Consider the following 47754-nt stretch of genomic DNA (forward strand, 5'->3'; position numbering starts at 1 on the left):
GGCTTGTGTTCAGAGATCGGCCTATCGTCTCCGATATGCTCACATTCACATTCTGGTCGAAGCCGCGATTACCGTAGTTCGTAACATTTTCGCGCAGGCGGTCAAACACGACGATGGTGTCGTTCACGCTGTAGCCGATGACAGTCAGCACCGCGACTAGGAACATCGTGTTGACTTCGAGTCCCATCAGGTTGCCCAGAATGGCGAAAATGCCCACGACGATTACGAGGTCATGCACAAGCGCGACGAGCGCGGCTAATCCGTAGCGGAACGGTCGCGGAACGCTGCGGAATGCCCACCACAGGTAGATAAATATACCCACCGCCGCCGCGATTACCGCATACGCGCCGTTCAAAATCGTCTCACGCGCCACCACGGGCGACACAAGGTCGGACGACAGCACTTCGATGCCATCGGGCGACAGACTCGACTCAAGTGCGCTCAGTATGCCTTCCCGTTCGCTGGCGGAGAGTTGGCGTGTCCGCAGGAAGTAGGTATTGTCGCCGAAGCTCTGCACCGTCGAATCGACTTCGCCCAGGCTCGCCAGCTGCGATCTAAGCTCCTGCTGCGTCACTTCCTTGGAAAAGGCAAGCGTCATCGTGGAGCCGCCCCTGAAGTCGATACCTGCTCGCAAGCCCGGGTTGATTATGAGGAACACCACGCCCGGCAATATTACGATAAACGAAAACAGGAAAAACCAGTTTCTCTTGCCTACAAAGTCCAATTTGTCGCTCCTGACGGACAATTTTACCCGTTGAGTTCAATTATTCCAATGCGTCCGGCCTCTTGGACTCGGATGCGCCGCTACCGTATAAGCAAGCATTAGCCGCGCTGAACGGCTGCCGCTGCCGGCTGCTGCGGCAGTTCGGAGGCGCCGGTTGGTACGAATGCGCCCAGCAGCCGCGAGAGCCTGGTCGTCGCGATGACGCGCAGTATCGTCCTGCTCACGACGATTGCGGAGAACATACTGACCATCACGCCGATTGCCAGCGTCGCCGCGAAGCCCTGCACTATCGTCGTGCCGAGCTGGTTCGAGAAGTAGTACAGAATCGCGCAGGTTATCAGCGTGGACACATTGCTGTCGCGAATGGCGGGCCAAGCGCGGTTGAAGCCGATATTTATCGCGCTGATAAGCGTGCGCCCACTGCGCAACTCGTCCTTCATGCGCTCGAATATCAGCACATTCGCGTCCACCGCCATACCTACTGACAGAATCGTCGCAGCCACGCCCGACAGCGTGAGCGTAACGGGCATCAGCTTGAAGATTGCCAAGACGAGTGCAGCGTAAATGAGCAGGGCGACCGATGCCACGAGGCCCGGTACGCGGTAGTACAGCGTCATAAATAGGAAGACGAGCGCCAAACCGACCGCGCCGGCGACCACGCTCTTCGCAAGCGAGTCCGCACCCAAGATGGCGTCAACGCTGCGGCGCTGCAATAGGGTAATCGGGAATGGCAGACGACCGCCTTCGAGCAGCAGCGAAATGTCTTGCGCGCGTTCCAAGGTGAAACCACCTTCAATGATCGCCGTACCAGTGGTGATAGGCTGGCGCACGACCGGCGCAATCAGCTCTTCACCGTCTAGGAAGATAGCAATGGAATCGGTAGGGCTGCCCGCAATCTCGGTAGTCTTCTCACCGAACAAGCGCGTGCCAAGCGAGTCGAACTCCAAGTTGATGATGGGTTGGTCGCTCTGCGCATGCAGGCTGGCGTACGCCCTCGACAGGTTGTCTCCGCCAAGCCCGAAGTCTTCATCCACGCGGCCCGGCTGCTCTATGAATGTTACGGTCGCCGCATCGCCGACTTTGGCTTGCGCGGTGGCAAGGTCGTCCGGTTCGACGGGTTCCGGCGCCTCGTCGGGGTCTGCCGGCAGTTCCGGCGATGGCTGCGGGTACGGGAATACATACTGATTCGTGCCTTCCAGCTTGCTTATGCCCGGAGGCGCTACCACGTAGTCGAGAAACTCGTTGCCGGCGATGGTAAGGGTGAAGCTTGGCAGAAATCCCGCCTGCAACTGGCTCTGGTATGTGAATATGTTCGCTGTGGCAGCCGCAATCGAGAACTCTTGCAGTAGATTGGCGTGAACCTGATCGAACTTCGCCGCGCCCTCCTCCGTGAACTCCACGATGATGACAGGGATTTCCAAGTCCGCATTCTCTGTGCTTTCAGACGCCTCGCCGCTTTCAGTATCGCTTTCGGGCAGCAATTCTTCCGGGAGTTGCTGCGCGGATACACTGACCACATCTTCGTCGGTAATGATGCCCTCGGTGGCTAGATTGCGCGGCGGGCTGACTCTGCGATGCTTGAATTCAAGCTGAGCCGTCTCGCCGATAATGGCTTCCGCACGTTCGGGGTCGGCAACGCCCGGCAGCTGGATAAGCAGCCTATCTTCGCCGAGAATCTGAATGATAGGTTCGCCCAAGCCGGAGGAGTTTACACGCCGCTCGATGATGCGCTTCAGGCTTTCCATATCATCGGCGTTGGGCGGCTGCGGTTCGCCGCCATCTTCCGCGATAGGTTCGGCGCGATAGACCAGATGGCTGCCGCCCTGCAAGTCGAGCCCAAGGCTCAACCCGAGGAATGTATCGCCGCCTCGCTGAAAGCCGCCAAGATTGATCGTCTGGAAGCCGAGCAACAGCCCGGCGCCCACAACCAGCAGCAAAATCAAAATCAACGCTCTTGCGTTCCTACGCACCGTTACCTCCGCGCTCAAGGCTGGCACGCACCAGCTCAAGAGCCTGCTCTTTAGTACTCACTTCTCCGCTCGCCTGCGCCTCTCGCACACCTTCTAGCAAAACGCCGATTCTGCGTCCTGGTTCAAGCGCGAACTTGTCCATTATATCGTATCCGCTCACCAACTTAGGAAGTGTTTTCGCCGAATCTCGCAGCGTTATGCCGCCATCCGCGCTTCCCGCATTCAGAATGTAGCGGATTAGGCGGCAGTGCGCGTCCCAGTCGTCGCGCTCCATCATCGGACCACGCGCTGCCAGATGGTCGGCGGTGTTCAGGTACAGCGTGTCAAGCGCGACATCGCCGACATCGCGGTAGTACCTGTACAGCGCGCGCTTCGTGGGCAGTCCGCCGGGCGCCGCAAGCATTCGCGGACGCAGGTGGTGCTGCACCATGCCGGCGACATGCTCAACGCCGCGCTTCCCGAAGCGCAGCCGCGTGAGCATGCTGCGAACCATTTCCGCGCCTTCGCTGTGATGCCCCAAAAATCGAATGCGCCCGGAATCTTCGACAGTCCTCGTGGCGGGCTTAGCGACATCGTGCAATAGCGCGGTCAATTTCAGGAACGTCAGCCTGTCGAAGCCATCACTGACTTCGCAGGCGATGCGCTCACGCATGCCAGTGAAGCGCGGCACTTTGGAGAGCAGCGTTGATTCGTGGTCATTCTCGTCATCGAACATCGCGTCAACCCATCTCACGGTCTCGATCTGATGATTGAGCACATCCCAGTAGTGTTCCTTAGGCTGCGTTACGCCTCTCGAATCATCCAATTCCGGCAAGACTGCGCACAATAGACCTACTTCGTCAAGCAGCCGTACGCCATCGTATGCGCTGGGTGTGCCCAAGAGCCGCATTAGTTCGTCGCGAACACGTTCCTGCGCCACTTCGTTGATGCGATTCGCGCGCTCCTTGATAGCATGCGCTGTCTCGGATTCAAGGGCGAAGCCGAATTGCGCCGCCAGTCTTGCGCCGCGCAAGAGGCGAAGGCGGTCTTCGTCCAATGCCACCGCAGACACCATCCGTACTACGCCGTCTCGCAGGTCGCCTAGCCCGCCGCACGGGTCTATCAGGTAACCTTCCCAGTCGTCACAAACTGCTGCATTGATAGGCAGTCCCAGCGCGTTGATGGTAAAGTCTCGCCGTCGCAAGTCTTGTTCTATTCCCCTCTGATAGGTCGTGATATCCACGATGCCCGTAGCATCACCGCCGTTGGTCACCGCAACACGGGCAATCTGCCAATCGTCGTGCAAACGCACGCAGTTTCCACCAAGTGCGTTCGCAATCTCACTGCCTACCGCGTACGCATCGCCATTGACGGCAATGTCGATGTCATCCACGGCGCGCCCCATTAACGTATCGCGGATTACGCCGCCCACCAGATAGGCGTCAATGCTCACGCTTGCGCCGCGCCTGCCGGCGAAAAATGCCGCAAGACGCTGCACCATCGGCGGAAAGCGTATGGCGTGCGGCAAGGCAGTATAGCGGGAAATTGAGAGTGCTTCGTTCATTGATTTAGAATGCGCGGTGTCGCGCAGCCCGATGGCGAAGAATGTACAACTGCGTTCGTGGCAAAGGCACTCGACACCATTTGAGATTTTGCTATTTGATCTTTAATGTGGCGGGGGTGTTGCGCGAGTCTTGTTCGGGCAGCCACAGACCGCTTTCGCCGGCGTGCGAGGCTTGCGGCGCATCGTCGGCATCGGCGCTGTTCGTACCGTCTGTGTCGTCGTCCTGTGCGGCATCCGCATCATCCGGCTCCGGCGCGGCTTCGTCTTCTTCCACGACCTTGATGAGCTTTTCGTGCGCCTCCATGTGATCGGTGTACAGGATGCCATTCAGGTGATCGACTTCGTGCTCCATCGCCTGCGACAGCATATCTTCGGCGCGCAGTTTCACGGTCTTCGCACTGTGGTCGAGCGCGCGGAAGCGTATCGACACAGATCGCGTTACGAAGCCCTTATAGCCCGCAATGCTCAGGCAACCCTCTTCGACGCGGCGCTCGCCTTCGCGCAGTGTGATTTCTGGGTTGATGTAGATGCGCGCATCCTCTTCGTCCGGCAGCTGAATCACAACCACGCGCCATAGTTCGCCAACCTGATTCGCCGCGAGACCCACGCCCTTCGCATCGCGCATCGTGTCAACCATGTCGTACGCGAGACGCAATACACTATCGTTGATGGCGCGCACTCTCTTCGCCCTTTGTCGGAGCGTGGGATGCGGTATTTGCAGTATTTCGCGAATAGCCATCGTCTGCCTCGCAATGCGTACGCTGCATGTGTAGTCACAGGAATCGATTACTCTAGACCGGGTTGACGCAGAGCGGCGCATGCATTTATCAGTTCAACACCTGATTATAGACCCACTGGTAAGTTAGTGCAAAGAATTGCGTGCTGCTGGAAGTGTGTGGCGTTCGTCTTGAACACTTCCCGGCTTTCCCATTCTGATAGAGACACAAAGGGCGACTCTATGCTCTCATACAATAATCACTATTCTGGCTGTTGCACGATTATGCGCCTTTGACTAGAATTGGGGGAACACATTTTATAGCCGGAGGGAAAGCAGTATGCCGAAGTTCACCACCGACAAGTTGCGCAACATAGTTCTGCTGTCACACGGGGGCGCAGGGAAGACTATACTTGCAGAGGCTATGCTGCACACCGCGGGGCACACCACGCGGCTCGGCAGAGTGGAAGACGGCACGACAGTCTCTGACTTCGAGCCTGAGGAGATTCGCCGCCAGTCCAGCTCGCAGATGTCCGTTCTCGCCTGCCCGTGGCGCGACAGCAAGATTAATATCCTAGACACGCCGGGCTACGCGGACTTTCGTGGTGAAGTGATTTCTGCTTCCCGCGTAGCGGACGCCGCGATAATTGTCGTATCCGCAGCGGCTGGCGTGGAAGTTGGCACGAACCAGATGTGGAATCTCGCCACTGAGCGCAATATGCCGCGCATAATCTTCATCAGCAAGATGGATCGTGAGAACGCGGATTTCGATCGCATCATGGCGGACATCACCGACCGATTCGGCAGGGAATGCGTGCCGGTGCAGATTCCTATCGGTGCGGAAGCCGACTTTTCCGGCGTGGTCAACCTGCTAGATCCTGATGCAGATGCGCCGGGGGACGCCGCGGACGCCGTTGAAGAAGCGCGCGAACGCCTCATAGAAGCGGTCGCGGAAGCCGATGACGAACTCGCCGACAAGTACCTTGAAGGCGAGGAAATCACACAATCCGAGATGATTGCGGGACTGAAGCAAGGCATATTGGACGGGCTGATTATTCCGGTTCTGGTCGGCGCATCGACGACGCAGGTCGGCACGACTGAGCTGCTCGACGCCGTGGTGGATTTCCTGCCGTCGCCGGCAGATGTCAGCAATGTAACTGCGCAGACCACAGACGGCGCGGTGTCCATGGGCCCTGACAGCAACGGACCGCTCGCGGCGCTGGTGTTCAAGACATCGGCAGACCCGTTCGTAGGCAAGCTGTCATACTTCCGCGTGTACAGCGGCACATTCACAGGAGACAGCCAGCATTGGAATGCCAACACCGGACAGCAAGAGCGCGTAGGGCAGGTGTTCGAGGTGCGCGGCAAGGAGCAGACCGCCGCCCCTGAACTTGCATCCGGCGACATCGGGGCGACGCCAAAGCTCAACTCCGTGCTAACAGGGCATACTATCTGCCAGCGCGACAACCCATTCACACTGGAAGGCATGGAATTCCCAAGCTCGGTTTATCTGATGGCTGTTTTCCCCAAGTCACAGGCGGACGTGGACAAGATGACCAGTTCGCTGTCGCGCATCACGGAGGAAGACCCGAGCCTAACAGTAACGCGCGAGCCGGACACGCTGGAAGTGTTGCTTGGTGGTTTAGGCGACACACACGTTGACCTCGCGGTCGAGAAGATGAAGAACAAGTTCGGCGCGGAGATGATTTTGCAGGTGCCGAAGGTCGCGTATAAGGAGACCATCAGCGGCAGGACGCGAGTGGAATATCGCCACAAGAAGCAGTCCGGCGGGCACGGTCAGTTCGGTCATGTGTGGCTGGAGCTTGAGCCGCTGCCTCGTGGCGGAGGCTTCGAGTTTGCCGAGACCGTCGTCGGCGGTAATGTGCCGCGCGAGTATATCCCTTCTGTGGAGAAGGGCGTATCCAAGGCGATGACGGGCGGCGCAATTGCCGGCTACCCCATTGTGGACATTAAAGCGACGCTATTCGACGGCAGCTACCACACCGTTGACTCGTCCGGCATCTGCTTTGAAATTGCAGGCGGGCAGGCGCTGACGAAGGGCGTGCAATTGGCGTCGCCCACGCTGCTAGAGCCGATAATGCGCGTGCAGATAACCGTCCCCGACGATTACACGGGCGATATAATCGGCGACATGAATTCTAAGCGCGGCAGGATCCACGGCATGACGCCTATGGGCAACGGTACGACGATGATCGAAGGCGAGACCCCACAGGCGGAGATGCTGCGCTACGCTACCGAGCTGCGCTCCATGACGCAGGGACAAGGCGGCTTCATCATCGATTTCGACCACTACGAAGAAGTCCCAGCCCACCTAGTAGATCGTATAGTAGAGCAGCTGCGCGAACGCGAAGCCGCAAGGGCGTAGGCACAAGCATAACTGGAAACAACGCACATACAAAAACAGAGGCGCGTCCCACTATTGCAGGGCGCGCCTCTGTCTGTTCGTGGTCGCTTGTTCTGTCCTCTCCCCATTGCCCTCCATTGACAGAGCAAGGCTAGGAAAGGGGTGTCTTTCATCATCACTCCCCGTCTATAACTGCATGCCTGCTTCGCCACCAAATTCCAAGCAATGCAGATGCCGCTACAGCCGCGATAGCGAATAATAAAAGGCCGCCAATTCTCATCATCAAGGTCCCGCTAACCAGACTAATCTGCTCAATTGCGGATTCTCCATTTGGGAGAGCATCAGACGCCGGCTCATGAAGTGGCGCTACAGTAGGTGGCGGATCGACGATAATGAGCAGCGGCCTGGAGGGATCTGTTGGGTATAACCGCACTGCCTCCGGTATGTCTGTCCTGATGATTGGCTGATTTTGCAAAACAACCGGTATGGGCTGAACGGAATTTGATGCCAAGGTCGTTGTAGGAGGCAGTGAAGTGGCTGCGAGCGAAGAATTGGCGTGCGGCGGTGCGGTTGCCGGAGCAACCGAGGCCACCGTAATTTCTGGCATTCGAGTTGCGGTCGGAGCGGTGTCCGCCTGTGCGCCATCGCTTGTTGCCTGTGCCGTCGGCTGCGGGATGTGTGCACGCGTAAGATGAATGCCCGTCAGCGGCGGCGCTGGCGTAAAGGTCACACCAATAGAAATTGACGCGTTAAGCAGTAGAACCTCAGTGGCAGCCGGTATAGGTGTGGCTGTTGGCGTGACCGTCGGTGCGGATGTAGCCGTCGATGTGCGCGTTGCCTTAGCCCGAGTTACTGGCGCTAGAGTTGCAGTGCCAAACAATGCAGGCGTACTGCTCGGCGTGGCAGTTCTAGTTCGCGTGGGAGTCCTAGTCCAAGTCGCGGTCGGCGTCCGCGTTCGCGTGGGTGTCGCCGTGGGCGTTGCGGTCGCGGTCGCCCTAGGCGTCGCAGTAGGCGTGCTTGTGGGCAACGGAGTTGCGGTCGCGGTCGGTGTGTGTGTCGGTGTTGGCGTCGGGCTGCTGATGGTGAAATGGACAGTGTCGCTAGTCAAGGGCAAGTCTTCGCCTTCCGTTTCCACTATCAGAGTTGCGGAATAGTCGCCGTGCGCAGCTTGTTCGCTGTCCGGCGTCCACAGCACTTCGATTTGCACACTCCCACCGGCGCGCCGAGCTTTGTACACTGGCGGCACCGGCAATACGCTGTCGAATGTAACATCGCCGAGCACCGTGCCAGTGGCTCCGTCCATCCCTGAAACATCGAAGTCGCCTTCCAGCAGCGGCAGCTCGACTTCGAGTTTCTGCGGACCATCGACCAGAAGCGATACATTGCTTATTTCGGCGAGTTCCCGGCTCTCGAACATCAATCGAGCCGTGAAACGAGTCTGGCTCGCATCGTCGGAATTCACCTGCTCGGAGCGTATGCTGACATCCAACTCCGGCGCTAAAGTGTACGCCGTTCTATCGCCCATCAGCAGGTGAATCACCACCACCGCAATCGGAATCAATAGCCAGAATGGGCTTGACTTCGCAATTGTTGCCAACAGATAAATCTTTCACTTAGCACGAATAACATGCGGCGCATACTATCACTTGTTTGAGAGAAGGGATAGCCCTTGCTTCAAAGCGCACTGAATTCTCGTCCTTCGACAGGCCCTGGACAGACGGGTCTTGTTATTTCGACCATCCGAATGAAACGCTATCAATCCAATTATGGCAGTTGACATATATCAGATAGTCCTATACATTGCCCGCAATTATATAACTTTTATAATATGTTTTATTATCTAATGTGTGAGTGACTTGCCTAATGGCGTACTTCGTAACTTAGTAATCTTGCTTGGCGTGGCAATGCTTGCAGTGGTTTGGACGCAGATTGCTGTCGAAGCAATGCTTGGCGCTAGGCAAGCCTCTTCCACGCCTGCCATTAACTTGACCGTCACGCCCGGCGATAAACGGCTCGATGCCGAATGGACAGTCGTCGGAGTCGATAAAATCCAATATATGGCCATTCAGTGGCGTGTGAATTCGACTGACGATTGGCACCTCACAGACGATCCTCCTCGCGTGCAGGTGGACAATGATGCTAGGTCATTTACAATCAATCACACAATGGAAGAACGTCCGGATGATTGGTATGAAGTTGACTTAACCAATGGAGTAAATTACCAAGTTAGAGTCTGGATAAACCTAGGCACTACTGACCTATTAGTCTCGAATGTAGTCGTAGTAGCGCCGGGAGAACCGGAACCCACGCCAACACCGACCATTACGCCGACTCCCACAGTTACTCCCACTCCGACAAATACCCACACCCCCACGATTACTCCCACTCCCACTAGCACCCCAACGCCGACCATCACGCACACACCTACGCCCGCGCCATCTATAAACTTGGAGGTTACGCCCGGCGAAGGGCAGCTTGATGCCGAATGGACAATTGATAATGTCAATAGCTTTAAGTTTATGTCCATTCAGTGGCGTGAGAAATCTAACGCAGATTGGCACCTATTAGATGATCCCCCGCGTAAGCCGTTTGAAGACAAAAGTATCAGGTCATTCACCATCGACCACATTCTTGTGAAAGCTGAGGATGACTATGATAAGTTCGCCTTAACCAATGGCAAGGACTATCAAATCAGGGTTTGGATTGACCGGGGTGTCGAGGATTATGTAGTCTCGAATGTCTTCGTAGCCGCGCCATCAGCCCCGACACCTACGCCAACAGTGACGCCCACAGATACACCAACTCCGACGCCGACGGCCACACCTACCGATATGCCAACGCCAACGCACACTCCCACGCCTACGAATACGCCCACCGATACGCCGACGCCGACGCAGACTCCCACGATTACGCCAACTCCGACGCCAACAGCCACGCCGACTCACACGCCCACGCCTACCTTTACCGCCACGAACACTCCCACGCCGTCTATACACTTGGAGGTTATGCCCGGCGATGGACAGTTCGACGCCTCTTGGGAACTTAAGAATGTACAGAGTTTCACGGGCATGTCGGTCCAGTGGCGCGAGGAATCGGACGCGGATTGGGAGCGCTATGTCATCCCGCGCAATTCGTTCACCATGCCGCAAGAGCGCGATGTACGCAAATTCACGATTGACTATATCCCTGTGGAATATGAGCCTGGCAAATGGCGCTACCCGCGGCTGACCAACGGCACGGACTATCAGGTACGGGTATGGATCGAGAGCGGCGCGACCAACTATACGATATCTAATGTCGTCGTAATAGCGCCGGTAGCCCCGACACCTACGCCGACAGCCACGCCCACAGATACACCTACGCCAACAGCCACACCTACTATCACGCCAACACCCTCGATCACGCCAACGCCTACAGATACGCCAACTCCGACTCACACACCTACACCTACGGATACGCCAACGCCGACCCATACACCCACGCCTACCGATACGCCCACCATCACCCCTACGCCGACCTTCACGCACACGCCTACCTTTACCGCCACGAACACTCCCACGCCGTCTATACTCTTGGAGGTTATGCCCAGCGACAGGCAGCTCGTGGCGTCTTGGGAACTTAAGAATGCGCAGAATTTCACAGGCATGTCGATCCAGTGGCGCGAGGAATCGGACGCGGATTGGGAACGCTATGTCGCCCCGCGCAATTCGTTCACCATGCCGCAAGAGCGCGATGTACGCAAATTCACGATTGACTATGTGCCGGAGGAATATGAGCCTGAGCAATGGCGCAACGTACCACTGACCGACGGCACGGATTATCAGGTACGGGTATGGATCGAGAGTAGTGCGACCAACTATACGATATCCAATGTCGTCGTCGTCGCGCCGGGAGACCCGACACCTACGCCGACAGCCACACCAACCATCACCCCTACGCCAACCATCACGCCCACGCCTACGATCACACCCACACCTACGGATACGCCGACTCCAACGCGCACGCCCACACCTACATATACGCCGACTCCAACGCGTACTCCAACGCCTACCAATACGCCAATTCCGACGCCCACAAGCACCAATACGCCGGAGCCGATACGGCCTAAGCCGTCGCTGTCCAACACACCAGAGCCGAGCATAACGCCGATTGTCAGGCTTGTTGGAACGATTCCACCGGCCACCGGCGAGATTAGCTTTCATATAAGGGACGGCGCGCTTGGCACGATTCACTCATGCGTGGCAGTTTGGGATGGTGTCAGTGAGAATTATGATGGCAACGACGCTCAAGGGTTCAATATCAGAAGCGGCGAGCCTGAGCCGGATAGGTTCTCCACCAGTGAGGACTGCGCTTACACCGAGCACTCACGCCTGGCAGCGCAACCGCCACTGACCGCGTACGACGATGGCACGCCAACTTTGATCAATTATGACCTCACGGACTTCGCCTATACGCCGGAAGTATATCTAGCCGCCGATTTAGACACTGGCAGCCGACTAGAAGTCCTGTACTACTTCTACGTCGTAGATTCTTATGACGCGGACGACAAGCGAGCGAAAGTAGTCGGGGAATCGGATGCCGATGGCGAGTGGGTCGCGATTAGCGAGGTGGTGAGCGAAGCGGATTCGTCGCCGTCTGCGACCTCGAATCTGTTCTTGGGCAAAGTAAGTGTCAGCAGCGATTCACAGATGGCGGGCGCAGGCGATGGCGTCGTTTATGCGAAGAGCGGCGACCATGTGAGCGTCTCGTATCTGGATGAAGACGGCAACGAGAAGGCGAAATCTGAGGACGCGCCAGAGCCTAGCCCGCCGCCACTCGTCGCGCCCACGCCGACGCTTGTGCCGGAGCGATACCCAACCCCTACGCCGAGGCCGACGGCGCCGGAGCGCAGTATCTCAATCAAGTTCGGCAATACACCGGGTAGGAGCGGCGACACAGCGATTATCTTCATCCGCGACAACTATCTCGGCACCACGATTCCCTGCAATATCGAATGGAGGAACATCGAGAGCGCAGTACCGGCGAATACGGTCTGGAATGTCGTCACCGGCGCGCCACGGAGCAAGTCGTTTGCAGGCTCGGATTGCGACTACGATGGCACTACACCGATAGCCAAATATCCGTACACGCGGGCGTTTGTCGATGGCGAGGGATACTGGGTCAGCCATGAGGAAGAAAATGGGCGTATTTCGATACTTAACGATGTTGACGCGGCCAGTACCATCCGCATAGAGTTTCACTACGAAGTCGTGGATGATTTCGACTCAGAGGCACAACTCGCCAGGATTTTCAGCACTTCTGATAGAGTCGGCGAGTGGGTCGCGCTTCGCGAGGTCGTAAGCGAGTCGGACGCATCGCCCAGCTCATCGTCGTACCTTTATCGCGGCGAAGTCGCGATTAGCGACAACGAAGCGAGCCTTGCCGCCGGCGACGGGCAGGTGCGCGTGCGGCGGCGCAGCAGGCTCGGCGCGGAGTATTACGGCGACGATGGCGGACGACAGCCCAACAAGGTGTGGGTAGGGTTAGACTTGCCGACTCCCACGCCTACGCCGATACCAAGCCCTTCGCCAACGCCCACAGCGATTCCGGCAATACCCGTCTCCAACCCATGGCTCATAGTCGCGGCGGTCGTCGCTGGCGCGCTGGCGGTGCTGTTCGGTCGCAGGCGCGGCTTGCCGCCGGTGGATTAGGGCAGCTGCGGCATATCCGGTGACGGCGTGACCTCAAACGCGTTCAGCGCGCAGGCGAGCATACCGTAGTAGCCAATTGTGGCAGTCAGCTCAGTAACGCCCTGCTCGCCGAATTTCGCTTTTGCCGCCTCGAATGTGTCCGCGGAGACACGATGATCTCGCAGGATTTGCCTGCCATAACCCACGATGAGCGCCTCGTCATCGCTCAATTCGCTGAGATCGCCACCGTTGGCGATGACGTCGATTGTCGAAGTTGGCACGCCCGCCTGCTCTGCCAAACTCGCGTGCGCCGCCCATTCATAGGCACAGTCGAATTCGCGCGCCGCCGTGATGATGGCGAGCTCGCGCTGGCTCGGCGTCAGCGTGGACTCGAAGCGTATGTAAGCGCCAAGATGCGCCGCGCGCCCGGCAACCTCTGGACTATTCAGCAGCACCGAGAAGGGTCCGCTCACACGCCCGCGGCTGGTCGCTATCGAATCGAAAATGCCCTGGCTGCCCTCTTCCACCTGACTGCGTTCCGTAATCTGCGTGATTCGCGCCATTTTTCGTCTCCTGAATGTTCAAGTTTGTGCGGATGAATTGACGCAGGCAATTGTATCGCAGAATGGAGCGAATTGTTGAGATGTGTCGCTATTGACTGTGCTTTGCGCGGTGGCTCTTTTTCGAGGGACATCATCCGGCGACAACCGCATTAGGCAATTGCAGACCTCGATTGAGTTGACTGGGTTGTTGGGGGGGGCTATGATTGGGGTGTTGAGTTGCGAATTAATGAAAGATAGCTGCGAGGGAGAGTGCGCTATGCCCTTCAGAATTGGACCGGTCGAATTGATCCTTATTCTAGTGGTGTTGCTGCTTATCTTCGGCGTTGGTAAGTTGCCTCAGGTCGGACAGGCCGTTGGGAAAGCGGTACGGCAGTTCCGGGACAGCCAAGAGGCTTCGCTAGACTCCGAATCCGCTAATGATGACAAGGTGAAAGCAGGCAGCAAAGGGTCTAGCCTTTAATCAGTCTGGCGCCGGATGTGTTGCCGGACATGTGCATACAATTGCAGTGAAAGCCTGAGGCAAAAAGCCTCGGGCTTTTCGTTTGCCCAACATGCTAAGCGGCTTCGTTGGCGCGTTGTCGGCTTCGCTGCCTGGCTCCGATTTTGGCTAGCCAGATGCCTACTTCATACAACACGATTATGGGCAATGCGACTAGCGTCTGGTTGATGGGGTCAAAGGTAGGCGTAATGAGCGCGCCGAGTATGAACGCGACCACGATGGCGTAGCGGCGCTGCCTGCCAAGTTGCTCCGGTGATACGACGCCGATGCGCGACAAGAAGAACAGCACGATGGGCGTCTCGAAGACCACGCCCATCCAGAACAGCAGCGAGATCATCAGGCTCACATAGCTGCCGATGCGGATGTATGGCGTGGCTATGTCACTGCCGAAGCTCAGCAGGAAGTGTATCGCGGGCGGAAATAACACGCGGTAGCCGAATGCCGCGCCGAGTATGAACGCCAGCACGACGGCGGGCAGCAGTGCGTACAGGTAGCGCCGCTCCGACGGACTGAGGCCCGGCGCGACGAACATTACCATCTGGTACAGCACGAACGGCAGCGCGGTTAACAGCCCGACCAACAGCGACGCCTTCATCGCGGTGCTGATGAACTCGGTAAGGTCGGTGTAGATGGGCTTGCCGCTCGGGATGTTCGTGAAGCCCTGCGCTGGTTGCATAAGCAGCGTCAGCACCTGTTCATGAAAGATGAACGCGATGACGGTGGTGATGAGAATGGCAATCGCCGAGTACATCACACGGCGGCGAAGCTCAGTGATGTGGTCCTGAAACGGCACGCCTTTGTCGGAACTCATACGCTGTCCTCGCCGGAAGTTGTGCGTGTCTCTTCGCGCGGCGGTTGCTGCGGCTGCTGTTGTCTGACTGTATCTGCATTACTTCTGCGGAATGCCACGGGTCCATCCGCCTGACGGGCGTCCGGTTCGTCTTGGTCGAGCGGTGTATTCGACGGGTTATCGCCATCGTTAGGTTGCTGATCCCGGGGCGGCGCGGGTCGTTGTGACAGCGGCGCGCCGATGTTGCCGATGTCATCCATCTCTGCCTGCACGGTTGATCCCATGCGGCGCAGTTCCCCTGTCCACTTGCCGAGCGTTCTGGCGGCGTCAACCATGCGCTCCGGTCCAAGGAAGATGAAGGCGACCAGCAATATGACGATTATTTCGAATGTGCCCATTCCGAGGAAGCTCATACGCGCCGCGCTCCCTTCTTTGTCGCTGTCTGCGTAGCCCAGTAATCGCAGTCCGCACAGCCGGGATATATCTGCCAGCCAAGCCTGAATGTTGTGGGCACGCCTATGCGGTCGAGGAGCGTCAGCACATCGCACACCGGCAGCCCGATAACATTGGCATAGCAGCCATCAATGCGCTCGGCGGGCTTGAACGACGCATCCTGCGCGGCGTATGCGCCCGCCTTGTCGAACGGCTCGCCGCTTTCGACATAGCGGGCGATTTCGTTGTCCGAGTATTGCCGCATATAAACCTTGCTCGCCCTCGCGCTCGTGGAGCAGATGCCGGTCTCAGTGTCCAGAATTGCGATGCCGGTAACGACCTCATGCATGCGGCCTCGCAGCAGTAGCAGCATCTGCACTGCCTCGGTTGCGCTTGCGGGCTTGCCGAGAATCGCGTCGTCGATTGCCACGGATGTGTCCGCCCCGAGCACTATGTCATCTCTAGTCATTTTCGTGGCGAACTTTGCCTTTTGCAGCGCCAGCCGCTGCACATACAAGCGTGGCGATTCGCCCGCGCTCGGGTCGGGTTCGTCATCGCCGCTGCCCACAATCCGCAATGGCAGGTCGATAGCCTTGATGAGCTGCCGGCGGCGCGGCGAGCCGGACGCGAGTATCAGCCGTCGCCAGCCCGGTCGGTTGCTCCTGTAACGGTAGTGGTGTGGCATGGTAGTGCCTATTTTACACGAAAGTTATGGCGCGGTAATCCATTGCTGTTCGATTAGAGGCGAGCATGATTCAATCTGAGATAGATCGCCCCCATCCTAGCGTCACCCAGGAGGCAAGCAACTCACAAGGGCGTATCTTCCGGCTGACCATCAGCAGGCAATGTAACCGCCGGGACGAGGGTTGCGATGCATTCGGTGTGATAGGTTTGCGGGAACATGTCCACTGGTTCGACGGAAGAGACTGCGAATCCGCCCGCGACTAGGTAGGCGAGGTCGCGGGCTAGGCTGTCGGGGTCGCAGGACACATAGACAGTGCGCTTTGGCTTGCGGCGGATTAGCGCGTCCAAGGTTGCCGGGTGGCAGCCGACTCGCGGAGGGTCGATTATGACAGCATCCGGCGGGTCGTCTAGCGAGTCCAGATAGTCTTCCGTTCTGCTGCAAACGAACTCTAGGTTGGTGATGCCTTCGATGTTCACGGCTGCGTCGTTGACGGCTGCGGACGATTCTTCGATGGCAATTACGCGGCACGCAGAATCCGCGAGCAGCACCGCGAATGTGCCGACTCCTGCGTATGCGTCAACCAGCGTTTCGGTGCCATCAAGCCGAAGGCGTTCGCTAACTATGGTGGCGAGCCGTTCCGCCTGCGGTGTGTTGACCTGCGCGAACGATGGAGACGCGATGCGCAGGTGGCGATCGTGCATCTGTTCCCAATAGTGCGTCTGTCCGGTCGGCAGCGGAATATCCGGGTTGTGCATCGTCGGTTGTATCAGCCAATCCCCGGTGTTGACTCCGTATCGGACGGAAAGCTGCGTGGTCTCTGCGGCTTTGCCTTGCAGCGCGCGCAATGCTTCGTTAATCCACGGATGCATCAGCGCGCAGTCATCGACCTTGACGAAGCGGCGCGTCAGCCGATTGATGTAGCCGAGCATGCCAGACTCGCGAATAGTGAAGCGCGCATGATTGCGGTAGCCGAACATCTGCGGGCCGGGCAGCGTCTCGGAGACGATGATTCTCCGCAGCTCCGGGTATTCGCCGAGCGCATTCGCCACGCGCTGCCGCTTTAGTTCGAGTTGGTGGTCGTAGTCAATGTGCTGCCACTGGCAGCCGGTGCACGCGCCGAAGTATGCGCACGGCGGGTCGATCCTGTGCGGCGATGCGTCAATGACTTCGCCGACGATGGCGGATACATGCTGGCGGCGTCTGCGGCGATAGCGAATGATGCGCGCACGTACACGCTCGCCCGGTATGCCACCGAATACGTTGATGACGCCATCCTCAAAGTTCGCAAGCGTGTCTCCGAGATTACCCCATGCGTGCAGTTCGAGCGTGGCGATTTCAGGCGCCGCGTCCGTGTCCTTGCGCCGCCGCCGAATACCGGGATTTATCTGTGCCTGTTGGGCTTGTTGGTTTGACATGCAGCAATGGTAGCGTGAACAAGGCGCGAAAACAATTGGAGGTGTCTTTTCCGACGAGAACGAACCGGTACTTTGTGAAATGTGTATCAAAGTTTATGTGAAAAATAGCACTATGTTGACACGCATTGTGTCAAGTGTTACATTCGTATCGTACACTCTTGAAGGAGGTGGTTCTATGGCAGAAGCAGTGATTCTTGAGCGGCGAGAGCAAGTAGTCGTGAGCGAGAAGCTCAACTCTAGGGCTACACGGGAAATCGAGGAACTACTGGAGGAGTCTGAGCAGGCGCAGGTGAAGAGGAAGACCGACAACGGCGGATGGTACTTCCGGATGGTTTCGCCGGGCGTGCGATACTATTCCTTCTAGGCTGACAATATCCGCCGTTGATATTCGGTTCGTAGCCCCCACGGGTTAGAGCCCCAGAAGGTTAAAGCCCCCACGAGTTTATCTTTATTCGTGGGGGCTGTTGCTTTGCGCGGAATATGCGCGGGTGCAATTCATCACGCAGGTTCGGCAACGAACACGGGTATCGTGCGCTCTGTGGCTTTCTTGTAGTCCGCGTATGGCGGGAATGCGGCGACGCAAAGTTCCCATAAGCGGGCGCGCTCTTCTTCATCGTCAACTTCGCGCACTCGCATGTCGAACACGGCAGTCTCGTCGCGAATCTGCACATCGGCGTGTGCGCGCAGATTATACACCCATACGGGGTTAGTCGGCGCACCGCCGCGCGAGCCGACGAGAATGTAGTTGTCGCCGTCCTTCACGCGCATCAGCGGCGTCTTGCGGATGGCGCCCGTCTTGTTGCCTTGGTTCGTAACTACGATAACGGGCAGCCCGGTGTCTCGCAGCGTGGTGCCTTCAGTGCCGCCGCTGCTCTCGTACAGATCAACCTGCTCGCGCACCCAATCCGTCGGCGACGGTATGTATTCTGCCATAATTATCCTTGCCTCCTGTTTCGTATTCGTTCCTGTTCCATGATTGGCATGCTAATGATAGCGTGAACCGCTGCAATTGTATAACGCAAGAGCTACCTATTGTGATGTGGCATATGGAGTGACGTGTTTCGGTTCACGGCTGCCCCCCGTCCTATTCCCCCCATATTTCCCTATAAAGCAGGAAGGGAAGAACTGCGTCAAATTCTGGGCAATCTGGTATCATAGCGGTACACGCGAATCGGAGGGAATATGGCAAGGGCAAGAAGGCTACCGGACTGGCTGAAAGTTAAGGCGCCGGGAAGCGCAGGCTACATCGAACTAAGGCAGCTCGTAAAGTCTGAAGGGCTGAACACGGTCTGCGAAGAGGCGCACTGCCCGAACATCGGCGAGTGCTGGGACCGCGGCACGGCGACATTTATGGTGCTCGGCGACATCTGCACGCGTGCCTGCTCGTACTGCGCCGTTAACACCGGCATGCCGACCACACTCGACCTGCAAGAGCCGGTGCGACTCGCGGAGACGGTGGAACGGCTGGGATTACGCTACGCCGTCATCACATCGGTGGACAGGGACGATTTGCCGGACGGCGGCGCGTTCATATTCGCGCAGTGCATTCGGCAAATACGCAAGCGCCTGCCATCGTGCAAGGTCGAAGTGCTGATACCGGACTTTCAGGGCGATGTGGACGCGCTCGCCAAAGTGATGGACGCCAAGCCCGACACGCTGAATCACAACATCGAGACAGTGCGGCGCGTGTTCAGCCGAGTACGTCCAAAAGGCGACTACGATATGTCGCTCGAACTGCTCACGAACGCCAAGCGGCTGGACAGAAACGCCGTAACGAAGTCAGGAATGATGGTTGGGCTAGGCGAAAGCTGGGACGAGATTATCGATACGATGCGCGACCTACGATCGGTGGACTGCGACCTGCTGACAATTGGGCAGTACCTGCGGCCGTCAGACAAACATGCGCCATTGGCGCGGTGGTACACGCCCGGCGAGTTCGATGAGCTGCGACAGGAAGGCGAGGCGTTGGGATTTCGGCATGTGGCGTCCGGTCCGCTAGTGCGAAGCTCATACCACGCCGACGAGCAGCACGCGGCGGCAAGCGGCGTGGGCGCGGTCTGACGCCATACTTACATCGACGGCTGGGCTGGGTTGCGCAGCGTTTGAAGATTTTCTCGAATGGGAGTAAGATATCTGGATAGCCTAGTGCGTTAAAGTGCGGCAGGATCGAATTATTCCAATTGCAAGACGAGGTACAGAAGGAATGATTAAGGCGGGAACGAGATATATCACCCCATCGGGCGCGGAGCTTGTCGTTACGAAGGGTGGCGATGGCGTGCTGACGGACGGCGAGGTGCCGCTGCAAGAAAAGGATTCGAGCAACGGATTCGATGGCACGGCGACCAGCGCGGACGCCATGACTATCAACCTTGGCAGGCGCTATCAGTCCGACGAAGAGGGAGTTACGGTGTTGGTAACGAAGGCGGGACAGTGTGACCTGCGATACAACGGCGCGCCAATGGAAGTGCAGCAGCCGCGCAAGCTGCCATCCTCAGACTAGCAGACGCCGTCGGTAAGAAGGCTGGTCGAAAGCGAATATACTGGCAAGACGAAGCCGCCCAAGCATGGGCGGCTCTTCTTTTGCGCCTAGTGTCCCCTCTCCATTAAAGGGCAATGGCTAGGATTGGTGGCGATTTATATATGCCGAATCCAACTCTAGGCTCTGAAGCGTCTGATAACCTTAGCAGCCGAATCGTAATCGCGCTTGCCGCCGCCTAGTATTGGCGGCATCAGGTAGAAGGACGACATGCCTGCTGCCAAGAACGCGTCCACAGCGCGGCTGGCGATGTCCGCCGGCGAAACGCCCGCGTTTAGATCGTTGCTGACGGACTGCGGAATTTCGGTGAATGCTATGCTGCCCTGCGCCATAACTTGAATGCCGAAGAATATGGGTATTGGCAAGGCATCGCCGTAAGTCTGTGTGTATGCCTCACGGAAATGCAGAGGCGCGTTGGGCGAGAAGCCGGGCTGGGTGATGAAGAAATGTGCGCCAGCGTCAATCTTGCGTTTAGCGAGCGCGACTTCGCGTTCAACAGGACGGCTGGTGTCGATTGCCGCGCCGATGCAGAAGTTGGTTGGCGCGTCGAATTGCCTGCCCCTGAAATCGATGCCGCTGTTCAGTGCGGCGATGGATCGGATTAGCGCGGTCGGGGTGCGGTCGTGAACGGGCTCCGTCTGTCGCAATTCGCTTCCGGCGAAATCGTCGCCTCGCACGACGATGGTATTTTCCAGCCCTAACAGCGCAGCGCCGACAAGCAGGCTTTGCGCGGCGAGAATGTTCATGTCTCTGGTAGCGATGGTGAAAGCCACATCCATGCCTGTCGCTGACTTTATGGTATGCGCAGCGATCGCGGAATTGGCGTACACAGCCTTGCCAGGGTTGTACGGGATCGATATGCAGTCCATGCCGAGCGATCTAACGGCGTCTATGCCATCGTAGAATGCGCCCCTAGGTGGCGAGAAATCGCAGATGAACACAGGGGCGCCGCGCGTGTGCGTGTGCAGGTCTGCGATTTTGGTCATATCCGTGTCTCTACGGCTATTGTCTGCTAACCCTTGACTTGAGATTCATCAAAGCTTGTTGGCAAGGGCAAATGCTGGTCCGAGCAATAGACGTGAACTGCCGGCGGGACTGGAGGTATGTGCCATTGTGCCGCCGGCAATCCGTTGCAGTGTGAGTTGCGCGCTACTTCCAACCGAGTGAGCCGTTCCTTGAGGGCAGCAGAGAAATGCGGTGCCCGGACTCGCACTTGTAGCGCTCTTCGCGGACTTCTCGCCGTTTTCCGGACAACGACGACTGCGTCATCTCCTGGTGGCAGAAAGGGCAGCTGACGAGGTATATAGCGCGGTTGCGGAATCGCTGCAATTGCACGTGCGTCAACGTGTCAGACAACACATCAGACGAACCCGTATAGCGCAGCACATATTGCGTGCCCCTACTCATCAGACTTCGCTTTCGCTTGTGTGCGTTGGGCGGGACATAAGTGTAATCGACATACCCGCACTGAAGGCACTGAGGCTCGTCGTAGTTGATGCGAAGCGGCGTGTCGCAGCGCGGGCAGATCAGGTCGCCCTTGGGGGGAGCGACCTCGACGACTTGCGGCTTGCGCGCGACGTCCTGATACTCTTCTGGGCTATACGTATCGAATTCGTGAGCCTGAATAACCATCGCATCCTCTTCAATCCGCCTTACGGCATTCTCCGACATGTTGTGGGGGGCTTTCGCCTTAACCGCCCTCCTGAAAAATGGCGCAAAAGTCCCCCAGACAAGATGTCACTCGAAATTTCCGCTCGCCTTTCGGCAAGCATGAACCCATAGATTGCCGCCGAATGCCCGGCAGCTCGTGTGTCGAAAGTCCCTTAACTTCCTGTGGATACGGTCAATGAAGAGCGCCCCTTACCGGCTCCTCACTCCACATAGCAGCGCGAGATTTGCGCGTCCACATGACACCCGAAAAAATCTATTGGAAAAGTGTTAAACAAAGGCTAAAACTTACCTCAAATGACTGTCAAGGCGAAAATCCCTGATTTTCAGGCAATTTTAGGTGAGTCTCTACACGCCTGTAACACCGTGTTCAGCACGATTCACCAGTCAAACTAGGCAGGCAGAGAAGGGTATCCACAGCAAAACGACAGGGCACCTTGATTTGTTGCTTGCGGTGCGGAATTAGGCTTGCTCATGGCGTCTCTGAGTGCTCATAAATCTGCATCAACTCGCGAAATGTGCGGACATTTAATCTAATTGCCCGCATTCAAACACCCAACAGAGATTGTGAATTGCCTTAATGTTCAGATGCCCCAAAATATATACTGACATTCTTATAATTGCACTTTATACATAGCATATTGCCTAGTTAATACATATTTTATTCATCAGTCTATGAAACCTTCCGTTTCGCTCGCTGCATTTGATGCAAATTTATCTCCATTTTGCCCTTCCCTATAGGGGAATGGAGCTCTTCAGATAACCAAGCCGGCCGTTTTCATTTGACACTCAACCCACAGGCTAATAACATTCGGATAGGCGGATTGCACGATGGCGAGACGCCGCAGATAGACAATGTATTCACATCGGAAAGTCAACACAATTGGGACAAGCAGAGTAGAGAGAATCCATGGCGATCAACATAATTGTGTGCGTGAAGCAGGTGATGGATCCAGAGACGCCCGCTTCCGCCTTCAACATCGACCCGGATGCGAAGAAAGTCGTTCCTGCGCCGGGGATACCGCCGGTCGTCAACGGCTTTGACGAGAACGCTGTCGAGGCTGCGCTGCGGCTAAAGGACAACGGCGACGCGGCGAAGATTACAGTCATATCCATCGGCAACGGCTTCGTGATGGATGTGATGAAAAAGCCGCTTTCGATGGGAGCGGACGAACTCGTGCTCATCGACGACGAAGGGCTGGACGGCCTTGACGCCTTCGCCACTGCAACGGTGCTGACGGAAGCGATCAAAAAGGTCGGCGAGTACGACCTCGTGCTGTGCGGCAGGCAGGCATCCGACTGGGATCAGGCGCACGTGCCGCTGGGCATCGCGGAGATGCTTGAGTTGCCGTGCATCACGTTGGCGCAGAACATTGAAGTTGTGGACGACGGCCTCATCGTGCAGCGTGCGCTGACGGACGGATACGAAGTCGTCGAGGCGCCTATGCCCACGCTGGTCACGGTCACAAACGAACTGGGCGAGCCGCGCTACCCGACTCTGCGCGGCATTATGCAGGCGAGCCGCAAGCAGCCGACGAACTGGAGCACCGCCGATGTCGGTTTGGATGCGTCCGCGCTCGAACCAAAGCTGACGCTGACTGAACTGTACATCCCGGTCAGCGATAATCAAGTTGAAGTAATTGAAGGCGAGGACGACGCTGACGCTGGCAGGAAGCTTGCGCTGCGGCTGCGCGAAGAACGGCTCATTTAGCCCCTTCGCTTGACTGGCGAAGATGGTTAGGATGAGGCGTGTCTCGGCGCGAATGGAACTATGCCCACCACTATATGCAGGCATATGGGCATGAGACGAATTCACGAATGCAACTTATTCCTGTCATCTCGAGCGAAGCGAAAAATCTAGAGTCGGAAACAGGTATGCATGCGAAGATTTCAGATTCCTCACTGCGTTCGGGAAAGATCTGTGAAATCGTCTCATGAGCACTTAGAAATATAGACGGCGACCGAACGGGATGATATAATCTCGCGTTCTGTCTTGATATTCCTACCTTTTCTGTCTGCTCAACGCAGGGCAGGCGATAAGGAAACATAGACAAGTGGAGAATTGAGATATGGCAGGGGTTCTTGTTGTAGGCGAACTGAATGGCGATGCACTGCAGAGCATCACGGGCGAACTGCTTGCCGCCGGACGCGGCATCGGCGACGCGAGCGGCGAAGAAGTCGCCGTCGTGCTGCTGAATGGCAGCGAGGCGGCAGGACAGGCGGCGATTGCGCTTGGCGCGGACAAGGCATACTTGGCGCAGGACGATGTGCTCGCCGATTTGCAGTTGGACGCGCAGGTTGCCGCGCTTGCGATGGTGTGCAACGAAGCGCAGCCATCGGTCGTGCTGGTTGGGCGCACGCTCTCCGGCCGCGATGTCGGACCGCGACTCGCGTTTAGGCTTGGCGTTGGCTTGGCGCAGGACTGCCTAGAAGTCGAAGCAGACGGCGACAGCGGGAAGGTCGTTGCGGTGCGCCCGGTTTACGGCGGCAACGCTCTGGCGAAGGTAACATTCCCGGATGCCAGCCCGCAGATGGTCGTATTGCGTGCCAAGGCATACGAACCGCTGGACGCTGACGATTCGCGAACCGGCGAAATCGTCGTCGTCAACACCAATCTTGACCCGTCCGTCGTGAAGGCGCGGCTGGTGGAGACGGTGCGGCAGGAATCCGAAGGCGTGCGGCTCGAAGACGCGAACGTCGTCATTGGCGGCGGCAGAGGGCTTGGCGGTCCGGAGCCGTTCGACCAGCTCGAAGACTTGGCGGGACTGCTTGGCGGCGCGGTCGGCGCATCGCGCGCAGTGTGCGACGCAGGCTGGCTCGACCACAGCTACCAAGTAGGCTTGACCGGCAAGACCATCACGCCCGACCTGTACATCACGGTTGGCATATCCGGCGCGAGCCAGCATATGGCGGGTTGCTCGGCGTCCAAGAATATCGTCGCCATCAACCGAGACGAGGACGCCAACATTTTCAAGAGCGCCAGCTTCGGCGTCGTCGGCGACTGGAAGAACGTCCTGCCATCGTTCATCGAGACAGTGCGCGAGCTTGTGGATTCATAGTTAGTGACAATCTGAGCAAGGAGTCGTGATTTATGAACAGCGATTTCCTGTTCGACATAGACGGGATGCTGAATTCGATAGAAAGCGCGGATGTGATTTCCGTGTTCTTCCCATCCTTTCGCAAAGCGCTGGTTGTTGACCCGCGCAGCAACGACAGACACGCGCCGATGGTGCAGATTGCGCCGATGGCGGCGTCTCCGCGGGAGCGGCTGCGTCTCATCCGGCGCCAACGGCCCGGCTTACCGCGAGTGCGAAACCTCGCGGTGATTCCGTGGACGCGCTATGTGGACAGTTTGGTGCGACTGGGATTGTGGGACAGGCTGATAGAGCGGCTTGAGCGCGCCGATGCCAACGAGGCGATCGACGAATGCGAGCGAGCGCTCATCGAACTGCGCGAAATGGAACGCGACGAGCACGTGAACGCCATACTAGGCAAGAACTACCACACAATCTGGTCTGCGGACGGCAATCAGTCGTAATCGACCTCTCTGATGAGGTCTTGAAATCTGACTACCATTCGTCGGATTTCGCGTGGGTTGCCATCGACAAGTTTCTTCAGTTCGACTTCGCGCGCAGTCGCGAGAAGGCATCTGCGCAAACCAGACCAGCTTGGGGTTCTTCCCCGCAGTCGATTTGGTATTGCCGACCCGGTGCTCAGATATTCTCTCGCGTAAATCTTGCGTCTGCCCGACGTAGAAACGACCGCCGTCCATCTTCAAGATCTAGACGAAGAACTCGGTAGCCGTCGCGTCTCGCTTGTCCCGCCTGTGCCACGCTTAACTGCCGCACCTCGGATACTTGCCCGGAAAAGATTGCTTACTCCGGACACCGGTTGCAACTCTCTTCCAATCAGGCAGACGATTCTACTCCCCCTCTTTCATCTTTTGATCCTAGTGCAAAATGATGACAGTCGCATCAATTGCTTGTCAATTGGCTTTGAGTGGTAATATAAAGCGGTTCACTATTGCCTCTCATCAGCACAATTGAATCGCCAGCAATGTGTAGCAAGGTCCCAATATGAGCATGCAGATACGACCGCTTACTGAGGCGGACGCCGAAGCTTACAATGCACTGCGGCTTCGTGCGCTGAAGGAGCATCCGGCGGCGTTTGCGCAGCCTTACGAGTCGCAGGCGGCAACTCCGATGGCGGATGTGGCGCGTCGGCTGCGCGAGACGGCCGACGCACCGCACGATTTTGTTCTTGGCGTCTTCTTGGGCGATGCGCTTATTGGAATGGTGGGATTCCGGCGTGAGCGCGGCGAGCGCGTGCTGCACAAGGGCAGCATTTGGGGAATGTACATTGCCGCCGAAGCGCAGGGACAGGGTTTGGGACGCGCGCTGATGCTCGATGCAATCCGGCGTGCGAAAGAGATGCCCGGCTTACGGCAGATAGGGCTGGGCGTCATCAGCGGCAATGCCTACGCCCGCAGACTGTACACATCGCTCGGATTCCAATCTTGCGGGATAGAACGGCGTTCCATCTTGGTGAACGGCGAGTATCACGACGACGAGTATATGCAGCTATTCCTAGACGACTCTGAATAGGCATGGCGAGACTTGCGCTGCCCTAGTTCATACGCGTGCCGCCGTTTACGTTGAGCGACTGCCCGGTGATGTTCAGCGCATCGTCGGACGCGAAGAACGCCACCGCCTTGCCGATGTCCTCCGGCGTTTGCTCCCTTCCAAGCGGGCAGCGTTCCTTGATGGCGGCGTCGAAAATTTCGCGCGGCGTCAGGTCTTGCTGCTCTGGATTATTGCGCTTGGCGCGATCGGCAATGCGCTCCCACATCGGCGTCCAAATACTGCCTGGGCAAATCACATTCACATTGATGTTGCACGGCGCGAGTTCAAGCGCATACGATTGCGTGAGGTGAATCACGGCTGCCTTTGATGCGCCATACGCGCCGCCGCCGGCACCGTCTCGCCCGCCGTGAGACGCGATGTTCACAATCTTGCCCGAGCGCCGACTTTTCATATGCGGGCTGACAGCATCCGACACGAGCGCCGTGCCCTTCACATTGACATCGAATGTCAGATCCCAGTCTTCTTCACGAGACCAGGTCGTCTCTTCAAAGCCCGGCGCGCCAATTACACCCGCCGCGTTCACCAGAATGTCGATGCGCCCGAAGTCGGCTAAGGTTTGCGTCACCATCTCGACGAGTTGCGATTGGACCGTTACATTCGCTTGATATGCCTTCGCGACGCGTCCGAGATCTTCGATTTCCTCAGCAGTGTGCCGAGCGCCGGCAATGTCGATGTCACACAACGCCACATCTGCGCCGCGCTCAGCCAGCACTAACGCGATGCCCTTGCCCAGACCACGCGCGCCGCCTGTAACTAGTGCAACTTTGTCTTCTAGCTGCATATGACGCCTCCAATTCTGTTCAATGTCATTAAGCCCTTCCCCCTGGTGGCGAAGTAGAGGGTGGAGGTGAGGTAAGTCAGCATTAGTGGATTCGCAGAGAGCCGTAGCCTTATTCAAGATACTAAGACAGGGGCTATTTCAATCCAATCTCTGACATCGCTTGCGTATAGATTTCAACGGCGCCTTGCCTATCTCAATCTCACTAATCGCCTGTGCCGAATGTGCGTGGTGGTGTACCGGGGAACAGCGAGAAATGCGTGTGCACGGCCAGCCAAACCCTATCGCGCCGTTCGAGTGCGACGGTGGCGCGTCCGGGTCGGTAGAATGGCTTGTGATTGCCGTCGAAGCCGACGGAAGTCCAGGTAACCATGCCCCACGCCATATCGCCCCTGCCCATCGCATGGACATTTTCCAGATCCATCTTGAAATTGCTTATGTTGCCCCAGATGCTCTCCCACTGTCCCTCGCGCAGCGGCTTGCGTCCGCGCACGATGTCCATTGCCGTGCCGAACGACGCCACATCGTCGGCGACTATGAGCTCGGCTGTGTCGTAATCGGCCGCCGCGCAGTATCGCTCCAGCAACGCGAACCATTGGCGCACGGCTTCGGCGTGGTCATCTGTGGTGATGGGCGGATCTGCGGAGTTTGTCATCGGGTTGTCCTCATCTATTGGCGGCGATTTGCCGCGTTGAAACTCTGGCATGCATGCATGAAGGGACACTTGGCTAGCCTAGGCGTTACGCATCCAGTCGGCGATGCGCTCGGCGATCATTATTGTCGTAACATTCGTGTTGGCGCGAATCACGTCAGGCATAATGGACGCATCGACGACGCGCAACCCTTCTATGCCGTGCACACTGCCATATTGGTCCACGACCGCCATGTTGTCGCTTGTGGGACCCATTTTGCAGGTGCCGGATGAGTGATGCTGCGTCAGAACATTGTCCAGCAGCCATTTGTCGAGCGCGTCGTCGGTGGCTAGATCGTCGTCGTTCGGCGAGATTCGCGTCAAGCCGACATCGGCGAATGCGTCGGATTGCGTCAGTTCGGCGCACAGCCGCAATGCGCCACGCAGCCGTTCCCTGTCGAACGGGTCGGTCAGATAGCGGTAGTTGACATGCGGTTGCTGATGCGGGTCGGGGGAATCGAGCCGCAGTTCACCGCTTGACAGCGCCTTTTGCAGAGCGATGCTGAAGCCCGTAGGCGTGATGTCGCTAGTGACATCGAAGTTGATCGGCATATGCTCAGTGCGTACATGCAGCGGGCGCATCTGCATATCGTTGCGGTACGGCGAGCCGGGCGTAGTGTAGCGCATGCCGATTTGAAGCGCCGGCGCGTCCGGTTGGATCGGATTGTCGCTCCGGTACAGCATGAACACCGCCGGATGATCCCGGAGGTTCTGTCCTACGCCGGGCAGGTCCTGAACTAGCGGCACGCCAATTTCGGCGAGATGCTCGCGCGGTCCGACGCCGGACAGCATCAGCAATTGCGGAGAGTTTATCGCGCCGCCGCTCAGCACGACTTCGCCCGCGTCTATGCGAAATACTTCGCCGCCGCTCTCCGCTTCCACTCCAACCGCTCTGCCGCCATCGAACAGCACGCGCCGCACCATGACATCCGCCCTTATGGTTAGGTTGAGGCGATGGCGCGCCATACGAAGGTATGTGATCGCCGTGCTCATCCGTATGCCGTCCACACGGTTGAGCGGATAGTAGCCAACGCCGGTCGAATCGGGGTGATTCATATCGTGCGTGAAGGGGAATCCTGCCGCCTGCGTCGCCTCCAAGAAGGCGCTCGGCACGCGCATCAGCTCGTCTTGGTTGTACCGCCGCACAGGAATCGGGCCGTCCGAGCCGTGAAAGTCATCGCCGTGAAAGTCTAGATCGTCTTCCATCTTGCGGAAGTATGGCAGCAGTTTGACGAACGCCCACTCGTCGTTGCCTTCGGCCGCCCAGCCGTCATAATCTTCCGGAATGCCGCGGAAATATACTTGCCCGTTGATCGCGCTCGACCCGCCGGTTACCTTGCCGCGTGGCAGTCTGAACGACGGTCGTTCCGGCGTCGCCTGCGCTTCGTAGCCCCATGTATGCTCATCGACATCGGCTTGATGATACCAAGGCAGCACACCATACTTGATATGCTCCGGCAGCCGCTCGAAATCCGGGTAGTCCGGCCCAGCCTCAAGCAGCAATACGGAGCGCCCGGAGTCTTCCGATAGCCTGCTCGCGAGCGTGCTGCCCGCCGAGCCGGCGCCGATGATAACCGTGTCGTATCGCATAGATTGCCCCCATGGAACTGGTTGCTCGTTGTGCTTGTTCGTACCACCTGTAGCCTAGCACCGCACTATACACCGCAAGCGGTGTCTCAAACAACCAAGATATTCGGGGCGATAATAGCAATTATGACGCTGGATTTTAGTGTGCGAGACTTGACTTACCCGTTGATATACATTATAAGTATGCCCCATACGGATGCTCCGATACTGCGGAGCGTGAAATCTAGTGTGTAACCCCGAAGTCCATCGCCTGGCGAAAGGAATATCAGGAGGGTAAGGATGAACTGGAAACCTACTATAATATTGGGCGTCTTGGCAGTGTTCGCGCTGTTACTGGCGGCATGCGGTGGCGCAGCGCCTGCGCCAACGACACCCGCAGCACCGGCTCAACCTGCACCCGCAGCGGCAGCACCGGCAGTGGCACCAGCCGCGCCCGCACAAGCACCACAAGCACCACAAGCACCGGCCGCACCGGCACCAGCCGCGCCTGCGGCTCCTGCGGCAATGGCGGCTACGCCAGTTGTTCAGGCGGTAACCGCGCCACAGACTTTCCAGCCGACGGCGGCTCCGAGAAGACAAGCAGCGATGATGGAAGAATCGACAAAGCCCGCCGGCACACTGGTTGTTGCAATCACCAGTGTCGCTTCACCTAGCGGCTTCCCCACAGACTGCTTGTGGTGCGCATCCCTAACCGTTGTCTCCGCCCAAGAATCCTTGCTGCAGACTTCGCGTGGCGATGATGGTGGAATCACGGCTGCACCTTGGCTAGCACGGGGCTGGGAAACAGCACCCGACTTTTCCTACACCGATTTCAATCTGAATGAGGGCGTGCAGTTCCACAGAGGTTGGGGCGAACTTACTTCCGAAGACATTATGTGGACATACCACGCTCTGATGCCTTCCTTCACAGAGGAAGCGCGGCACGACAGCTCTGCTGAGATTGACCTCGCTATCAAGGAAGTCGAGCCGGTCGATCCTTACACGGCACGCTTCCACTGGGATGCTTTTGCGGGCCACACTCTTACCGCGCTCTTCACCGACGCCAATGAGGGAACTGGCATGTTCCCCAAGATTCAGACAGTTATGGAGAACAAAGGCTTCGCGACTGAAGACGAAGCCGAAGAGTGGATGCGCACTAACATCACCGGCACCGGCTCGTTCCAGATGGACGGCTGGGTTGTGCAGAACGGCATGTTCCTGACTGCATTCGTCGATCACTGGGATAAGGTCCCCTTCGTCGAGAAGGTCCGAATCCTAGAGGTTCCTGAAGCTTCTACCCGCAGGGCGATGCTCGAAAGCGGCGAGGCACAGATTGCCGGTCTTGCGCTGAAAGACTGGCCGGCACTGCTGGAAACAGGTCAGTTCCTGCAGTCCCCTGAGGGCTCGAAGAACATCCACGGCTTCCCGTTCGGAGGTAACTACTGGGAGTGGACGCACGCAATCACGGGCGACGACCTGCCCGAGACTCTGCGAGACACGTCCTTGCCTTGGGTAGGCGACCCGTATGAGAATAGCCCTGGCGTATTTGACGAGAATACCGACTCGATGCAGCGCTCATTGAAGGTGCGCCGCGCACTGTCGATGGCTATCGACCGCGACACCATCAACGAGATTATTCTGAACGGTCTGGGCAATCGCCAAGACCTGGGTGGTCAGTGGGATACCGACCCGGTTTGGGTCGAGAACGCGGACAAGTGGCAGTACGGCTACGACGTCGAACAGGCGAAGATGCTCCTAGACGAAGCCGGTTACAGCGATGGCTTTGAAGTGAACTTCTGGGCGGGATTGAATGGCGAAGACATTGAAATGTCCGAGGCAATCGCCGCAGACTGGCTGAACAATTTCAACATCACCGCAGTCCACGACCGCAGAACATACAGCACGATTCGCCCCAGCCTAGTAACTAGGACATTCCCCGTTCTCAGGATGCACGGCTGCTGTGGCTGGCCGGGAACCTGGCCCATCGAGTTCATTTGGAGCTCGTACGGCAGGGGTGGTTATAACCACGGACTCGAGCTTCCGAAGGCATCAGAAGTGAACGGCTTTAAGCAGTCGAACACAGATCCGGACGAGCTGAAGGCAAAGGCTGTCGAAATGCGGCAGTACCTGTATGACTGGGCACTCCTTCCTGCAATCGTTGCAGCACCCGGCAGGATGATATATGACTCCGAAGCAGTCGAATCGTGGCAGATGCGCCCGTTCCTCCAATTCAGGCATGACGGAATCCATGACCTGGAATGGGTTAAGCTGCGATAGTTTCGATTCCACGCATTGGTAGAAGTGGCGGTGTCTGGACTTCGATTGCTGGACACCGCTATCCCCCTGCTGCATGAGAGGCAATAATGCGAACTTTCATAATTCGCAGATTTCTCACTTCAATACTGACACTATTGGGCGCCGCGCTTTTCGTATTCAGCGTATCGCGCATACTTGGCGATCCAAGAGTGTTGCTGCTTCCTGACCAAGCATACGGCATCACACAAGAACAGTGGGACGAGCTAGCGCGACAGCTCCATCTGGACAAGCCGATACCAGTGCAGTTCGGAATCTGGCTCGGCCAGCTGCTTACCGGAGACCTTGGCAGAGACCTCGCCGACAGGCAATTGATTGCACCGAAACTTCCACAGAAGGTCGGACCTACGCTGAAACTAGCTCTATCAGCGTTCATCATTTCTACTCTAGTCGGCGTGCCGCTCGGTGTCCTTTCCGCCGTCAAGCGAGGTAGCGTCCCGGACTACATAGGCAGAGCATTCGCCCTGCTTGGGCAAGCATTGCCCACATTCTGGGTCGGTATTGTCGGCATTCTAGTCTTTTCCGTGTGGTTAGGCTGGTTACCAAGCGGAACTATGGGCGAAGGGTTTTCCATAAAGCACTACATAATGCCAACGGCGACGTTGGCGTGGTTCGGCGCGGCTGGGTATGTACGGCTTGTGAGATCGGCGATGCTTGAAGTCCTAGATTCCGAATATGTCAAACTGGCGAGGGCAAAGGGCGTCAGCACAAGAACTATCATCTGGAAGCACGCCTTCAAAAACGCCGCAATCGCGCCGTTAACCCTGTCCGGCTTGCTGCTGGCGGGCTTTATCACCGGCTCTATTTCGGTCGAAACCGTATTCGCGTGGCCAGGCCTGGCTCGCTTCGGCATTGAAGCGGTATGGACGAACAACTTCACGGTTCTTGCCGTACTCGTCATAATTTTCACCGGAGCGTTCGTGCTGCTCAACTTCTTGGCTGACATACTGTACGCCTTCATAGATCCACGAATTCGCTTCTCATAAAGGGAATAATAAAACGGCTATGGCACAGGCAGAAATTCAAGCAGACATTGAAATCTCCGTCCCCTCTACGAGGGCAACCGGAATTGCCGGCGTTTTCCAGTTCCTGAACAGGTGGCCGGTCATACCTGGTGTAATACTGAGCGTCATGGTTATCGTGGCGCTATTCGCACCGTGGGTTTCGCCCCACAGCCCTTATGAGAACAACCTGCGCGCCCGTAACACACCTCCGGTTTGGTACGAAGAAGGCGGTTCTTGGTCGTATCCACTCGGGGCGGACACAATCGGACGCGACCTGTTAAGCAGGCTAATCTATGGCGCACGCATTTCCCTGGCGGTAATGGCGATCGCCCTTATCACAGGGACGATCGTAGGCACCGCGCTGGGTCTAATCGCAGGCTATTTTGGAGGGTTGATTGACGAGGTGATTATGCGCCTCGTTGACATATTCTTAGGCATTCCGTTCGTCTTAATGGCTATGGCGGTAGCCGTGGTGATGGGCGCAAGCTTAACTACAATGATGGTCATGCTCGCGTTACTCACTTGGTCGGGTTTCGTACGCAATGTGCGTGGCGAGGTACTGTCATTGCGCGAACGCGACTATGTGGCCCTTGCACGGGTTGCGGGAGCATCGCTTCCACGCATTTTGGTCATTCACATACTTCCCGGCGTTATCAACACAGTCGTCGTTATCGCAACACTGCGATCGGGACAGCTCATCTTGGCGGAAGCGTTCCTAAGCTTCATTGGTGCCGGCATCCCACCGCCAACGCCCACTTGGGGCGCGATGATAGCAGATGGCAGAAACTACTTACGCGACGCGTGGTGGATTTCCTTCTTCCCAGGCTTCGCTATATTCCTCACAGTCATGTCCTTAAACTTCATGGGCGACTGGTTGCGGGACAAGTTGGATCCCCGGCTGCGGCAGCTTTCGAGTTAGGCTGTGAGCAGCGGACTGTGTGTCATTTGCGAGCGCCCATCGTGAGGTGGGCGCTCATTTTTGGTCTTTTCTTGACCTTGCGCGCCTGGTATGGATACAATACACGCAGACTATTTTGTTCGCACACGCCTTTGAACTACACTGAGGACGCCGACTCTTGGGAACCGCGTAGTACGCTCGTATCTGGAACATCACTTGACTATGAAGCCTCCCGTTGCTATTGGAGCAACGCAGGAGGCATTTGTTTGTCCCAAAATATCCGCACTTCAGCGTAGCATGACAACGACAATCATAGCACGCCGGGTCCTAGACTACACCGGCGGCTACGGAGGATGATAGAGAATGATTCTTAAGCAGGATTCAGACATCGCCGAACTGCGCGGGCGCATTCGCCATTCGGCGGCACACATCATGGCGGATGCAGTTACGCAGCTTTACCCGGACATCAAGCTCGCCATCGGGCCGCCTACCGATGATGGCTTTTACTACGACTTCCTCGCGCCCGAGCCGTTCCGCGACGAAGACTTGAAGCGCATCGAACGACGAATGAGAGGCGTCATCGCCAGAGACCTGCCGTTCGAGTACAGAGAATATCCGCGCGACGAAGCGCTGCAGCTGCACTCTGAAGAACCATTGAAACTCGAGGTTATCAACGAAATCCCGGAAGACGAAGCAATCTCGACATACCGGCACGGCAAATTTGAGGATCTCTGCGCCGGTCCGCATGTGGAATCCACAAGCAAGATACCGGCGTTCAAGCTGCTGAGCGTTGCGGGCGCGTACTGGCGCGGCGATGAAAATCGACCGATGCTACAGCGCATCTACGGCACGGCGTTCGAGTCTCAAGAGGCGCTCGACGAACATCTGCATCGCCTGCAAGAGGCGCGCCGCCGCGACCATAGACTGCTCGGCAAGGAGCTCGACCTGTTTTCCATACACGACGAGACGGGCCCCGGCTTAATCATCTGGCATCCAAAGGGCGCGCGCTTGCGCAGCATAGTCGAAGACTACTGGAAGCAGGAACACTACCGCGCGGGCTACGAACTCGTGTACACGCCGCACATCGGGCGCTCGACGCTCTGGGAGACGAGCGGGCATCTGGACTTCTATCAGGAGAACATGTACGCCGCGATGGAAATGGACGGGCAGGACTACTACCTGAAGCCAATGAACTGCCCTTTCCACATCATGTACTACAGCACGGCGATGCGCAGCTACCGCGAATTGCCGATGCGCATAGGCGAACTTGGCTCAGTCTATCGCTACGAACGCGGCGGCGTGCTACACGGGCTGCTGCGAGTGCGCGGCTTGACGCAGGATGACGCGCACATCTTCTGCCGCCCCGATCAGGTCGTCGATGAAGTCAACGGCGTGCTTGACCTTGATTTTGGACTGCTGAGTGCGATGGGATTCAGCGACTTCGAGGTGATGCTGTCCACGCGGCCGGAGAAGTCGGTCGGCGATTCCGATAAGTGGGATTTGGCGACCGATTCGCTGCGGCAAACACTGACCGAGCGCGGCATTCAATTCGAGGTGGACGAAGGCGGCGGCGCATTCTACGGGCCGAAGATCGACATACATATCCGAGACGCGATTGGCAGGCTGTGGCAGTGCACCACGGTGCAGTTCGACTTCAACCTGCCGGAGCGCTTTGGGATGACATACATCGGCGAAGACGGGCAGGAACACCAGCCGTTGATGGTTCACCGCGCGCTGCTCGGCTCGCTGGAGCGTTTCATCGGCATCCTCATCGAGCACTACGGCGGCGCATTCCCCGTGTGGCTCGCTCCGGTACAGGCAGTGGTAATTCCCATCGCCGACCGGCATATCGAATACGCGGATACAGTGCTTGCACAGCTGACAGCCGCCGGAGTACGCGCGCACACAGACGGCAGCAACAACCGCATGGGGGCGAAAATCCGCGATGCGCAGTTGCAGAAGATCCCTTACATGCTAGTCGTCGGCGATCGCGAGGCGGACGCGGACGCGGCTGCGGTAAGGTTGCGCTCTGGCGAAAACCTAGGCGCGCTTCCCGTTTCGGACATCATCGATAGCATCGATGAGGATGTGAAGGCGAAGATTTAACCTTCTGCCGCGAGTGTTGGATCCGAGCCTTTGCAGTCATTGCCACCCGTGGAGGCGTGTACAGCAATTTCAATGGGCATTTGCCATTCGGGAATGGATGCTGCTCAACTCACCCAACCCTAACCTTCTCTGTCAAGATGGAAGTAAGCGATCGGGGCAGGATTGCATTAGGGGCTATTGCCTAGATATAGACCATATGCTATATTCTTTGGAAAACTTAGACGATTAGACCATATTATAGATGGAGAGGTGAGCAGCATCCCCCCGAGAGAGTATCGAGTCAATCATCGAATCCGTGTACCGGAAGTTCGGCTTGTGGACGACCGCGGCGAGCAGTTGGGTGTAATGCCCACGCGCCAGGCAATGGAAATCGCCGACGATAGAGGCTTAGACCTTGTTGAGGTCGCGCCTACGGCAAGACCACCCGTGTGTCGCATTATGGATTACGGCAAGTTCAAGTACGACAACACCCGCAAGGAACGTGAAGCACGCAAGGCGCGCAAAGCCAAGGCGATGCAAGAACAGCGGGAAGTCCGCATGAAGACTCGCATCGGAAAGCACGATCTGGACGCAAAGACACGGCTTGCCAAGCGTCTGCTGAACGGCGGCGCGAAGGTCAAGGTGTCGGTAACATTCAGGGGACGCGAGATGGCGCATCCGGAACTCGGCATGAACCTGCTCCGCACTGTCGCCAACGACTTAGTGGACGAGGCGCTGCTTGAGCGCCCGCCCGCGTTCGAGGGCCGCTTTCTGACGATGACGCTCGTGCCTAATCCGAATCGGGAGAAAGCCTCAGCCTCGCAGGAGAAGGAAGAAGTTGCCCAAACTTAAGACACACAAAGGCGCGAAGGCGCGATTCCGCGTAACATCCACCGGCAAGCTGGTGCGGATGAAGGGACATCGCAGCCACCTGCGCCGCAAGAAGTCCAATAAGGTCAAGCGGCAGTTCAATGGCAAGATCGATGTCAGCCCGGCGGATACGCCGCGCATGAAGAAGTTGCTGCCCTACGGCATCGCCTAAACGCGCTCTCGTCGTAGGCGACACCGGCGAAAAAGTGGCATTCCGCCATCAAATCAGGATATAATTAACGAACCAGGCGTACTGCATTAGTCGCCTGGTTCGTATGTTCAAAGGAGCCAAGCACCCGTGACCAGAATAAAGCGCGGCACAAACAAGCGCCGCCGACACAAGAAACTACTCAAGGCTACAAAAGGGCATCAGGGCGTGCGCCACACTCTGTACCGCCGTGCGCACGAGTCTATCATCCACGCGATGGCGTATTCCTACGCGCACCGCAAGGAGAAGAAGGGTGATATGCGCCGGCTGTGGAACATCCGCATCAACGCCGCCGCGCGCGCCAACGGCACGACCTACAGCCGCCTGATTCACGGGCTAAAGCTGGCAGGAATCGAGATAAACCGCAAAATGCTCGCGGACATCGCCATTCGCGACCCTGAGGCGTTCGCCAAGATTGCGGAGCAAGCGAAGGCACAACTGGAACCGGCGGCATAGGTTTTCGCCGCCCATTGCTCGGGATGTTCGCGCATCCCCGCCACACATCCAACACTTCGCTTCCAGGGTAGAGCGTGGATGCTATCTAGCAGTCTGCGCTTATCCTCCTACTAGGCGCACATCGTGCACCACTTCTTCCGGCGCGAGCGGAAGCGTGAACGCGGAGCGCATTATGCCATCTCCGTCGATGACATATATCGGCGCCGAATGGATTACTCGCCTGCTTGCGCGTTCCAGGCCGCTCGTTCCGCCACCTTGCGAGCGGCTGTGCGTCGCCTCGCCGCCGTCTTCTCTGTTGCCCGGACCGTGCTGATACGGGTCGATGAAGTATGCATGCCACACTTCGGTCAGGTCCTCTTCGTTGCCAACTAGGTAGGTCCAACGATCCTGCATTCCCCATCGCTCCGAGTAGGCATGCGCCGACTCTACGGTGTCGTTGATGGGGTCAACGCTGACGATGACGATAGCAGTGTCCGGCTCACCATCGTCTAGTATGCCGGAAATATCGCGCAAGTGATTCGCCACTATCGGGCAGACATCAGGGCATTCCGTGTACAGGAATGTGAGAAGGGTAACGCGGTCGTCAAAGTCCGTGCGCAGTGAGCGGGGCTTGCCGAACTGGTCGGTCAGTGTGAAGTCGGGTGCCGGTCGTTCGCCGGTGAAGGGTGTTCCCTTGAACTCGTCGAAGTCCGGTGCGCTGGCGGAGCAGCCGACAGCAAGAAAGGCAAACAGTGATGCTATCAAGAAGATTACAACCGACGGCAGGCATCTGTTACGGTTGCCCGGTGAAGGTATCCCTATTGCTCGCATTCGGGTTCGTGAAGTGAATGAGGCGATACTGGCAGAGCACAGAATGTATCTTGGCCTACCCTTCTTTTTCGACCGCGTTTTGCGCCAGGAATGCCCCGACCGGAACCAGAACAACGAGCGCCATGCCCAGTATGATAACGCCAAGCTCGCTGTGCATCGCGTGATGGAGATATAGGAAAACCTGTCCGAGTGCAAACGCAAAGCCGCCGACTACCGCCAGCGAGAGTATCGGAATAAACACTGCCAAAAGGAATCTCTGCATCATCTGTAACTGTCCTCCAAGGCGGGTCCGTCTGCCCAGCCATCATCTTTCTTGCCGTATTGCTCTTCGGAATCGAGCTTTCGGATTTCCTCTTCCTGGTTGAACCACTTGAAGAATATGATAATCATCAGCGTCAGGAAGTAAATGCCGCTGCCGACCTTCATTATTATCCCGCCGATCTGCTGGTCCAGCAGCGGAGACAATGCCCATATCCGTGGCGCTTGCACGTAGAAGTCGTATATCGGCTCCTCCGCGAATGTGATGATGGCGAAGACGATTATCTGCGCTATCGACAGAATGAATATGTAGCCCATCTGGAACGGGTAATCCAGGCGCGGCAGCTCAGGCAGATTGCTAGTCAGTGGCCACCACATCAGGATCGCCGTGCCGACCATCAGAATGTGCTCCAGCGCGTGGACTGCTTCGCTTATCAGCGACGCCTCGTACAGAGCGGGTATGTGCCATATCGAAAATACCACATTGAACGCCGCGAACGCCGTAACGGGATGCGTCAGCACGCGCGCGATACGGAACGACCAGTTCGGGCGCAACAGCGGGCGCAGCAGCCAGTCCGGCGTGCCTAGCACCAGCAGCGGCGGCGCTATCAGCGTCAGCAGCACATGCTGCGACATGTGCATGCTGAACAGAAATTGCTCGCTCAGGATGTGCAACGGCGACGCCAGGGCGAAGAATATGACCACGATACCGGCGCAGAATGTAGCTATCTGACGCGGTTCAGCGTAGTCTGCGAGCTTGTAGCGCTCGCGCAGCGGTCCCACACCGTAGAGGTACGCGCCGAGCAGAAGCGCAAGACCGAGCATGGCGTCCCAGTGCGCCTCCCATTGCAGCCAAAGCGAACCCGCAATCTCGTTCAAGCTTCATTCCTCGCGCTCAGGTGTATCTAAACGCCGCCTGTGAAGAAGGCGAACAGCGCCATCAGCGCGAACACTACTCCGGCGGCGACTATCAGCCCAGCCACGAACATCAGCGAGAATATCGGCACATCCCTGCCGAATATGCTGATGCCCACCTTGTCGTATCGCAGGTGCATGTAGAACATCGCCACCAGCAGGAACTTCGCGGCGGACAAAAATCCCATGACGGGTATGATGCCGTAGCTCAGCCATTCCAGATAAAACAGGCCGAACTCAAGCGCCGTAAGCACCGACAGCGTTATGGCTACCTTGAAGTATGTTAGAGGTGTGGGATGGCCCGTATGGACCTCCGCCTCGGCACGCTCTTCTGCGACTTGATGTTCTTGGCTCATTCGTTTCCTCTGGGTTTATTCAAAAATCCCTTGCGCGGCAACGCGTTTGTGTGGCGGCTAGAATCCTGGGAATACTCCGAACAGGTACACGACTGTGAAAATGACAATCCACACGATGTCAACGAAGTGCCAATATAGCGCCGCAAGGTCAAGGTCGAGGTTTCTTTCGGGCGTTACCATGCCCTTCTTGAACGACAGGAAGAACAGAGACAGCAGCCAGACAATACCCAGCGTTACGTGAGCGCCGTGGAAGCCTGTCAGCGTGTAGAAGGTCGTTCCAAACAGATTTGTTCGCGGGGTCAGCCCGACGACCTCTTCGACTACGCCGTTGTGCTCGTCTTCAGTGCCACACTTCTCGGCGAGACCCTGCTTGAGCGGCGTCAGTTCTTTGACGCCCACATCTGCGCAATAGACTTTGTGCTCATAGTTGGCAAATGTGGTGAACTCGTACACCTGAAAACCGACGAATGTCGCGCCAAGTATGCAGGTGGACGCTAGCCAGATGCGGAACGCCTTCATGCTGTTGCGCGTCAGCGCCGCGTACGCCAGCACCATGCTCATACTGCTCATAAGCAGGACGAAGGTGCTGACCGTGGTAACCGGGATGCTGAACACATCCTCGGGAAGGGGCCCCGTAATACTGCGGTTTTTGTACACCAGATAGGTGGCGATAAGCGTGCCGAAGAACATGCAGTCCGACCCCAGGAACGCCCACATGAGCATTTTCCTGTGATTTAGACCGGTTGTCGTCGGCTCGTGTTCGCCGTGGTGCGCCGTTGCTTGCGCCATTAATTCAGCCTCCGAATTAGTGAGCCGCCTGCTCGCCTTCTTCAGGATCGTTCACAGGCTCGAAGGACCAGGCATACACCGCTACCGTGCCGATGAATACGCCGACCATGGAAATCGCGTACATGCCGACGGGATACACTAGCCCTATGCCTCCGATGAATAAGCCTATTGCCACCACAAGCGGCCAGTACGACGGTTGTGGCAGATGTATGTCGTGGTGTTCGTCTTCGCCTGAGCCACCCGCGACCGGGACGCCGCGCCGCACCTCGCGTCGTTTGCCCGCCCACCAGTCGTCCCTGTCGTACACGGTGGGAATCTCTGCGAAGTTATACTCCGGCGGCGGGGAAGGTATGGACCATTCAAGCGTCCTGCCATCCCACGGGTCGCCGCCTGCCAGTTCGCCCTTGCGCCAGCTCTTGACGATGTTGTGCATGAAAATCAGTATGCCGATGGCGAGAATTATCACGCCTGCGGTGGACACGCCGTTCCAAAGGTTCCAGCCCATGCTCGCGTCGTATGTGTATATGCGGCGCGGCATGCCGTCCAGCCCGAGGAAGTGCTGCGGGAAGAACGCAAGGTTGAAGCCCACCATCGTGATCCAGAAGTTAATTTTGCCCAGCGTCTCGCTGTACATGCGCCCCGTAATCTTCGGGAACCAGTAGTATATTCCCGCGAATATGGCGAATATCGCGCCGCCGAACAGAACATAATGGATATGCGCCACGATGAAGTAGGTGTCCTGCTGCTGCGCGTCTGAGGACGCCATGGAGTGCATCACACCGCTAATACCGCCGACCGTGAACATCGCCACGAAGCCCACGGCATATAACATGGGCGTTTTGAAATCAATCGAACCTCCCCACATAGTGGCCATCCAGTTGAACACCTTTATCCCTGTAGGCACTGCGATTGCCATCGTGGTAATCGTGAAGACGGTTACCGGGATAGGCCCGAGCCCTACCGTGAACATGTGGTGGCTCCACACCATCCAGCCCATGAAGGCGATGATAGCGCCAGCCAGCACGATTGTCGGATAGCCGAACAGCGGCTTCTTGGAGAATGTGGGCAGGATTTCGGATACGATGCCCATCGCCGGAAGAATCAGGATGTACACTTCAGGGTGTCCAAAGACCCAGAACAGGTGCTGCCAGAGCACGGGATCGCCGCCGCGCGCGACATTGAAGAAGTTCATCCCGAAGCTGCGATCGAAGTACAGTTCGATTAGCGCGACCGTGATAACGGGGAACGCAAGCACGATTAGGATGTTCGTGATGAAAGTCATCCATGTGAACAGCGGCAGTCGCATGAACGACATGCCCGGCGCACGCATGTTGATGATGGTAACGAGGAAGTTGAACGACGCCGCCAGGGACGCTATGCCTAGCACCTGCAGGCTGACTATCCAGTAGTCGATGCCGGTGCCGGGGTTTTGCTGCACACTTGTCAGTGGCGCGTAGCCGAACCAGCCGGCGTTTGTCGCGCCGCCGGTGAACCAGCTAATCTTCAGGATTATCGCGCCTGCGAGGAATGTCCAATAGCTGAAGGCGTTGAGACGCGGGAACGCTACATCCCGCGCGCCGATTTGCAGTGGAATTACGAAGTTGAAGAACGCGGCACTCAGCGGCATTATCGCCAAGAAGATCATCGTCGTGCCGTGCATTGTGAACAGCTGGTTGAATATCTCGGCGCTTACGATGTCCTGGTTAGGACCGGCGAGCTGAATGCGCATCAGGAGCGCTTCGATACCACCTGTCAGGAACAGAATGAACGCGGTAACGCCGTACAGCACGCCTATCTTCTTGTGGTCGATAGTCGTTATCCAATTCCATATCCCTGTAGGGTGTGTCGGTCTGGGTATAGGGAACGCCATTGTTGTCATCCCGTATCGCCTCCCGTTTCGCTCCGTCGTTAGGTGTGTGTGATAGTGAAGTGTGTGTAATTCGGATTTATTTCGATGGCATGTGCCGCTGTCGCGCACATCGCCGGAGCCCAGTCAGTTAATTGAGCGTCATAAGGTACGCTACGAGCGCGTCGATTTCGCCTTCCGTCAGTTCGTTCTCCGGGTCGATGTACGGTTCGCCGTCGCGCGCCATCAGGTTGCCGGGCTTCAGAGATTCCGGATCAGTTATCCATTCCTTAAGGTTCGCCTGCAGCATAGATTCGTTGATGAATGAGCGCCCCGTGGTTACGTCGGTAGGCATGCCTTGCGAGTTGATGTAGAGTCGTCGTCCGCTCGCATCCTCGAAGTCCACATCCGAATTGCGGAACATGCCGAGGTGGTTCAGACGCGTTGCCACATGGTTCAGGATGGGACCTGTCCTGCCGGGTATCCTGCTGCCGTCGTCGCGCAGTTTGATTACACTGTTGCTGTCTGCGTGGCAGCCGGAGCAACCCGCGTCTCGGAAGAGTTCCTTGCCGCGCGCCGCGAGCGGGTCCGAAGGCTCAGCAGCCGGGCTTGCCTGATGCAGCAGCCAGCGGTCAAATTCGTCGCGCGCGACTGCTACAACTTTGAAGCGCATATTGGCATGCGACACGCCGCAGAACTCGGCGCACTGCCCGAAGTATTCGCCGGGCACATACGCTTCGAACCACATCTTGTTGTCATTGTTCGGGATCATATCAACCTTACCCGCGAGCTTTGGCACCCAGAAGCTATGGATGACGTCCACCGAGTCCAAGAGGAAGACGACAGGCTCGCCGACTGGCACATACATCTCGTTGGCGACTGCGACCTGCTCGCCGGCATTGGTCGGGTGAGGATAGCGGAACTCGAACCACCACTGGTGGCCGATGACATCAACTTCAAGCGCCTGCGCGGTACTGTCCGCGGCGACGAATCTGCCCGCGTCCGCGTAGAAGATGCCCTGCACTGTGGGAACCGCCGCTACGACAAGCACGATGACCGGCGCAATTGTCCACGCGATTTCCAAGCGTGTGTTGCCGTGCGTTTGCGCCGGGTCGCCGTCACCTTCACGCCGCTTGAACTTGAATACCATATACAGGAGCGCGGCTTCGACGAAGACGAAGACCACCAGCCCGGCAAAGAAGATAACCCAGAAAATGAAGAGTTGGTTTTCGGCGACAGGACCGAGGGTTTCAAAGGTTGACTGGGGATTTTCGGGGTTGATGATGGTATTGCAGCCCGCAAGCAGGACAGTCAGAATGCCCAGCAATACCACGCCCGCTAACTTCTTCAAGCTCACTGCGCTTTTCAGCATATTGATACTTGTACCCTCTCGTTAGTTGCCTATTCCGTCGCGCTTCGGCTGACCCTTATAAGGTCTATTTCGTCCGATGCCGACCACCTTCTATGCGGCCTCTAAATCATCAGAGCACCGAGTAAGAAATCTATCAGAGCAGTTAAAGTCAGTCAAGATTATACACGCCCAACATTATACACGCCTGCCTGATGCACCCTCGTAAGGGGAGTCCGCGCTACATCCACGAATACCACCCTACCTTAAACAGGCTGTCCGCGATTATCGCCAGGAAGAGCGCGCCTAGGTACAGCAGCGAGTATAGATACAGAGGCTTTGCCCCTTCCACGCCGGGACGCTGCATCAGCCGCACCGCGTAGTAGATGAACAGCACACCCAGCACGACCGACCCCACCAGATAAACGAGACCGACCGCGCCCGTAATCGCGAACATAGTCGTCAGCGCAAGCATCAGAAGCGTGTATAGCAGTATGGAGCGCTTCGTAATATCCACGCCCGCGACCACCGGCAACATTGGCACATTCGCGCTTGCGTAATCGTCCTTCAGCAGCAGAGACAGCGCCCAGAAGTGCGGCGGCGTCCAGAAGAAGACGATTGCAAACAGGTATATCGCGGGCAGGTCGAGCGATCCCGTTATCGCGACCCAACCGACAGCCGGCGGTATCGCGCCCGCCGCGCCACCGATGACGATATTCTGCGTTGATGTGCGCTTGAGCGCCATCGTGTACACGAACACATAGAACAGCGTGGCGCACAGCGTCAGTACGGCGCTGAGCAAGTTGACCAGCGAGGCGAGCAGCGCGAACGCGACGACATTCGTCAGTATGCCGAAGGCGATGGCGTGCGTGTTGGGTATTGCGCCAACGACAACGGGACGCTTGCGAGTGCGGGACATTGCTTCGTCGATGTCGCGGTCGAACCACTGGTTCAGCGCGTTTGCGCCCGCGGAGGCGAGCGCGCCCGCAACTAGTACTACCAGCATAACCACGACATCGGGCGTTCCCTGCGCCGCAAGGAACATTCCTCCGAGCGCGGTGAACAGCAGCATCACGATGATTCGCGGCTTCGTCAGTTCCACATACGCCCTGAATAGACTTCGGGGCGGCGACGCAACTTGTGATGTCGTCTGTGTAGTCAAGCCCTTAAGCCCTTTCGATCAATCCGTCAGACAAACCGTCGGCGACGACAATCTCATCGTCGCCGCGCGCTTGCTCGCTGCCGGTGAACCGCTGCGGCACATAGACCAGCCCCGCCACGAACACCAGCGCAATCCACACCAGCGTAGCCATGCTCAGGTGTATCGCCTTTATCTCCGGCGTAAATCCCAGCCAGACCGTCAGCGCGCCGACCAAAATCTGCGCCGCGAACGATGCCGCAAGCAGCAAGCCGCTCCAGCCAACGCTCGGCATGCGGAATCGCATCTGCCAAGCCTTGTACGCGACCGCCAATATCAGCAAGCCGACAATCGCCGCGAAGTACCTATGCCCCATATGCTCGATGTACGCCCTGCCCTCGGGGAACAGGCTGCCGCGGCATAGTGGCCAAGTACCGCACGAAGAGCCGTAGCCCGCGCCGACGATGTACGAACCCGACAGTATCAGCAAAAAGACCCCGACCAACGCCGCAATCAGCAGCCTGTTGACGCTCCGGGCGTCGTCAGTGTCAGGGACATCCGCGCTTGCAGCATTGCTAGTCGCAGTGTCCACAGATTCGGCATTCGCAGCGCCAACGCGCCAACTTACTATCACGGCGATTACCAGCGCGGCAACGGCACCTTCCGCGATGCCCAGGTGGAGCAGCCGCAGCCACCAGGCAAGGTGGGTCAGCACCGTCGCGCCCCCCAAAATTGCGGCGACGAACACTAATATCAGCGCGGTCAGGACGGAACGCTTGCCCCATCGGTTGCTGCGATAGCGCATCAGCACAACAATCATCGTCGCCAGCACCAACACGCCGAGCAGCGATGCCGAGAGCCTGTGGCTATACTCGAGGAGAGTGGCGAACTCGAAGGGGGGGATGATTTGCCCGTGGCAGAGGGGCCAGTCCGGACAGCCTAGCCCGGAGCCGGTAACGCGCACGATGCCGCCCAGAGTAACCTGCGCGAATGCGGCTACCAAAGAAGCCACCGCCAGCACACGAAAAATAAGGCGTCCTCCCCTGCCGTATTCTTCAGTCCGGGACATTGACGCTGCTTCGCCCTACCTAACATCCCGCTCGGCGATGCGAGGGGAGATATGAAGTCAAACCGCCTGTAAACCGAGAATGTGCATCTTTTCACGAATGCCATTCTGCAATGAATATAGCACACGCCTAGTTCAGCGTCAATTAGCCTTGACGCAGTTTGCGCGGCGGGGCTAAAATGTTCAATGTCGATGCGCCGCAATTGCAACGCACACCTCGCCATCCCACAGGCAGCGGCGCACAGTTCAGACGCATGGCTCGCTAGCTCAATTTGGCAGAGCAACTGACTCTTAATCAGTAGGTTCTCGGTTCGAGTCCGAGGCGAGTCACCATCTTTCTTTTTCCTTCAACGCAGGCATCTTGCTTATCCCGCCGCGCCTATCATGTTTCCTCGGACACACCGTGCAGTTTAATTTGACTACCATATGATATAGTTTTGCCATTGAGCTTGCCTTAACTTCCGCTTTATCCAGTGCGTGAGGTGATTCGAATGACGCAGCGTGACTCTAATCCTGACACCTACGACCGCGAGGCTGAGTTTAAGCACGAGAAACAACATCTGACCGATGTTGTCAGTGGAATTGACAAAGACATCAAAGGTAGAGAAGAACGCGCTTCAAGACCCATAATGGGTCCTGATGTGCGCTCGGCAGACGCCGTAACGTCCCATGCTAAAGAGATGCTGACGAGGCTCAAATCCGCCAGAAACAATCCCTTCTTCGGAAGGCTAGATTATTCAGATGAGGGTAGGGAGGATGTCCGCACGGTCTATATCGGTCGTCATCTAGTTGACATCAAGGACGTGCCGGATGGCCTTGTCATAAAATGGGATGTTCCTGTAGCTGACCTCTTCTACAATCCCTCTGGCATTTACAAAACTCCCCTAGGAAAGCGAAGCGCTTCTGTCTATCTGAATCGATCTTTGTCAATAGAAGAGGCGCAACTACTGGACTTTGAGGACCGTCTTAGGCTGCCAACCCCCAGGATGCTTACCGAACGCCTTTCGGGTCCAAGTTCTGAGCAAATGACGGACGCAATCGAAACTCTCCAGCCAGAGCAGTATCAAGCGTTGTCCAAGACAGATAGCCCTGTGCTAATTGTGCAAGGTGCTGCTGGCACTGGCAAAAGCATCGTAGCATTGCAGCGAATTGCATTTGTGCTATCGCCCCGTAGCAAAGTCGGCATCCTTGGTCGCAATCCTAGCCCTGACAGGGTAATTATGTTCGGGCCATCTCCAGCCTTCCTGAAGTACGTATCTGGCTTGCTGCCAGGGCTTGATGTTCAGAATGTGCGACAACAAACCATTACTCAATGGATGCTTGGCCAATTCACTCCTAGAGCCCGAGTCACGCTCAAAGGTGGTGAAGAAAGGGTCTTGAATGACCTAATGAGCCGTCAGCGATTTGGAAAAATCCAGGTGCAAGCACATCTATTCAAGGGCAGTCTGAAAATGAAACGACTGCTAGACAACTATGTGCGCGAACTTAAGCGAAACTCTGAAAGGAACACCCGGCGGCAATCCAGTAACATCATAAGCAGGCTTTCATTAAACATTAGCGTTGCCGATTTCAGAAACAGGGTTGATAATGCTTTCAGCACTCACCCAGAACTAAATGCCGCTCGTGCATTTCTGATAGACGGACTAGCCGAGCTGATGACCCTGACGCTCCCAACACCACCTCGCAGACGCAACGCGCCACGATCTGAAGTCGTCGCTGTCCACAGAAAGGTGGTCGAACGGGAGTTGGAATACTCGTGTCCATTCCATGACTTCAAGGGGGAATATGTGCGTTTGATGTCTGGCCCAGATGTAATTATGAACTATTCAAAAGGAGCGCTAGACTGGGACGCAGCAAACGACATCTGCCAGACCGTGCCGCGGAACTCGACTGGACGCTCACTAGGTCTAACCGACTTGGCAGCGGCACTCTATTTGGATTACGCCCTCAACGGCTTTATTAACGAACGCCAACGAGAGAACTTTGAACATGTGGTCGTGGACGAGGCGCAGGATGTATCTCCAATAGAGATGGAACTCTTAAGAATACACTCCGTCAACGACAACTTCACCATATTGGGCGACCTCGAAACTGTATCAGTTTCAAATCAGGACAAGGATTAGTCTCAATTTGTTTGTAGTG

General features: G+C 57.2%; 46 protein-coding genes, 1 tRNA gene and 2 pseudogenes (1 of these 49 cut by a window edge). 19 read left to right on the forward strand and 30 right to left on the reverse strand.

From position 1 onward, the window contains the following. The 4 genes from secF to def form a co-directional block, all read right to left on the reverse strand. Window positions 1-745, reverse strand: the 5' portion of a protein-coding gene (gene secF, locus F4X57_03110) for a protein translocase subunit SecF (protein ID MYC06158.1). The gene continues 194 nt to the left of window position 1, outside the view; 745 of the gene's 939 nt are visible here — the first part of the coding sequence; the start codon lies at window positions 743-745; its stop codon lies beyond the left edge, outside the window. Between the two features lie 77 nt (window positions 746-822). After that, window positions 823-2733, reverse strand: a complete 1911-nt coding sequence (secD, locus tag F4X57_03115; protein MYC06159.1) for a protein translocase subunit SecD — start codon at window positions 2731-2733, stop codon at window positions 823-825. Next, the gene (locus tag F4X57_03120) at window positions 2687-4237 is read right to left on the reverse strand and encodes an HD domain-containing protein (GenBank protein ID MYC06160.1); all 1551 of its coding nucleotides are present in this window, start codon (window positions 4235-4237) and stop codon (window positions 2687-2689) included. Before F4X57_03120 ends, secD begins: the two co-directional genes overlap by 47 nt. Window positions 4238-4328: 91 nt before the next feature. After that, window positions 4329-4976 carry a peptide deformylase gene (gene def / locus F4X57_03125; protein ID MYC06161.1) on the reverse strand — a complete coding sequence of 216 codons (648 nt, stop codon included), beginning with the start codon at window positions 4974-4976 and terminating at the stop codon, window positions 4329-4331. Window positions 4977-5292: 316 nt separating this feature from the next. Between def and fusA the strand changes: the two genes are divergently transcribed. Further along, window positions 5293-7338, forward strand: coding sequence for an elongation factor G (fusA, locus tag F4X57_03130; protein MYC06162.1), 2046 nt, complete (start codon window positions 5293-5295; stop codon window positions 7336-7338). 154 nt (window positions 7339-7492) lie between these two features. Here fusA and F4X57_03135 read toward each other — a convergent pair whose 3' ends face one another. The 5 genes and pseudogenes from F4X57_03135 to F4X57_03155 all read right to left on the reverse strand — a co-directional run bounded on the left by F4X57_03135 (window position 7493) and on the right by F4X57_03155 (window position 11458). After that, window positions 7493-8914: a hypothetical protein gene (locus F4X57_03135; GenBank protein MYC06163.1), complete on the reverse strand. Its 1422-nt coding sequence runs from the start codon at window positions 8912-8914 to the stop codon at window positions 7493-7495. 621 nt (window positions 8915-9535) lie between these two features. Next, window positions 9536-9823: a hypothetical protein gene (locus F4X57_03140; GenBank protein MYC06164.1), complete on the reverse strand. Its 288-nt coding sequence runs from the start codon at window positions 9821-9823 to the stop codon at window positions 9536-9538. Between the two features lie 216 nt (window positions 9824-10039). Beyond that, window positions 10040-10309: pseudogene (locus F4X57_03145) on the reverse strand (hypothetical protein). Between the two features lie 288 nt (window positions 10310-10597). Then, window positions 10598-10819, reverse strand: a pseudogene (locus F4X57_03150) (hypothetical protein). A gap of 354 nt (window positions 10820-11173) precedes the next feature. Continuing rightward, a complete protein-coding gene (locus F4X57_03155; GenBank protein ID MYC06165.1) occupies window positions 11174-11458 on the reverse strand; it encodes a hypothetical protein in 285 nt (94 codons plus the stop codon). 97 nt (window positions 11459-11555) lie between these two features. Between F4X57_03155 and F4X57_03160 the strand changes: the two genes are divergently transcribed. Further along, on the forward strand, window positions 11556-13007 hold the full coding sequence (locus tag F4X57_03160) for a hypothetical protein (GenBank protein ID MYC06166.1): 1452 nt from the start codon (window positions 11556-11558) through the stop codon (window positions 13005-13007). On the opposite strand, the gene F4X57_03165 is transcribed toward F4X57_03160, so the two are convergent. Further along, window positions 13004-13549: a carboxymuconolactone decarboxylase family protein gene (locus F4X57_03165; protein ID MYC06167.1), complete on the reverse strand. Its 546-nt coding sequence runs from the start codon at window positions 13547-13549 to the stop codon at window positions 13004-13006. The two genes, F4X57_03160 and F4X57_03165, sit on opposite strands and share 4 nt — an antisense overlap. Window positions 13550-13805: 256 nt before the next feature. Here F4X57_03165 and tatA point away from each other — a divergent pair, with 256 nt between their 5' ends. Next, on the forward strand, window positions 13806-14009 hold the full coding sequence (gene tatA, locus F4X57_03170; protein ID MYC06168.1) for a twin-arginine translocase TatA/TatE family subunit: 204 nt from the start codon (window positions 13806-13808) through the stop codon (window positions 14007-14009). Window positions 14010-14103: 94 nt separating this feature from the next. On the opposite strand, the gene tatC is transcribed toward tatA, so the two are convergent. The 4 genes from tatC to F4X57_03190 all read right to left on the reverse strand — a co-directional run bounded on the left by tatC (window position 14104) and on the right by F4X57_03190 (window position 17370). Continuing rightward, window positions 14104-14859 (reverse strand): twin-arginine translocase subunit TatC, encoded by a 756-nt coding sequence (gene tatC, locus F4X57_03175; protein MYC06169.1) that lies wholly within the window; start codon window positions 14857-14859, stop codon window positions 14104-14106. Beyond that, window positions 14856-15251: a twin-arginine translocase TatA/TatE family subunit gene (locus F4X57_03180; protein ID MYC06170.1), complete on the reverse strand. Its 396-nt coding sequence runs from the start codon at window positions 15249-15251 to the stop codon at window positions 14856-14858. The genes tatC and F4X57_03180 overlap by 4 nt, the downstream gene beginning before the upstream one ends. Beyond that, window positions 15248-15955 carry a septum formation protein Maf gene (gene maf / locus F4X57_03185; protein MYC06171.1) on the reverse strand — a complete coding sequence of 236 codons (708 nt, stop codon included), beginning with the start codon at window positions 15953-15955 and terminating at the stop codon, window positions 15248-15250. The genes F4X57_03180 and maf overlap by 4 nt, the downstream gene beginning before the upstream one ends. 122 nt (window positions 15956-16077) lie before the next feature. Next, entirely contained in the window at window positions 16078-17370 is a 1293-nt protein-coding gene (locus F4X57_03190) for a class I SAM-dependent RNA methyltransferase (protein MYC06172.1), read from the reverse strand. A gap of 175 nt (window positions 17371-17545) precedes the next feature. Here F4X57_03190 and F4X57_03195 point away from each other — a divergent pair, with 175 nt between their 5' ends. Next, window positions 17546-17734, forward strand: coding sequence for a hypothetical protein (locus F4X57_03195; protein MYC06173.1), 189 nt, complete (start codon window positions 17546-17548; stop codon window positions 17732-17734). Between the two features lie 134 nt (window positions 17735-17868). Here F4X57_03195 and F4X57_03200 read toward each other — a convergent pair whose 3' ends face one another. Next, window positions 17869-18303 carry a nitroreductase family deazaflavin-dependent oxidoreductase gene (locus F4X57_03200; GenBank protein ID MYC06174.1) on the reverse strand — a complete coding sequence of 145 codons (435 nt, stop codon included), beginning with the start codon at window positions 18301-18303 and terminating at the stop codon, window positions 17869-17871. 249 nt (window positions 18304-18552) lie between these two features. Between F4X57_03200 and lipA the strand changes: the two genes are divergently transcribed. Both lipA and F4X57_03210 read left to right on the forward strand, forming a co-directional pair. Beyond that, window positions 18553-19431, forward strand: coding sequence for a lipoyl synthase (gene lipA, locus F4X57_03205; GenBank protein ID MYC06175.1), 879 nt, complete (start codon window positions 18553-18555; stop codon window positions 19429-19431). A gap of 142 nt (window positions 19432-19573) precedes the next feature. Continuing rightward, complete coding sequence (locus F4X57_03210) at window positions 19574-19870, forward strand: hypothetical protein (GenBank protein ID MYC06176.1); 297 nt, start codon at window positions 19574-19576, stop codon at window positions 19868-19870. 155 nt (window positions 19871-20025) lie between these two features. Here the strand turns inward: F4X57_03210 and F4X57_03215 are convergent, their stop codons facing one another. Further along, window positions 20026-20892, reverse strand: coding sequence for a hypothetical protein (locus F4X57_03215; GenBank protein ID MYC06177.1), 867 nt, complete (start codon window positions 20890-20892; stop codon window positions 20026-20028). Between the two features lie 163 nt (window positions 20893-21055). Beyond that, a complete protein-coding gene (locus F4X57_03220; GenBank protein ID MYC06178.1) occupies window positions 21056-21538 on the reverse strand; it encodes a hypothetical protein in 483 nt (160 codons plus the stop codon). Between the two features lie 946 nt (window positions 21539-22484). Here F4X57_03220 and F4X57_03225 point away from each other — a divergent pair. The 3 genes from F4X57_03225 (at window position 22485) to F4X57_03235 (ending at window position 25112) form a co-directional block, all read left to right on the forward strand. Next, window positions 22485-23285 (forward strand): electron transfer flavoprotein subunit beta/FixA family protein, encoded by an 801-nt coding sequence (locus tag F4X57_03225; GenBank protein ID MYC06179.1) that lies wholly within the window; start codon window positions 22485-22487, stop codon window positions 23283-23285. 358 nt (window positions 23286-23643) lie between these two features. Beyond that, window positions 23644-24633: an electron transfer flavoprotein subunit alpha/FixB family protein gene (locus tag F4X57_03230; GenBank protein MYC06180.1), complete on the forward strand. Its 990-nt coding sequence runs from the start codon at window positions 23644-23646 to the stop codon at window positions 24631-24633. 32 nt (window positions 24634-24665) lie between these two features. Continuing rightward, the gene (locus tag F4X57_03235) at window positions 24666-25112 is read left to right on the forward strand and encodes a hypothetical protein (protein MYC06181.1); all 447 of its coding nucleotides are present in this window, start codon (window positions 24666-24668) and stop codon (window positions 25110-25112) included. On the opposite strand, the gene F4X57_03240 is transcribed toward F4X57_03235, so the two are convergent. Then, on the reverse strand, window positions 25062-25352 hold the full coding sequence (locus tag F4X57_03240) for a hypothetical protein (GenBank protein ID MYC06182.1): 291 nt from the start codon (window positions 25350-25352) through the stop codon (window positions 25062-25064). The two genes, F4X57_03235 and F4X57_03240, sit on opposite strands and share 51 nt — an antisense overlap. A 298-nt stretch (window positions 25353-25650) precedes the next feature. On the opposite strand from F4X57_03240, the gene F4X57_03245 reads away from it, so the two are divergent. Beyond that, window positions 25651-26178 (forward strand): GNAT family N-acetyltransferase, encoded by a 528-nt coding sequence (locus tag F4X57_03245; GenBank protein ID MYC06183.1) that lies wholly within the window; start codon window positions 25651-25653, stop codon window positions 26176-26178. Between the two features lie 22 nt (window positions 26179-26200). Here F4X57_03245 and F4X57_03250 read toward each other — a convergent pair whose 3' ends face one another. From F4X57_03250 to mftG, 3 genes are all read right to left on the reverse strand, one after another. Further along, window positions 26201-26998: an SDR family oxidoreductase gene (locus F4X57_03250; protein MYC06184.1), complete on the reverse strand. Its 798-nt coding sequence runs from the start codon at window positions 26996-26998 to the stop codon at window positions 26201-26203. Between the two features lie 202 nt (window positions 26999-27200). Then, window positions 27201-27701, reverse strand: coding sequence for a nuclear transport factor 2 family protein (locus tag F4X57_03255; protein ID MYC06185.1), 501 nt, complete (start codon window positions 27699-27701; stop codon window positions 27201-27203). A 27-nt stretch (window positions 27702-27728) separates the two neighbouring features. After that, window positions 27729-29276 (reverse strand): mycofactocin system GMC family oxidoreductase MftG, encoded by a 1548-nt coding sequence (gene mftG, locus F4X57_03260; GenBank protein ID MYC06186.1) that lies wholly within the window; start codon window positions 29274-29276, stop codon window positions 27729-27731. 501 nt (window positions 29277-29777) lie between these two features. Between mftG and F4X57_03265 the strand changes: the two genes are divergently transcribed. The 7 genes from F4X57_03265 (at window position 29778) to rplT (ending at window position 37086) form a co-directional block, all read left to right on the forward strand. Beyond that, window positions 29778-31529, forward strand: a complete 1752-nt coding sequence (locus F4X57_03265) for a hypothetical protein (protein MYC06187.1) — start codon at window positions 29778-29780, stop codon at window positions 31527-31529. 86 nt (window positions 31530-31615) lie between these two features. Then, a complete protein-coding gene (locus F4X57_03270; protein MYC06188.1) occupies window positions 31616-32551 on the forward strand; it encodes an ABC transporter permease in 936 nt (311 codons plus the stop codon). Between the two features lie 19 nt (window positions 32552-32570). Further along, window positions 32571-33488 (forward strand): ABC transporter permease, encoded by a 918-nt coding sequence (locus F4X57_03275; protein MYC06189.1) that lies wholly within the window; start codon window positions 32571-32573, stop codon window positions 33486-33488. Between the two features lie 342 nt (window positions 33489-33830). Continuing rightward, a complete protein-coding gene (locus tag F4X57_03280) occupies window positions 33831-35573 on the forward strand; it encodes a threonine--tRNA ligase (GenBank protein ID MYC06190.1) in 1743 nt (580 codons plus the stop codon). Window positions 35574-35750: 177 nt separating this feature from the next. Continuing rightward, window positions 35751-36404 (forward strand): translation initiation factor IF-3, encoded by a 654-nt coding sequence (locus F4X57_03285; protein MYC06191.1) that lies wholly within the window; start codon window positions 35751-35753, stop codon window positions 36402-36404. Further along, window positions 36391-36594: a 50S ribosomal protein L35 gene (rpmI, locus tag F4X57_03290; protein MYC06192.1), complete on the forward strand. Its 204-nt coding sequence runs from the start codon at window positions 36391-36393 to the stop codon at window positions 36592-36594. The genes F4X57_03285 and rpmI overlap by 14 nt, the downstream gene beginning before the upstream one ends. A gap of 126 nt (window positions 36595-36720) precedes the next feature. Beyond that, window positions 36721-37086 carry a 50S ribosomal protein L20 gene (gene rplT, locus F4X57_03295; protein ID MYC06193.1) on the forward strand — a complete coding sequence of 122 codons (366 nt, stop codon included), beginning with the start codon at window positions 36721-36723 and terminating at the stop codon, window positions 37084-37086. Window positions 37087-37185: 99 nt separating this feature from the next. Here the strand turns inward: rplT and F4X57_03300 are convergent, their stop codons facing one another. The 9 genes from F4X57_03300 to F4X57_03340 all read right to left on the reverse strand — a co-directional run bounded on the left by F4X57_03300 (window position 37186) and on the right by F4X57_03340 (window position 45615). Next, complete coding sequence (locus F4X57_03300) at window positions 37186-37896, reverse strand: SCO family protein (GenBank protein MYC06194.1); 711 nt, start codon at window positions 37894-37896, stop codon at window positions 37186-37188. 55 nt (window positions 37897-37951) lie between these two features. Further along, complete coding sequence (locus F4X57_03305; GenBank protein ID MYC06195.1) at window positions 37952-38161, reverse strand: hypothetical protein; 210 nt, start codon at window positions 38159-38161, stop codon at window positions 37952-37954. Beyond that, window positions 38158-39033, reverse strand: coding sequence for a cytochrome c oxidase assembly protein (locus F4X57_03310; GenBank protein ID MYC06196.1), 876 nt, complete (start codon window positions 39031-39033; stop codon window positions 38158-38160). The genes F4X57_03305 and F4X57_03310 overlap by 4 nt, the downstream gene beginning before the upstream one ends. A 26-nt stretch (window positions 39034-39059) precedes the next feature. After that, the gene (locus tag F4X57_03315) at window positions 39060-39425 is read right to left on the reverse strand and encodes a cytochrome C oxidase subunit IV family protein (GenBank protein ID MYC06197.1); all 366 of its coding nucleotides are present in this window, start codon (window positions 39423-39425) and stop codon (window positions 39060-39062) included. 57 nt (window positions 39426-39482) lie between these two features. Continuing rightward, window positions 39483-39944, reverse strand: coding sequence for a hypothetical protein (locus F4X57_03320; protein MYC06198.1), 462 nt, complete (start codon window positions 39942-39944; stop codon window positions 39483-39485). Window positions 39945-40230: 286 nt separating this feature from the next. Continuing rightward, window positions 40231-42093, reverse strand: coding sequence for a cytochrome c oxidase subunit I (ctaD, locus tag F4X57_03325; protein MYC06199.1), 1863 nt, complete (start codon window positions 42091-42093; stop codon window positions 40231-40233). Between the two features lie 118 nt (window positions 42094-42211). Continuing rightward, window positions 42212-43432 carry a cytochrome c oxidase subunit II gene (coxB, locus tag F4X57_03330; GenBank protein MYC06200.1) on the reverse strand — a complete coding sequence of 407 codons (1221 nt, stop codon included), beginning with the start codon at window positions 43430-43432 and terminating at the stop codon, window positions 42212-42214. Between the two features lie 217 nt (window positions 43433-43649). Continuing rightward, window positions 43650-44570: a protoheme IX farnesyltransferase gene (locus F4X57_03335; protein MYC06201.1), complete on the reverse strand. Its 921-nt coding sequence runs from the start codon at window positions 44568-44570 to the stop codon at window positions 43650-43652. 4 nt (window positions 44571-44574) lie between these two features. After that, window positions 44575-45615: a heme A synthase gene (locus tag F4X57_03340; protein MYC06202.1), complete on the reverse strand. Its 1041-nt coding sequence runs from the start codon at window positions 45613-45615 to the stop codon at window positions 44575-44577. 253 nt (window positions 45616-45868) lie between these two features. On the opposite strand from F4X57_03340, the gene F4X57_03345 reads away from it, so the two are divergent. Together F4X57_03345 and F4X57_03350 are read left to right on the forward strand one after the other, a co-directional pair. After that, window positions 45869-45945: transfer RNA gene (locus F4X57_03345), tRNA-Lys, on the forward strand. A 158-nt stretch (window positions 45946-46103) separates the two neighbouring features. Continuing rightward, the gene (locus F4X57_03350) at window positions 46104-47735 is read left to right on the forward strand and encodes a hypothetical protein (GenBank protein MYC06203.1); all 1632 of its coding nucleotides are present in this window, start codon (window positions 46104-46106) and stop codon (window positions 47733-47735) included. Window positions 47736-47754: the final 19 nt, after the last annotated feature.

This window comes from Chloroflexota bacterium, from assembly GCA_009840355.1.
In the GTDB taxonomy this organism is placed as follows: Bacteria; Chloroflexota; Dehalococcoidia; order Lucifugimonadales; family JADFKI01; genus Bin90.

Bases quoted from the DNA above. Each gene is read 5' to 3' on its own strand.
- F4X57_03165 (MYC06167.1), bottom strand. From the start codon at position 13,549: ATGGCGCGAATCACGCAGATTACGGAACGCAGTCAGGTGGAAGAGGGC.
- F4X57_03215 (MYC06177.1), bottom strand. From the start codon at position 20,892: ATGACCAAAATCGCAGACCTGCACACGCACACGCGCGGCGCCCCTGTG.
- F4X57_03270 (MYC06188.1), top strand. From the start codon at position 31,616: ATGCGAACTTTCATAATTCGCAGATTTCTCACTTCAATACTGACACTA.
- F4X57_03320 (MYC06198.1), bottom strand. From the start codon at position 39,944: ATGAAGGCGTTCCGCATCTGGCTAGCGTCCACCTGCATACTTGGCGCG.
- F4X57_03190 (MYC06172.1), bottom strand. From the start codon at position 17,370: ATGTCAAACCAACAAGCCCAACAGGCACAGATAAATCCCGGTATTCGG.
- F4X57_03300 (MYC06194.1), bottom strand. From the start codon at position 37,896: ATGCGAGCAATAGGGATACCTTCACCGGGCAACCGTAACAGATGCCTG.
- F4X57_03120 (MYC06160.1), bottom strand. From the start codon at position 4,237: ATGAACGAAGCACTCTCAATTTCCCGCTATACTGCCTTGCCGCACGCC.
- ctaD (MYC06199.1), bottom strand. From the start codon at position 42,093: ATGACAACAATGGCGTTCCCTATACCCAGACCGACACACCCTACAGGG.
- F4X57_03275 (MYC06189.1), top strand. From the start codon at position 32,571: ATGGCACAGGCAGAAATTCAAGCAGACATTGAAATCTCCGTCCCCTCT.
- mftG (MYC06186.1), bottom strand. From the start codon at position 29,276: ATGCGATACGACACGGTTATCATCGGCGCCGGCTCGGCGGGCAGCACG.
- tatC (MYC06169.1), bottom strand. From the start codon at position 14,859: ATGAGTTCCGACAAAGGCGTGCCGTTTCAGGACCACATCACTGAGCTT.
- fusA (MYC06162.1), top strand. From the start codon at position 5,293: ATGCCGAAGTTCACCACCGACAAGTTGCGCAACATAGTTCTGCTGTCA.
- F4X57_03155 (MYC06165.1), bottom strand. From the start codon at position 11,458: ATGCTCGGCTCTGGTGTGTTGGACAGCGACGGCTTAGGCCGTATCGGC.
- lipA (MYC06175.1), top strand. From the start codon at position 18,553: ATGGCAAGGGCAAGAAGGCTACCGGACTGGCTGAAAGTTAAGGCGCCG.
- F4X57_03180 (MYC06170.1), bottom strand. From the start codon at position 15,251: ATGAGCTTCCTCGGAATGGGCACATTCGAAATAATCGTCATATTGCTG.
- tatA (MYC06168.1), top strand. From the start codon at position 13,806: ATGCCCTTCAGAATTGGACCGGTCGAATTGATCCTTATTCTAGTGGTG.
- F4X57_03225 (MYC06179.1), top strand. From the start codon at position 22,485: ATGGCGATCAACATAATTGTGTGCGTGAAGCAGGTGATGGATCCAGAG.
- coxB (MYC06200.1), bottom strand. From the start codon at position 43,432: ATGCTGAAAAGCGCAGTGAGCTTGAAGAAGTTAGCGGGCGTGGTATTG.
- def (MYC06161.1), bottom strand. From the start codon at position 4,976: ATGGCTATTCGCGAAATACTGCAAATACCGCATCCCACGCTCCGACAA.
- F4X57_03265 (MYC06187.1), top strand. From the start codon at position 29,778: ATGGCGGCTACGCCAGTTGTTCAGGCGGTAACCGCGCCACAGACTTTC.
- F4X57_03195 (MYC06173.1), top strand. From the start codon at position 17,546: ATGGCAGAAGCAGTGATTCTTGAGCGGCGAGAGCAAGTAGTCGTGAGC.
- F4X57_03255 (MYC06185.1), bottom strand. From the start codon at position 27,701: ATGCCAGAGTTTCAACGCGGCAAATCGCCGCCAATAGATGAGGACAAC.
- F4X57_03230 (MYC06180.1), top strand. From the start codon at position 23,644: ATGGCAGGGGTTCTTGTTGTAGGCGAACTGAATGGCGATGCACTGCAG.
- F4X57_03280 (MYC06190.1), top strand. From the start codon at position 33,831: ATGATTCTTAAGCAGGATTCAGACATCGCCGAACTGCGCGGGCGCATT.
- F4X57_03235 (MYC06181.1), top strand. From the start codon at position 24,666: ATGAACAGCGATTTCCTGTTCGACATAGACGGGATGCTGAATTCGATA.
- F4X57_03315 (MYC06197.1), bottom strand. From the start codon at position 39,425: ATGAGCCAAGAACATCAAGTCGCAGAAGAGCGTGCCGAGGCGGAGGTC.
- F4X57_03210 (MYC06176.1), top strand. From the start codon at position 19,574: ATGATTAAGGCGGGAACGAGATATATCACCCCATCGGGCGCGGAGCTT.
- F4X57_03245 (MYC06183.1), top strand. From the start codon at position 25,651: ATGAGCATGCAGATACGACCGCTTACTGAGGCGGACGCCGAAGCTTAC.
- F4X57_03350 (MYC06203.1), top strand. From the start codon at position 46,104: ATGACGCAGCGTGACTCTAATCCTGACACCTACGACCGCGAGGCTGAG.
- F4X57_03220 (MYC06178.1), bottom strand. From the start codon at position 21,538: ATGGTTATTCAGGCTCACGAATTCGATACGTATAGCCCAGAAGAGTAT.
- maf (MYC06171.1), bottom strand. From the start codon at position 15,955: ATGCCACACCACTACCGTTACAGGAGCAACCGACCGGGCTGGCGACGG.
- F4X57_03340 (MYC06202.1), bottom strand. From the start codon at position 45,615: ATGTCCCGGACTGAAGAATACGGCAGGGGAGGACGCCTTATTTTTCGT.
- F4X57_03250 (MYC06184.1), bottom strand. From the start codon at position 26,998: ATGCAGCTAGAAGACAAAGTTGCACTAGTTACAGGCGGCGCGCGTGGT.
- F4X57_03305 (MYC06195.1), bottom strand. From the start codon at position 38,161: ATGATGCAGAGATTCCTTTTGGCAGTGTTTATTCCGATACTCTCGCTG.
- F4X57_03200 (MYC06174.1), bottom strand. From the start codon at position 18,303: ATGGCAGAATACATACCGTCGCCGACGGATTGGGTGCGCGAGCAGGTT.